Annotated in this window: 52 protein-coding genes and 1 pseudogene (1 of these 53 cut by a window edge); 31 read left to right on the forward strand and 22 right to left on the reverse strand. The window is 72.0% G+C overall.

What is annotated here, in order from left to right; all coding sequences use genetic code 11:
* The 4 genes from AC5P09_RS19295 to AC5P09_RS19310 form a co-directional block, all read left to right on the forward strand.
* On the forward strand, positions 1–924 hold a 924-nt coding region (locus AC5P09_RS19295), incomplete at its 5' end, for an alpha-glucosidase C-terminal domain-containing protein (RefSeq protein WP_493875063.1).
* Positions 925–952: 28 nt separating this feature from the next.
* Positions 953–2,314, forward strand: coding sequence for a maltokinase N-terminal cap-like domain-containing protein (locus tag AC5P09_RS19300; RefSeq protein WP_493875064.1), 1,362 nt, complete (start codon positions 953–955; stop codon positions 2,312–2,314).
* 3 nt (positions 2,315–2,317) lie between these two features.
* On the forward strand, positions 2,318–4,528 hold the full coding sequence (gene glgB, locus AC5P09_RS19305; RefSeq protein WP_493875065.1) for a 1,4-alpha-glucan branching enzyme: 2,211 nt from the start codon (positions 2,318–2,320) through the stop codon (positions 4,526–4,528).
* Positions 4,529–4,637: 109 nt separating this feature from the next.
* Positions 4,638–5,726 carry a glutamate--cysteine ligase 2 gene (locus AC5P09_RS19310; RefSeq protein ID WP_493875066.1) on the forward strand — a complete coding sequence of 363 codons (1,089 nt, stop codon included), beginning with the start codon at positions 4,638–4,640 and terminating at the stop codon, positions 5,724–5,726.
* Positions 5,727–5,769: 43 nt separating this feature from the next.
* On the opposite strand, the gene AC5P09_RS19315 is transcribed toward AC5P09_RS19310, so the two are convergent.
* Positions 5,770–6,003 carry a DUF6480 family protein gene (locus AC5P09_RS19315; RefSeq protein WP_307672564.1) on the reverse strand — a complete coding sequence of 78 codons (234 nt, stop codon included), beginning with the start codon at positions 6,001–6,003 and terminating at the stop codon, positions 5,770–5,772.
* Positions 6,004–6,156: 153 nt separating this feature from the next.
* On the opposite strand from AC5P09_RS19315, the gene AC5P09_RS19320 reads away from it, so the two are divergent.
* Positions 6,157–8,061, forward strand: coding sequence for an AMP-dependent synthetase/ligase (locus tag AC5P09_RS19320; protein WP_493875067.1), 1,905 nt, complete (start codon positions 6,157–6,159; stop codon positions 8,059–8,061).
* Between the two features lie 119 nt (positions 8,062–8,180).
* Positions 8,181–8,615 (forward strand): ATP-binding protein, encoded by a 435-nt coding sequence (locus AC5P09_RS19325; protein ID WP_493875068.1) that lies wholly within the window; start codon positions 8,181–8,183, stop codon positions 8,613–8,615.
* A gap of 15 nt (positions 8,616–8,630) precedes the next feature.
* On the opposite strand, the gene AC5P09_RS19330 is transcribed toward AC5P09_RS19325, so the two are convergent.
* Together AC5P09_RS19330 and AC5P09_RS19335 are read right to left on the reverse strand one after the other, a co-directional pair.
* The gene (locus tag AC5P09_RS19330; RefSeq protein WP_493875069.1) at positions 8,631–9,089 is read right to left on the reverse strand and encodes an ATP-binding protein; all 459 of its coding nucleotides are present in this window, start codon (positions 9,087–9,089) and stop codon (positions 8,631–8,633) included.
* Positions 9,090–9,143: 54 nt separating this feature from the next.
* On the reverse strand, positions 9,144–9,515 hold the full coding sequence (locus tag AC5P09_RS19335; protein WP_329344396.1) for a PRC-barrel domain containing protein: 372 nt from the start codon (positions 9,513–9,515) through the stop codon (positions 9,144–9,146).
* Between the two features lie 278 nt (positions 9,516–9,793).
* Between AC5P09_RS19335 and AC5P09_RS19340 the strand changes: the two genes are divergently transcribed.
* The 9 genes from AC5P09_RS19340 (at position 9,794) to AC5P09_RS19380 (ending at position 18,967) form a co-directional block, all read left to right on the forward strand.
* Positions 9,794–10,207 (forward strand): STAS domain-containing protein, encoded by a 414-nt coding sequence (locus AC5P09_RS19340; RefSeq protein WP_493875070.1) that lies wholly within the window; start codon positions 9,794–9,796, stop codon positions 10,205–10,207.
* 59 nt (positions 10,208–10,266) lie between these two features.
* Complete coding sequence (locus AC5P09_RS19345) at positions 10,267–11,166, forward strand: STAS domain-containing protein (protein WP_493875071.1); 900 nt, start codon at positions 10,267–10,269, stop codon at positions 11,164–11,166.
* A complete protein-coding gene (locus AC5P09_RS19350; protein WP_493875072.1) occupies positions 11,163–11,582 on the forward strand; it encodes an STAS domain-containing protein in 420 nt (139 codons plus the stop codon). The genes AC5P09_RS19345 and AC5P09_RS19350 overlap by 4 nt, the downstream gene beginning before the upstream one ends.
* The gene (locus tag AC5P09_RS19355; RefSeq protein WP_493875073.1) at positions 11,582–12,022 is read left to right on the forward strand and encodes an anti-sigma regulatory factor; all 441 of its coding nucleotides are present in this window, start codon (positions 11,582–11,584) and stop codon (positions 12,020–12,022) included. The genes AC5P09_RS19350 and AC5P09_RS19355 overlap by 1 nt, the downstream gene beginning before the upstream one ends.
* Positions 12,022–13,065 (forward strand): SpoIIE family protein phosphatase, encoded by a 1,044-nt coding sequence (locus AC5P09_RS19360; protein WP_493875074.1) that lies wholly within the window; start codon positions 12,022–12,024, stop codon positions 13,063–13,065. Before AC5P09_RS19355 ends, AC5P09_RS19360 begins: the two co-directional genes overlap by 1 nt.
* Positions 13,062–14,780 (forward strand): PP2C family protein-serine/threonine phosphatase, encoded by a 1,719-nt coding sequence (locus tag AC5P09_RS19365; RefSeq protein WP_493875075.1) that lies wholly within the window; start codon positions 13,062–13,064, stop codon positions 14,778–14,780. Before AC5P09_RS19360 ends, AC5P09_RS19365 begins: the two co-directional genes overlap by 4 nt.
* 178 nt (positions 14,781–14,958) lie before the next feature.
* The gene (locus AC5P09_RS19370) at positions 14,959–16,335 is read left to right on the forward strand and encodes an NAD(P)/FAD-dependent oxidoreductase (RefSeq protein ID WP_493875076.1); all 1,377 of its coding nucleotides are present in this window, start codon (positions 14,959–14,961) and stop codon (positions 16,333–16,335) included.
* A 106-nt stretch (positions 16,336–16,441) separates the two neighbouring features.
* Entirely contained in the window at positions 16,442–16,654 is a 213-nt protein-coding gene (locus AC5P09_RS19375; RefSeq protein ID WP_266445979.1) for a DUF4287 domain-containing protein, read from the forward strand.
* A gap of 36 nt (positions 16,655–16,690) precedes the next feature.
* Positions 16,691–18,967: an FUSC family protein gene (locus tag AC5P09_RS19380; RefSeq protein WP_493875077.1), complete on the forward strand. Its 2,277-nt coding sequence runs from the start codon at positions 16,691–16,693 to the stop codon at positions 18,965–18,967.
* Positions 18,968–18,983: 16 nt separating this feature from the next.
* Here AC5P09_RS19380 and AC5P09_RS19385 read toward each other — a convergent pair whose 3' ends face one another.
* The 5 genes from AC5P09_RS19385 to AC5P09_RS19405 all read right to left on the reverse strand — a co-directional run bounded on the left by AC5P09_RS19385 (position 18,984) and on the right by AC5P09_RS19405 (position 22,202).
* On the reverse strand, positions 18,984–19,415 hold the full coding sequence (locus AC5P09_RS19385; RefSeq protein WP_266445974.1) for a hypothetical protein: 432 nt from the start codon (positions 19,413–19,415) through the stop codon (positions 18,984–18,986).
* 67 nt (positions 19,416–19,482) lie between these two features.
* The gene (locus AC5P09_RS19390) at positions 19,483–20,316 is read right to left on the reverse strand and encodes a DUF1206 domain-containing protein (protein WP_493875078.1); all 834 of its coding nucleotides are present in this window, start codon (positions 20,314–20,316) and stop codon (positions 19,483–19,485) included.
* Positions 20,317–20,471: 155 nt separating this feature from the next.
* Complete coding sequence (locus AC5P09_RS19395; RefSeq protein WP_493875079.1) at positions 20,472–20,699, reverse strand: DUF5133 domain-containing protein; 228 nt, start codon at positions 20,697–20,699, stop codon at positions 20,472–20,474.
* 20 nt (positions 20,700–20,719) lie between these two features.
* Positions 20,720–21,577, reverse strand: coding sequence for a SigB/SigF/SigG family RNA polymerase sigma factor (locus AC5P09_RS19400; protein ID WP_493875080.1), 858 nt, complete (start codon positions 21,575–21,577; stop codon positions 20,720–20,722).
* Positions 21,578–21,755: 178 nt separating this feature from the next.
* On the reverse strand, positions 21,756–22,202 hold the full coding sequence (locus AC5P09_RS19405) for an ATP-binding protein (protein WP_493875081.1): 447 nt from the start codon (positions 22,200–22,202) through the stop codon (positions 21,756–21,758).
* Between the two features lie 257 nt (positions 22,203–22,459).
* Here AC5P09_RS19405 and AC5P09_RS19410 point away from each other — a divergent pair, with 257 nt between their 5' ends.
* From AC5P09_RS19410 to AC5P09_RS19420, 3 genes are all read left to right on the forward strand, one after another.
* Entirely contained in the window at positions 22,460–22,681 is a 222-nt protein-coding gene (locus tag AC5P09_RS19410) for a hypothetical protein (RefSeq protein ID WP_329344372.1), read from the forward strand.
* Between the two features lie 50 nt (positions 22,682–22,731).
* Complete coding sequence (locus tag AC5P09_RS19415; protein ID WP_493875082.1) at positions 22,732–24,210, forward strand: aminotransferase class I/II-fold pyridoxal phosphate-dependent enzyme; 1,479 nt, start codon at positions 22,732–22,734, stop codon at positions 24,208–24,210.
* Between the two features lie 309 nt (positions 24,211–24,519).
* Positions 24,520–24,975: a Crp/Fnr family transcriptional regulator gene (locus AC5P09_RS19420; RefSeq protein WP_329344368.1), complete on the forward strand. Its 456-nt coding sequence runs from the start codon at positions 24,520–24,522 to the stop codon at positions 24,973–24,975.
* Between the two features lie 225 nt (positions 24,976–25,200).
* On the opposite strand, the pseudogene AC5P09_RS19425 reads toward AC5P09_RS19420, so the two are convergent.
* Positions 25,201–26,522: pseudogene (locus AC5P09_RS19425) on the reverse strand (MFS transporter).
* Between the two features lie 87 nt (positions 26,523–26,609).
* Complete coding sequence (locus tag AC5P09_RS19430) at positions 26,610–27,224, reverse strand: LysE/ArgO family amino acid transporter (protein WP_493875083.1); 615 nt, start codon at positions 27,222–27,224, stop codon at positions 26,610–26,612.
* Positions 27,225–27,293: 69 nt separating this feature from the next.
* Between AC5P09_RS19430 and AC5P09_RS19435 the strand changes: the two genes are divergently transcribed.
* Positions 27,294–28,193, forward strand: coding sequence for a LysR family transcriptional regulator ArgP (locus AC5P09_RS19435; RefSeq protein WP_493875192.1), 900 nt, complete (start codon positions 27,294–27,296; stop codon positions 28,191–28,193).
* Between the two features lie 10 nt (positions 28,194–28,203).
* Here AC5P09_RS19435 and AC5P09_RS19440 read toward each other — a convergent pair whose 3' ends face one another.
* Complete coding sequence (locus tag AC5P09_RS19440; protein WP_493875084.1) at positions 28,204–28,908, reverse strand: TetR/AcrR family transcriptional regulator; 705 nt, start codon at positions 28,906–28,908, stop codon at positions 28,204–28,206.
* 109 nt (positions 28,909–29,017) lie between these two features.
* Between AC5P09_RS19440 and AC5P09_RS19445 the strand changes: the two genes are divergently transcribed.
* On the forward strand, positions 29,018–30,241 hold the full coding sequence (locus AC5P09_RS19445; protein WP_493875085.1) for a saccharopine dehydrogenase family protein: 1,224 nt from the start codon (positions 29,018–29,020) through the stop codon (positions 30,239–30,241).
* 128 nt (positions 30,242–30,369) lie between these two features.
* Positions 30,370–30,621, forward strand: a complete 252-nt coding sequence (locus AC5P09_RS19450) for a WhiB family transcriptional regulator (RefSeq protein WP_493875086.1) — start codon at positions 30,370–30,372, stop codon at positions 30,619–30,621.
* A gap of 57 nt (positions 30,622–30,678) precedes the next feature.
* Here AC5P09_RS19450 and AC5P09_RS19455 read toward each other — a convergent pair whose 3' ends face one another.
* The 4 genes from AC5P09_RS19455 to AC5P09_RS19470 form a co-directional block, all read right to left on the reverse strand.
* The gene (locus AC5P09_RS19455) at positions 30,679–31,128 is read right to left on the reverse strand and encodes a DUF6098 family protein (RefSeq protein WP_493875087.1); all 450 of its coding nucleotides are present in this window, start codon (positions 31,126–31,128) and stop codon (positions 30,679–30,681) included.
* 72 nt (positions 31,129–31,200) lie between these two features.
* Entirely contained in the window at positions 31,201–33,069 is a 1,869-nt protein-coding gene (locus AC5P09_RS19460; protein WP_493875088.1) for a sensor histidine kinase, read from the reverse strand.
* Positions 33,066–33,764, reverse strand: a complete 699-nt coding sequence (locus tag AC5P09_RS19465) for a response regulator (RefSeq protein ID WP_493875089.1) — start codon at positions 33,762–33,764, stop codon at positions 33,066–33,068. Before AC5P09_RS19465 ends, AC5P09_RS19460 begins: the two co-directional genes overlap by 4 nt.
* Before the next feature lie 38 nt (positions 33,765–33,802).
* Positions 33,803–34,549, reverse strand: a complete 747-nt coding sequence (locus AC5P09_RS19470) for a hypothetical protein (RefSeq protein WP_493875193.1) — start codon at positions 34,547–34,549, stop codon at positions 33,803–33,805.
* A 143-nt stretch (positions 34,550–34,692) separates the two neighbouring features.
* Here AC5P09_RS19470 and AC5P09_RS19475 point away from each other — a divergent pair, with 143 nt between their 5' ends.
* Complete coding sequence (locus AC5P09_RS19475; RefSeq protein ID WP_493875090.1) at positions 34,693–35,043, forward strand: DUF488 domain-containing protein; 351 nt, start codon at positions 34,693–34,695, stop codon at positions 35,041–35,043.
* A gap of 18 nt (positions 35,044–35,061) precedes the next feature.
* On the opposite strand, the gene AC5P09_RS19480 is transcribed toward AC5P09_RS19475, so the two are convergent.
* Together AC5P09_RS19480 and AC5P09_RS19485 are read right to left on the reverse strand one after the other, a co-directional pair.
* Positions 35,062–36,735 (reverse strand): FAD-binding dehydrogenase, encoded by a 1,674-nt coding sequence (locus tag AC5P09_RS19480; protein ID WP_493875194.1) that lies wholly within the window; start codon positions 36,733–36,735, stop codon positions 35,062–35,064.
* Positions 36,736–36,795: 60 nt separating this feature from the next.
* On the reverse strand, positions 36,796–37,422 hold the full coding sequence (locus AC5P09_RS19485) for a TetR/AcrR family transcriptional regulator (protein ID WP_493875091.1): 627 nt from the start codon (positions 37,420–37,422) through the stop codon (positions 36,796–36,798).
* A gap of 126 nt (positions 37,423–37,548) precedes the next feature.
* Between AC5P09_RS19485 and AC5P09_RS19490 the strand changes: the two genes are divergently transcribed.
* The 4 genes from AC5P09_RS19490 to AC5P09_RS19505 all read left to right on the forward strand — a co-directional run bounded on the left by AC5P09_RS19490 (position 37,549) and on the right by AC5P09_RS19505 (position 41,611).
* On the forward strand, positions 37,549–38,175 hold the full coding sequence (locus tag AC5P09_RS19490) for an alpha-ketoglutarate-dependent dioxygenase AlkB (protein ID WP_493875092.1): 627 nt from the start codon (positions 37,549–37,551) through the stop codon (positions 38,173–38,175).
* A gap of 162 nt (positions 38,176–38,337) precedes the next feature.
* Entirely contained in the window at positions 38,338–39,534 is a 1,197-nt protein-coding gene (locus AC5P09_RS19495) for an acyltransferase family protein (protein WP_493875093.1), read from the forward strand.
* 50 nt (positions 39,535–39,584) lie between these two features.
* The gene (locus AC5P09_RS19500; RefSeq protein WP_493875094.1) at positions 39,585–40,331 is read left to right on the forward strand and encodes an MBL fold metallo-hydrolase; all 747 of its coding nucleotides are present in this window, start codon (positions 39,585–39,587) and stop codon (positions 40,329–40,331) included.
* A gap of 41 nt (positions 40,332–40,372) precedes the next feature.
* Complete coding sequence (locus tag AC5P09_RS19505) at positions 40,373–41,611, forward strand: DUF4032 domain-containing protein (protein ID WP_493875095.1); 1,239 nt, start codon at positions 40,373–40,375, stop codon at positions 41,609–41,611.
* A gap of 15 nt (positions 41,612–41,626) precedes the next feature.
* Here the strand turns inward: AC5P09_RS19505 and AC5P09_RS19510 are convergent, their stop codons facing one another.
* Positions 41,627–42,499 (reverse strand): universal stress protein, encoded by an 873-nt coding sequence (locus AC5P09_RS19510; protein ID WP_493875096.1) that lies wholly within the window; start codon positions 42,497–42,499, stop codon positions 41,627–41,629.
* Between the two features lie 64 nt (positions 42,500–42,563).
* Between AC5P09_RS19510 and AC5P09_RS19515 the strand changes: the two genes are divergently transcribed.
* The 5 genes from AC5P09_RS19515 (at position 42,564) to AC5P09_RS19535 (ending at position 49,654) form a co-directional block, all read left to right on the forward strand.
* Positions 42,564–42,917, forward strand: a complete 354-nt coding sequence (locus AC5P09_RS19515) for a VOC family protein (RefSeq protein ID WP_493875097.1) — start codon at positions 42,564–42,566, stop codon at positions 42,915–42,917.
* Positions 42,918–43,047: 130 nt separating this feature from the next.
* Positions 43,048–44,724, forward strand: coding sequence for an NAD(P)/FAD-dependent oxidoreductase (locus AC5P09_RS19520; protein ID WP_493875098.1), 1,677 nt, complete (start codon positions 43,048–43,050; stop codon positions 44,722–44,724).
* Positions 44,721–46,181, forward strand: coding sequence for an ATP-binding protein (locus AC5P09_RS19525; RefSeq protein ID WP_493875099.1), 1,461 nt, complete (start codon positions 44,721–44,723; stop codon positions 46,179–46,181). Before AC5P09_RS19520 ends, AC5P09_RS19525 begins: the two co-directional genes overlap by 4 nt.
* On the forward strand, positions 46,178–46,537 hold the full coding sequence (locus AC5P09_RS19530; protein WP_493875100.1) for a UBP-type zinc finger domain-containing protein: 360 nt from the start codon (positions 46,178–46,180) through the stop codon (positions 46,535–46,537). Before AC5P09_RS19525 ends, AC5P09_RS19530 begins: the two co-directional genes overlap by 4 nt.
* 141 nt (positions 46,538–46,678) lie before the next feature.
* A complete protein-coding gene (locus AC5P09_RS19535) occupies positions 46,679–49,654 on the forward strand; it encodes a helix-turn-helix transcriptional regulator (protein ID WP_493875101.1) in 2,976 nt (991 codons plus the stop codon).
* Position 49,655: 1 nt separating this feature from the next.
* Here AC5P09_RS19535 and AC5P09_RS19540 read toward each other — a convergent pair whose 3' ends face one another.
* The 4 genes in view from AC5P09_RS19540 to AC5P09_RS19555 are tightly spaced (at most 50 nt apart) and all read right to left on the reverse strand, a layout consistent with a single transcriptional unit that may run on beyond the window.
* Positions 49,656–50,867 carry an SGNH/GDSL hydrolase family protein gene (locus AC5P09_RS19540; RefSeq protein WP_493875102.1) on the reverse strand — a complete coding sequence of 404 codons (1,212 nt, stop codon included), beginning with the start codon at positions 50,865–50,867 and terminating at the stop codon, positions 49,656–49,658.
* Complete coding sequence (locus AC5P09_RS19545; protein WP_493875103.1) at positions 50,864–53,230, reverse strand: glycosyl hydrolase family 95 catalytic domain-containing protein; 2,367 nt, start codon at positions 53,228–53,230, stop codon at positions 50,864–50,866. Before AC5P09_RS19545 ends, AC5P09_RS19540 begins: the two co-directional genes overlap by 4 nt.
* A 26-nt stretch (positions 53,231–53,256) precedes the next feature.
* Positions 53,257–55,053: an alpha-galactosidase D gene (locus AC5P09_RS19550; RefSeq protein WP_493875104.1), complete on the reverse strand. Its 1,797-nt coding sequence runs from the start codon at positions 55,051–55,053 to the stop codon at positions 53,257–53,259.
* A 50-nt stretch (positions 55,054–55,103) separates the two neighbouring features.
* Positions 55,104–56,182 carry the 3' portion of an ROK family protein gene (locus tag AC5P09_RS19555; protein WP_493875105.1) on the reverse strand. 106 nt of this gene lie beyond the right edge of the window, so the window shows 1,079 of its 1,185 coding nt (coding positions 107–1,185); the start codon falls outside the window, past its right edge — the gene reads right to left on this strand; it ends in the stop codon at positions 55,104–55,106.

Raw genomic sequence — 56,182 nt, forward strand, 5'->3', positions numbered from 1 at the left:
GAGGACGTCGTCGACTACTTCGGCGACTACCGGGCCGGCGGCGACGAATGCCACATGGCCTTCCATTTCCCGGTCATGCCGCGCATCTTCATGGCCGTGCGCAGGGAATCCAGGTATCCCGTCTCGGAAATCCTCGCCAAGACGCCGGCGATTCCCTCGAACTGCCAGTGGGGCATCTTCCTGCGCAACCACGACGAGCTCACGCTCGAAATGGTCACCGACGAGGAACGCGACTACATGTGGGCGGAGTACGCCAAGGACCCCCGCATGCGCGCCAACATCGGTATCCGGCGGCGGCTCGCCCCACTCCTGGACAACGACCGCAACCAGATCGAGCTGTTCACCGCCCTGCTGCTGTCCCTCCCGGGCTCGCCGATCCTCTACTACGGCGACGAGATCGGCATGGGCGACAACATCTGGCTCGGCGACCGCGACGCCGTACGCACTCCCATGCAGTGGACGCCGGACCGCAACGCCGGCTTCTCGTCGTGTGATCCCGGGCGGCTGTTCCTGCCGACCATCATGGACCCGGTCTACGGCCACCAGGTCACCAACGTCGAGGCGTCCATGGCGTCGCCCTCCTCGCTGCTGCACTGGACCCGCCGCATGATCGAGATCCGCAAGCAGAACCCTGCCTTCGGCCTCGGCTCCTTCACCGAGCTCCAGTCCTCCAACCCGGCGGTGCTGGCCTTTCTGCGGGAATACGAGGACGACCTGGTCCTGTGCGTGAACAACTTCGCCCGCTTCGCCCAGCCGACGGAGCTCGATCTGCGGGAGTTCGCAGGTCGTCATCCGGTCGAGCTGTTCGGCGGGGTCCGTTTCCCGGCCATCGGTGAACTGCCGTACCTGCTGACCCTGGGCGGCCACGGCTTCTACTGGTTCCGGCTCTCCCGAGTCGCATCCCGCATCGGTCGACGACTTTGAGCGTGTGCCGACGAAAGGACGCGTCACCATGCCGAAGACCGCATTCCTCCGCCCCAGACGTACGGTCGTCGCCGACCCGATGGTCTCGCTCGGCGGCCTGTTGCGCGACTGGCTGCCCAGGCAGCGCTGGTTCGCAGGCAAGGACCGGCCCGTCACGGACCTCACCCTGCTGTCGATGACGGAGCTGTTCCCGGGCTGTCTGCACCTGCTGGTGCAGACCAGCCACGCGCCCGTGCCGGCCCCCGGCGGCGGCACACCGGCAGGTGACTGCTACCAACTGCTGCTCGGCGTACGGCAGCATCTGTCGCCGCGCCTGGGACGGGCGCTCATCGGCTGTGCGGAGCAGGGTCCGTTCGCGGGCATGACGGTGTACGACGCGCTGCACGACCCCCGGTCGGCGCAACTGCTCCTGGAGCGGCTGCGGCATCCGGGCTCGGCCGGTCCCCTGCGGTTCGAGTGCGACCCGTCCGTGTCGGTGCCGGCCGGGCTGCCGCCGCGGCTGCTGGACGCCGAGCAGTCCAACTCCTCGCTGGTGTACGGCGACGAGTTCATCCTGAAGCTGTTCCGGCGCATCCAGCCCGGTGTCAACCCCGACCTGGAGGTGCCGGGCGCGCTGGCCGGACAGGGCTGCCGCCGGGTGCCCGCGCCGGTGGCCTGGTTCCGGACGACCGAGCCGCAGGAGGCGACGCTGGGCGTGCTCCAGCCGTATCTGCGCGACGCGTCGGACGGCTGGACGCTGGCGCTGCGCGCGCTCGCCACCGGTGACGACTTCACCGCGCAGGCACACGAGCTGGGGCAGGCCACGGCGGAGGTGCACCTCGCGCTGGCCGCGGCCTTCCCGGCCGGTACGCACGGCGAGAGCGGTCGGACGGCGGAGGCGATGACCGAGCGGCTGGACTCCGCGGCACACTGCGTGCCGGCGCTCAAGCCCTTCGTGCCCGGTCTGCGGGCCGCCTTCGGCGCGCTGGCCACCTGCGACGCCGGGCCACCGGCCCAGCGCATCCACGGCGACCTGCATCTGGGGCAGGTGTTGTGGGCGGGCCGGGAGTGGTTCGTCATCGACTTCGAGGGCGAGCCGTCCCGCCCCCTCAACGAGCGCCGCAGCGCCCACTCCCCGGTACGGGACATCGCCGGCATGCTGCGCTCCTTCGACTACGCCGCCCGGCAGCGCCGCCCCTGGCGGCCGGAGTGGGCACGGCGCTGCCGGGAGGCGTTCTGCGCGGGCTACGCGTCCCGCGCCGGCTGGGACCCGCGCAAGAAGCACGGCCTGCTGCGGGCCTACGAGACCGACCGAGCTGTGTACGAAGTCCTTTACGAAGCCAGGCACCGACCGGACTGGCTCCCTGTACCCATGGCGGCGATCGAACGTCTCGCCGTGAGAGGAGACTGACCCGTGGCCCTGCGCGACGATCCTTCGCTGCCCGAGCCGTCCGGACCTGCCCGGTGCCGTACGGCCCCTCCGCTCGACCCCGGCGACCGTGGACGCCTGTTGTCGGGCGCCCACCACGATCCGCACGCGCTGCTGGGCGCCCACCCGGTGCCGGGCGGGATCGTGTTCCGGGCGCTGCGCCCGTTCGCCCGTTCGGTGAGCGTCGTGGTCGACGGCGAGCGCAGAGAGCTGGCCTCCGAGGGCGACGGGCTGTTCTCCGGCGTACTGCCGCTCGACGCGATCCCCGCGTACACGCTGCTGGTGGCGTACGCGGAGGAGGAGCAGGAGGTGCACGACCCGTACCGCTTCCTGCCCGCTCTCGGCGAGACCGATCTGCACCTCATCCGCGAGGGCCGGCACGAGCAGTTGTGGAAGGCGCTCGGAGCGGAGCCGATGACCCACCAGGGCGTGACCGGCACCCGCTTCACGGTGTGGGCGCCGAACGCCCAAGGGGTGCGGGTGGCCGGGGAGTTCACCTTCTGGGACGGCAAGGCCTTCCCGATGCGGTCGCTGGGTTCGTCCGGCGTGTGGGAGCTGTTCCTGCCGGGCATCGGTGAGGGCACCCGGTACAAGTTCGAGATCACCTCCCGGTACGGCGGACGGTTCCTCAAGGCCGACCCGATGGCCCGCCGCACCGAGGTGCCGCCCGACACGGCGTCCATCGTGACCTCCTCGCAGTACGAGTGGGGCGACCGGGAGTGGATGGCCGGGCGCGGGGACGTACCCGTGCACGAGGCGCCGTTCTCGGTGTACGAGGTCCATCTCCCGTCCTGGCGACCGGGACTGACGTACCGACAGCTTGCCGACGTGCTGCCGTCGTACGTGAAGGAACTGGGCTTCACGCATGTCGAGCTGATGCCGGTCGCACAGCACCCCTTCAGCGGTTCCTGGGGCTACCAGGTCACCAGTTTCTACGCGCCGATGGCACGGCTCGGCACACCGGACGACTTCCGGTACCTGATCGACGCCCTGCACCGGGCCGGCCTCGGCGTGATCATGGACTGGGTGCCCGCACACTTCCCGAAGGACGACTGGGCGCTGGCCCGCTTCGACGGGGACCCGCTCTACGAACCGGGAGACGACCGGCGGGCGGAGCACCCGGACTGGGGGACGTACGAGTTCGACTACGGGCGCACCGAGGTGCGCAACTTCCTGGTCGCCAACGCCGTGTACTGGTGCGAGGAGTTCCACATCGACGGCCTGCGCGTGGACGCCGTCGCCTCGATGCTCTACCTCGACTACTCGCGTGATTCCGGTCAGTGGGCGCCCAACGCGTTCGGGGGCCGCGAGGACCTGGCCGCGATGGCGTTCCTGCAGGAGATGAACGCGACCGTGTACCGGCGGGCGCCCGGAGTGGTGACGATCGCCGAGGAGTCCACGGCCTGGGGCGGGGTGACCCGGCCCACCGACAGCGGCGGCCTGGGCTTCGGGCTGAAGTGGAACATGGGCTGGATGCACGACTCGCTCGGCTACATCAGCCACGAGCCGGTCCACCGCAAGTACCACCACAACGAGATGACGTTCTCGATGATGTACGCGTACAGCGAGAACTACGTGCTCCCGATCTCTCACGACGAGGTCGTCCACGGCAAGCAGGCCCTGGTGTCGAAGATGCCCGGCGACTGGTGGCAGCAGCGCGCCAACCACCGCGCGTATCTGGGCTTCATGTGGGCCCACCCCGGCAAGCAACTCCTCTTCATGGGCCAGGAGTTCGCGCAGGGCGCCGAGTGGTCCGAGGCGCACGGCCCGGACTGGTGGCTCCTCGACCCCGCCTACAGTGCGGAGCCGGACCACCGTGGGGTGCGGGACCTGGTCCGCGATCTCAACACCGTCTACCGCCACACCCCCGCCCTCTGGCAGCGCGACACCGATCCCGGCGGGTTCCGGTGGGTGATCGGGGACGCCGCCGAGGACAACGTCTTCGCCTTCCTGCGGTACGACGCGGAGGGCAGCCCGCTGCTCGCGGTCTCCAACTTCTCCCCCGTCGTCCGCCACGACTACCGCCTCGGCGTCCCCGAGGACGTCCCCGCGTGGTACGAGGCCCTCAACACGGACGCCGCGCGGTACGGCGGCAGCGACCTCACCTTCCCCGATCCCGTCAAGCCGGAGGACGGGGCTCTGCGGCTGACGCTGCCGCCGCTCGCGACGGTGTGGCTGGTACCGCAGCCCGGCTGAGGCTCCGCGGCGGCGGCAGGTGTTCGAACGGCCCCGGAGGGGCAGTCGGGGTCGTACACGAGCGAGCAATCCTCGTCGCCGCCAAGGGGCCACAGAAAGGCTTGATCAGGTGCGCACCGTCGGAGTGGAGGAGGAACTCCTCCTGGTCGACCCGGAGACCGGCGAACCGCAGGCGCTGTCCGCCGCGGTGCTCGCCCGTGCCGCGCAGGACGACGCCGAACAGGACGTCTTCGAGAAGGAACTGCACAACCAGATGCTCGAGTTCGCGACGCATCCGCAGTCGGGCATGGAGGAGCTGCGGGCGGAGATCGTCCGCTGCCGTAAAGAGGCCGCCCGGCACGCCGGGGAGATCGGCTGCACCGTCGCCGCGCTCGCCACCTCGCCGCTGCCCGTCAGCCCCTCGGTGGGAGTGGGCCGCCGCTACCAGTGGATGGCGGAGCAGTACGGGATCGCCACCCAGGAACAGCTCGTGCTGGGCTGTCATGTGCACGTGTCCGTGGAGTCCGACGAGGAGGGCGTAGCCGTCATCGACCGGATCCAGCCCTGGCTGACGGTGCTGTCCGCGCTGAGCGCCAACTCCCCGTTCTGGCAGGGCAAGGACACCTTCTACAGCAGCTACCGCAGCCGGGTGTGGCAGCGGTGGCCGTCCGCCGGTCCGACCGAGCCGTTCCGCTCGGCCGAGCGCTATCACCGCCGGGTCGCGGACATGGTGGCCACCGGGGTGATCCTCGACGAGGGGATGATCTACTTCGACGCCCGGCTGTCCCGGCGCTACCCGACCGTGGAGATCCGGGTCTCGGACGTCTGCCTGCACTCCGGCACCGCCGTCCTCGTCGCCACCCTCGCCCGCGGCCTCGTCGAGACCGCCGCGCGTGACTGGCGGGCGGGCCGGGAGCCGCTGGGACACAGCGTGAGCCTGCTCCGGCTGGCCGCCTGGCGTGCCGCCCGCTCCGGGCTCACCGAGGAACTGCTGCACCCGGCGACCATGCGGCGCATGCCGGCGGAGACGGTGGTGCGAGCCCTGCTGGACCACGTCGGGGAGGCCCTCGCCGAGACCGGCGACCTCGACCGTGCCCGCGCCACCTGCGCCGAGCTGCTGCGCATCGGCAGCGGCGCCGGGGTGCAGCGGGCACTGATGAAGGAGACCGGCAGTCTGCGGGACGTGGTCACCGAGTGCGTGCGCATCACGCAGGCGTGAGAGGGCGGGCCGAACGCCTCTCACTGCTGTCCTCGCACTGCTGTCACAGGATGAGGACGATGGCGTACACCAGGAAGAACGCGGCGATCAGCACGGCGAGGCCGAGGATCAGCGTCAGCGGTGCCTTGGCCCAGCCCTTGGGCGGATTGTGCGTCTCCCGCGGGCCCGCCTCGGGCAGGCTGCTCTCGGCCGGCGGGGTCTCGCCCGGGGGCACGCCGCCGCCGGGTTCCAGGCCGGGGGTGCGTTCGGGATCGGGGTCGGGGTTCGTGTAACTCATGCCGTCCGAGTCCCCCGAATATGCCCAGATCATCGACGGCCGGCCAGTTCTCCGTTCCCGGGCACCGGGCGCCCCCACCTGGGCTAGATTCGAGCACCGCGGATAACCGTGCTCGTCCGCGACGTCACACCCCGTACACATCAGGAGCAGTGCATGCGCGACTTCGCCCTCGCTCCCCCGGCCGTCTCGCACCTGACCGGCGGTCTCGCCGACAGTGTCTTCGACAGGGCGGCGCACAGCCCCACCCTGCCGATGCTGGCCCGGCGCTCCGACGCCGCCTCCTCCGAGTGGGAGGAGGTGACCGCCGTGGAGGTGCGGGACGAGGTGGTGGACGTGGCCAAGGGGCTGGTCGCCTCCGGGATCTCGCCGGGACACCGCGTGGCCATCATGGCGCGCACACGGTACGAGTGGACGATCCTGGGCTACGCGCTGTGGGCCATAGGTGCCGAGGTCGTGCCGATCCATCCGACGTCCTCGCGCGACCAGGTCGAGTGGATCCTGCGGGATGCCGCCTGTGTGGCCGTGGCCGTCGAGGACGAGCAGAGCGTGATGACGGTCGGTTCCGTGTGTGCGGGGCTGCCCCGGCTGCGCCACGTCTGGCAGCTCGACGCGGGGGCTCTCGGGGACCTGGTCCAGCGGGGCGAGTTCATCCCGCTCGCCACCGTCGACTCGCTGCGCCGCATCGTCCTGCCGGACTCCACCGCCGCCGTCGCCTACACCTCCGGCACGAACGGGCACCCGCTCGGCTGCGCGCTGAGCCACCGCGGCCTCGCGAGCCCCTGCGACACCCTCCTGGAGGGCTGGGGGCACACGGCCGCGCCGCCCGGGGAGCAGGGGTCCGTCCTGGCCTTCCTGCCGTTGTCCCATGTGTACGGGCTCATGATCCAGGGCATGTGCGTGCGCGGCGGTCTGCTCATGGCCCATGAACCCGACCTGAGCTCCGAGGCGCTGTCGTCGGCGCTGCGCTCCTTCCGGCCCACCTACTTCTACGGCGTGCCGTCGGTCTTCGAGAAGATCTACAAGACCTTCCTGCGCACCGCCCAGCAGATGGGCCGCGGCGCCCTGTTCGAGCGGGCGGCCGAGACGGCACGGGACTACGCCGCGGCGTGCGAGCGGCATCGGCTGGGCGCAGGGCCCGGACCGGGCTTCGATCTGCGGCTGCAACACGCCCTGTACGAACGCACGGTGTACCGCAAGCTGCGGGGCGCCCTCGGCGGCCGGGCACGCCGCGCCACGTCGGGAGGCTCCCCGCTCAACCGTGACCTGAGCCTGTTCTACGAGGGCATCGGCATCTACGTCCACGACGGGTACGGGCTCACCGAGACGAGCGGTGGGATCACGATGCAGCCGCTCGGGCGGGAGAAGTCCGGCACCGTCGGACAGGCCCTGCCGGGCACGGACATCCGGGTGGCCGACGACGGCGAGATCCTGGTGCGCGGGCCGTCGGTGTTCCAGGGCTACGTGAGCGACGACGCGGCGACCCGGGCCGCGCTGCACGGCGGCTGGCTGGCCACGGGGGACATCGGGCAGCTGGACCCCGAGGGATATCTGACGATCACCGGGCGCAAGAAGGACGTCATCATCACCAACAGCGGCAAGAGCGTCGCCCCGGCCGCCCTGGAACACCGGCTGCGGATGCACCCGCTCATCCACCAGGCGGTGATCGTCGGCGACAACCGGCCCTGCGTCGGGGCGCTGATCACGCTGGACCCGGAGTTCCTCGCGCACTGGCGGGCCGGCCTCGCGTGGCAGAGCGACGCGCCGAACCGGGAGGCGCGGGAGGAGAACGCGCTGCGGGAGGAGATCACCCGGGCCGTGGCGGCGGCCAACAGTGCCGTGTCGCGCTCGGAGTCCATCCGGGTGTTCCGGGTGCTCCCGGAACCGTTCGACCTGGCCAGCGGGCTGATGACGCCGTCGATGAAGCTGCGCCGGGATCTGATCGTGCGGGCGTACGCGTTCGAGATCGACGCGATGTACCAGGCGCGCTCACGTGGCGGGCGGCAGGTCGTGCCGGACGACTCGGCGAGCTGGGACGACGCGGACAACGTGTTCCGGTGAGGGACCTGCCGCCGACCCGATGTCCCGAGAACGCGTAGGCTCCGCGCCCTCGGGAACACGAACCCTGCGACGCATGAGAGAGGACGACAGCCCTGCTGATGCCGGGCCGGAAAGGCGACATGGCAAGCGAGCCGCGTTGGGACAAGACACTGGCTTCCGAGGCGATCCCGAGCCGCAGCACCAGTTTCGCGGGCGAGCCGCAGAACGTGACGGGTGCGCGCCTCGCCGCGGAGCAATTCCTCCGTGACCTCGCACGCACCGCGCCTCCCGCGGCACCCGAGTACTGGGACGACATCCTGCTGGTCGTCACGGAGCTGGCCGCCAACGCGGTCCAGTACGCCCCCGGCTCGTTCGCCCTGCGTATGCGCCGGACCTTCGACGGCGTCCATGTGACCGTCCACGACACCAGCAGCACCCCGCCCGCGCCGCGCCCCTTCGATCCGCGGCACGGCGGTGGCGGCATCGGCTGGCATCTGGTGCACGCGCTGTGCGACCAGGTGAGCGTGGTGACGGACGACGGCGGCAAGGACATCCACGTCTTCCTGCCCTGGTGAGCCGACGCCGCCCGGTCACGGTGCCGGTCGCAGCGGCACCAGCACGCCGATGGTCTTGCCGCCGCCGGGATGCCGGTCGACGGTGATCTCGCGGGCCAGGCGGATGATCAGGGGCCAGCCGTAACCGTTGCCGTGATGCCCGGCCGGGAAGGCGCCGGCGCCCTGCGAGACGTCGGGGACGAGGTCGCTGTGGTCGCGGACGGCCACCCGCAGGCCTTCCTGGGTGGGTGTCACATGGAACCCGGCCAACCCCTCACCGTGCCGTACGGCGTTGGTGACCAGTTCGGAGACGACCAGCAACATGTCCACGATGTCCTCGTCCCGCGCCCTGCGGGAGGGGGATTCCCAGCGCTCGCGCACCACCGACCGCGCGTAGGCGCGGGCCGTCGCCGGACTCGTCACCGTAGCCCGTGGCGGGTCGCCGGAGGGGTGGTGGTCGAAGAGCGCGGTCGTGGCCGCGTCGATGTGTTCCATGCGTGTCGTGTCCCTGAGATCCGCCCGGCCGGTGCGTCCCGCACCCCGCGGCCGTCAGACCGTGGTCGTCTCTCGCGGCGGCAGCCGGTGGTAGTAGTCGCCGACGGCGGTCAGATACGCGGGATCCCTCGTCTCGCTGTCGGTCTTGAAGCGGGGTGCCGCCTTCACTTCCCCCACGGTGCAGGCCAGCGTGACTCTGCGGGCCCCGGCGTCGATCCCGGTGACGACGCCGACGGGTACGAGGACGCTCCCGCCGAACAGCCAGACGCCGGTGTCGACCACCAGGTGCCGCATGCCCCGGGGGTCGGCCTGCCGGTCCACCCTGCCGAGGGCGCCGTCGCCGGCGGCGACGGTGAACCCCGTCAGGTCCTGCCCCTCGACGTACCCGCTGCCCGGCGCGTACGACCAGATCCTGTCAACGGCCACGCTGCTCCCTCCTCCGGCCTCCACAGCAGCAGTTACCCGCCTCCCGCACGTGCATTCGGTGCCGTTCGGCAACAGTTGCCCGTGAATGGGGGAGCGATTCAGGGGTATGCGCGGGGGCGCGGTGGATGACCGGGCGACCGCCAGGCGACCGTCGGCCACCGCGTGAACGACTAAGCCCGGATGAGAGGTTGATCACCACCCAGGAACCGAACCGGCGTGCATCGAAGTCGCCGCCAGGGGTAATCGGCCCTGGCTGTCAGCACCTGTTGGAGGTACCCGTGCCCCTTGCCCAGAACCCGCTGTCCATCGAGGTCACGCTGCCCCGCGAGGACGTGGCCCTGATAACGGTCGAAGGCTACTTGGACGTCGACACCGCGACCGAGTTCCAGCACCATCTGGCGAACCAACTCCACCACGGCCGACAGCACTTCCTGCTCGACCTGTCGGCCGTGCCGTTCATGGACTCCTCCGGCATGAACATCATCCTGAGGGTGTACCAGGAGGCCCGCACCCTTCCGGGGAGCGTGCACATCATCTCCCCCACTCCGGCCGTGCGCCGGATCCTGGACCTCACCGGCGTCAGCATCACGGTCCCGGTCTCGGAGGGGCTGGAGGAGGCGCTCGCCCGCGTCGACGCCCACGACGAGGACCGGGACGAGAGCCAGGCCGGTCCGGACGGGCAACGGGCCTGATTCCCACAGCGGTTGGGTACGACGAGACACCGACGAGCAGGGCTAGGAGCAGACAACAGGTGCCGGAGCACGAATCGACAGGGCAGCACGGGTCGCCGGCACGGGAGGTCGGGGCCTTCCTGCGCCGCCGCGCCGAGCAGATCTCCCAGCGGTGGGCCGGCGAGCCGCTGTTCCGTACGGTGTTCACCGTCTCGCGGGACAAGGCGGTGGAAGCGGGCAGGATCGTCGTCGACGCGCTGGCCCAGGTCGCCGACACGGATCAGGTACACGATCCCGACGCCGCCGGATTCACCGTGGTGCGCGAGCAGTTGTCGCGGATGGGCGCGGCCCGCTCCCGGGCCGGCTTCACCACCGCGCAGGTCTCGAACGACGTGGACGCGCTGCGCCCGCCCGTGGAGAACCTCCTGGTCGCCGACCTCCCCGAGGAACCGACCGAGCTGGTCCGGGACTGCACGACGGCCCTGACCGTGCTCATGGGGACGATGCGGCTGGTCGTGCTGGAGACGGCGCTGAGCGAGGGACAGGCCCTCATCGAGCGACAGCGGCTGCAGCTGATGGAAGTGGCCACGCCGGTCATCAAACTCTGGGACGGCATCGTGGCCGTCCCTCTGATCGGGACGCTCGACAGTGCCCGCAGCCAGGTCGTGATGGAGACGCTGCTGGAGGCCGTCGTCGACCAGCACGCCAGGTTCGCGATCCTGGACATCACCGGTGTGCCGACCGTCGACTCCCTGGTCGCCCAGCACCTGATGAAGACGGTCGCGGCTGCCCGGCTGATGGGCGCTGAGTGCGTCGTCTCCGGCATCCGTCCGGCGATCGCGCAGACCATCGTCCATCTGGGCCTGGACCTGGGCACGGTGGTCACCCGGGCGAGCCTGGCCGACGCCCTGGCCTACGCCCTGCACGAGTTGGGGGCGGACATCATCAACGCGACCCCCGGTGGTGCGGGGCCCCGGTGAACCACGACTTCTCCCGCCCTGTCACGGGGCACGTGCCGGTCCTCCGGCTCGGCGACGTCCTCCTGGTCACCCTCCAGGGGGACCTGCACGACAGCACGGCGCAGCAGCTCCAGCAGGACATCGGCGAGACCGTCGCGGGCACCGGGGTGAGCGGCCTGGTCATCGACATCTCCGGTGTCGAGATCGTCGACTCGTTCCTCGGGCGGGTGCTGGCCGAGATCGCGGCACAGGCCTCGCTGCTGGCCGCGCGGACCGTGGTGGCCGGCATGCGTCCGGCGGTCGCGATCACGCTCGTGGAGCTGGGGCTGACGCTTCCGGGGCTGCGCACCGCGCTCTCCACGGAGGCGGCCATGGACCTCCTCGCGGGGCCCGATCCGGCCTCCCGCTCCGGTGGCCCACGCCAGGAGAGCCGGTGATGGAGACAGCCGCGGGCGTCGACGCCTGCCTGCCGATCCGTTCGGACATGGATCTGGTGTGGGTGCGCCAGCATGTGCGGCAGGCCGCCGGCCTGCTCGGTTTCGGCCTGGTGGAGCAGACCAAGCTGGTCACCGCGGCCAGCGAACTGGCCCGCAACACCCTCGTGCACGGCGGGGGCGGCCGGATGGAGACGGCGGGCCTGACCAACGGGCACACGCGCGGGCTGCGGCTGACGTTCTCCGACGAGGGGCCGGGCATCCCGGACCTGGAGCGGGCGCTGGGCGACGGCTACACCTCCGGCGACGGGCTGGGGATGGGCCTGGGCGGTGCGCGCCGCCTGGTGCACGAGTTCGCCGTCGACAGCACTCCGGGGGTCGGCACCAAGGTCACGGTGGTCTCCTGGGCGGCCCGGTCGCCGCGCCCGCGCGGGGAGTTCTGATGCCGCGCGTGTGGGAGGTCCCGGTCCACGACTCGACCCGGGTGCGGGACGCGAGGGTGGCCGCGGAGCGTGCGGCGGCCCTGGCGGGGCTCGACGAGGCGCGTACGGCGGCCGCCGCGCTGGTGGCGACCGAGCTGGCCACCAACCTGCTCAAGCACGCCGGGGGCGGCCGGATGCTCGTCGACCTCGTGGCCCCGCCCATGCCCTCGGACGGCGCCTGTCTGGTGCAGATCGCCGCGATCGACCACGGTCCCGGCATGGCCGATGTCGCCGCCGCCCTGCGCGACGGTTTCTCGACCACCCGTTCCCTCGGGGCCGGGCTCGGCACGTGCCGCCGTATCGCCGACGGCTTCGGGCTGCACAGTGCGCCGGGCCGGGGCACGGTGGCGCTGGCCCGGGTCGGTGCCCGCCCGAAGGACCCGGCGCCGGTCGCCGTGGTGCGGGCCGGCGGGGTGAACGTGCCGTTCGCCGGGGCGGAGTACTCGGGCGACGCCTGGGCGTGGGTCCGCTCGGGCGACCGGCTGACCCTGATGCTGGCAGACGGGCTGGGGCACGGTCCGCAGGCGGCCCGCGCGTCGACGGCGGCCGTTCAGGCCCTGCATCGCGCCGCCCACCTCCCGCCTGCCGAGGCCCTGGTGTACCTCGACACGGCGTTGCGCGGCACGCGGGGCGCGGCCGTCGCCGTCGCCCAGGTGGAGACCGGTGCCGGGCTGTTGCGGTTCGCGGGCGTCGGCAACATAGGGGCCCGGTTGCGTGAGGGCGAGAGGTGGCGTTCCCTGCTGTCCCGGCCCGGCATCGTGGGCGTCCACCGGCACGCGACGCTGCGGGAGGACCGTTTGACCTGGGCGGCCGACCGGCTGCTGATCCTGCACAGCGACGGCCTGCCCAGCCGCTGGACACCGCCGTCCGACGCGGACCTGCCGGCCGCCGACCCGGCCGTCGTGGCCGCCGTCACGGTGCGCGACGCGAGCAGTTCCGCGTGGCCGGTGCGGGACGACACGGCCGTGGCGGTACTCGCCCCGACTCCGGCGGAGGCTCCATGACCCGCAGCCTGCAGATCACCACCGTCGTCGACGCGGCCCGGGCCCGGATCGCCACCGCCCGCCTCGCCGCCGCGTACGGCGTGTCCGCCCTCGACCGCACCCGTCTGACCACGGCGCTCAGCTCCCAGCTGCGGCAGTGCCTCACCAAGGGCGGCACCTGGCGGCTCACCCTGGACACCACGGCCGCGCCCGCCGAGGAGGGACTCCTGCATGTGGTGGTGACCCCGTGGCACGGCACGGGTGCCGCCGCCGCACAGCCGCCGTGGCGTACGACGGTCCACTGCGACCGGGCGGCGGACGCACCCGACGGCACGGCGGTGGCGGACGACCCGGCGGTCCTGGCGGAGGCCCTGCTGGGCGCCGACGAGGACACCGCGCTGGTGCTGGAGCGGCTCAGCGAACAGGAGGAACTGGTCGCCTTCCACCGGGAGGAGCTGCACCAGACCAACCAGGGCGTGCTGGCGCTGCACGCCGAGCTGGACGCCGCCGGGCGGGCCCAGCGCGACGCGTTCGCCGCCGAGCGCAAGGCACGCACCGAGGCGGAGAGCGCCCGCCGCAGGCTGACGTTCCTGGCGGACGCCAGCGCCGTCCTGACGGCGTCGCTGAACCACGACGAGATCGTGCGCCTGCTGCCGGAACTGCTGGTGCCCGAGTACGCCCGCAGCGTCGACGTCTGGCTGTTCGACGGCGACGACGACCGGCATCCGCCCGCCCCGCACCCGGCCGCCGCCGTACTCGCCGCGCGCACCGGCCGCCCGCAGTACGCGGCCGACCATCCGGGCGGCCTGCCCGGCGTCGTGGACCAGCCGCCCTCCGCGCTGGATCCGGCCCGGCCCCTGCTGTGCATCCCGCTGCCGACGCGGCGCACCCCGCTGGGCGTGCTGACCCTGTCGCCGCCCGGTGACCGCTGGGACCCGGACGACGCCGTGATGCTGATCGAGCTCACCAGACGGGCAAGCATCGCCATCGACAACGCCCGGCGCTTCGAGCACAACCGGGACATCGCCGAGACGCTCCAGCGTGCCCTGCTCACCGACCTGCCCAGCACGCCGGGTCTCGGTCTGGCCGCCCGCTATCTGCCGGCCACGCGCGGGCTGAACATCGGCGGCGACTGGTACGACGCGTTCCGGCAGCCCGACGGCAGCCTGATCACCGTCATCGGCGACGTCACCGGACACGGTCTGCACGCGGCCGTGATGATGAGCCAGCTGCGCACCGCGCTGCGGGCCTACGCCGTCGACGGCGGCAGCCCCGGCCGGCTGCTGACGCAGCTGCACACGTTCCTGCACCATCTCCAGCCGGATCTGTACGCCACCGCGGTCATCGCCCGCTTCCGCCCCGGCGACCCGACGCTGACCTGGGCGGCCGCGGGTCATCCGCCGCCGGTGCTGCGTACCCCCGACGGGCAGGTGCGCACGCTGGACGCCAAGCCGGGCGCCATGCTCGGCATCCCGCTGCGGCAGGAGATCCACGACCACACCGCGCCGCTCGCGCCCGGCTCCACGCTGGCGCTGTACACGGACGGCCTGGTGGAGCGGCGCGCCCAGGGCATAGACCCGGGCATCGAACGCCTGGCCCGGGCGCTCGGGTCGTTCGACTCCGCGGAGCTGGACGCGGACCTGGAGGGTTCGGCCGACCGGATCCTCGCCCCCCTGCTCAGCGACTCCGAACGGGACGACGACGTGTGCCTGCTGCTGTGTCATCTGGCCGCCTGAGGCGCCGTCCACGGCTTCTGTCCCACGATCTTCACGAGCGCCCCGGTGCGCAACGGCTGCCGGGCGGGCATGGTGGTGCTCGACGCGTTCGTCCGCCCGGGATCGATGAGGTGCCAAGCAGCGATCCACGGGCAGGCGAAAGGCGTCCGAGGCATACCGCCTGGAGCCGCAGAAAGGGATGAACACCGTGACACGACCCAGGATCCTGGTGGTTGGCGCAGGCTTCGCCGGCGTGGAGTGCGTTCGCCGTCTGGAACGCAAACTCTCCCCCGACGAGGCCGACGTCACCCTGGTGACACCGCGCGCCTACCAGCTCTACCTCCCCCTGCTGCCCCAGGTCGCCTCCGGCGTGCTGACGCCCCAGTCGATCGCCGTCTCGCTGCGCCGCAGCAAGAAGTACCGCACCCGGATCATTCCGGGCGGTGCGATCGGCGTGGACCTCAAGGCCAAGGTCTGCGTCATCCGCACCATCACCGACCAGATCGTCGACGAGCCGTACGACTACATCGTGCTGGCCCCCGGCAGCGTCACCCGCACCTTCGACATCCCCGGCCTCACCGACAACGCCTTCGGCATGAAGACGCTCGCCGAGGCCGCGTACGTCCGCGACCACGTCATCTCCCAGCTGGACCTCGCCGACGCGAGCGAGGACCCGGCCGAGCGCGCCGCGCGGCTGCAGTTCGTGGTGGTCGGCGGCGGCTACGCCGGCACCGAGACCGCGGCCTGCCTGCAGCGCCTCACGCACGCCGCCGTCAAGCGCTACCCCCGCCTGGATCCGGGTCTGATCAAGTGGCATCTGATCGACATCGCCCCGAAGCTGATGCCGGAGCTGGGCGACAAGCTCGGCCGCAGCGCCACGGAGATCCTGCGCCGGCGCGGCATCGAGATCTCGCTGGGGGTCTCGATCGAAAAGGCGGGCCCGGAAGAGGTCACCTTCACCGACGGCCGGGTGATCCCCACCCGCACCCTGATCTGGACCGCCGGTGTGGTCGCGAGCCCGCTCATCGCCACGCTCGGAGCGGAGACCGTGCGGGGGCGGCTCGCGGTCACGGCCGACATGAACCTGCCGGGCCAGGACGGGGTGTTCGCGCTCGGCGACGCCGCCGCGGTGCCCGACGAGGCCAAGGGGGTGGAGGGCGCGGTGTGCCCGCCGACCGCGCAGCACGCGCTGCGGCAGGGCAAGCACGTCGCCGACAACGTCATCGCGACGCTGCGCAATCAGCCGACGAAGCCGTACGTCCACAAGGACCTCGGCCTGGTCGTCGACCTCGGCGGCACGGACGCCGTCTCCAAGCCGCTCGGCATCGAACTGCGCGGCCTGCCCGCCCAGGCGGTGGCCCGCGGCTACCACTGGTCGGCGCTGCGCACCAACGTCGCCAAGACCCGGGTCATGACGAACTGGGTGCTCAACGCGGTCGCCGGCGACGATTTCGTCCGCACCGGTTTCCAGCACGGCAGGTCCCTCAAACTGAAGGACCTGGCAGCCGTCGACGCCTATCTGACGCCGGAAAAGGTGCGGGCCCATGTCGAGGGCTCCGAGCGGATCGAGCAGTGACGCTTCTCCGCACGTGACGTAGGTCACTCTGGACCGCCGATCAGTTGCCGGCCGGTCGGCGGTCAAAGGAGGGACAGGACAGCGTCACAGCGAAAGGACAACCGCCATGGCCGAGACCGTGAAGGGCCCCGCGAGCTACTTCCCCTCGATCGAGAAGAAGTACGGCCGGCCGATCGCCGAGTGGCAGGAACTCATCCGTTCCTCGCCGCTGACCCGGCACATGGAGCTGGTCACCTGGCTGAAGACGGAGCACGGCCTCGGCCACGGCCATGCCAACGCCCTCGTGGCGTACACCCTGGCCGAGACCCGGGACCGGTGAGGCCCGCCCCGCCGTGTCATGCTGATGCCGGAGATCATGACGGGACACGGGAGTGAGTACGGCGGCGTGAAGGCAGCGGGACGGTCGGCGCGGGCACGACTGCGGGACGGCATCGCCGCGTCCGATCCCGGTCTGCTGAGACTGACCGCCGGTCTGCGGACCGTGGGCGCGATCGCCCTGACGCTGGCCGTCCTCAGTTTTCTCGACGTCGACGTCACGCATCTGGTGGCGGGGGCCATGGCGGCGATGGTCGCCACCTTCGCCATCCGCGAGAAGCAGCGCGGGCAGCAGGCCGTCACGCTCGCACTGGGGCTGCCGGTGGCGCTGACGTCGGTGAGCTTGGGCGCGCTCCTCAGCTCCCGGGTGGTGGCCGGCGACCTCTTCTTCGTCGCGCTCATCTTCTTCGCCGTCTACGGGCGCCGGTTCGGCGACCGCGGCACCGCGCTCGGCCTGATCGGGTTCCAGGTCTACTTCCTGTCCCTGTTCGTCGGCGCCACCGTCTCGGGACTGCCCGAGTTGTACGGCGCCATCGTCGTCGCCTTCCTCAGCAGCGCGCTGGTGCGGTTCGTGCTCGTGCCCGAGACGCCCGCGCACATTCTCCAGCGCCTGCGCGAGGCCTTCCGCGCGAGGCTGGCCCAGCTGGTGTCGGCGCAGCTCGACCTGCTCGACGCCGGGCCGGACGAGGTGGAGAAGGCGCTGGAGGACGTGCGCAGCGGCACCGCCCGGCTGAACGAGACGGCGATGATGATCCAGGGGCGGCTGGAGGACGGCACGTCCGACGAGGCCGCGGCCCGGCTCGTGCAGCGCCGTATCGCGGACGCCGAGATCGCCGCCGAGCGGCTGGGCCTGTTGCTGCTGAGCGCGCGAAGCGCCGAGCGGGCGACCACCCTGACCCTGCATCTGCCCGGCGCCCCCGTCCCGGCGGGAGGTCATCTGCCCGTGCGGGACGAGGCGAGTGCCACCTTGCGCCGCGATCTGGACGCGCTGCGCATGCTCGTGCTGCGGCCCGTCACCGGGGAGTCCGGCACGGCCCTGTCCCATGTGCGCAACCGGCTGCTCGGGTACCGCGACGAGGAGAACCTGCCGCCCGCCTCACCCGCCGTCCAGGACGTCTTCCGGGGCATCGGCGAGGCCTCCCGGGCGGTCCTGGGCCTGCGGATCGCCCTGGACGGACCTCAGGACGACTCGGACGACACCCCGGCGACGGCCCGTTCGCGCGAGGAACTCGACGCCGAGGACGCCGCCATCGACGCCGGCGAGGACGACACCGGCGACGAGGAGCAGACCGGGCTGCGGCGGCCGACCACACGGGCCGCCGTGCAGGTTGCCGTGGGCTCGTCGCTCGCGATCGTCGGCGGGGAGTTCCTCTCCAGCCACCGCTGGTACTGGGCGGTGCTGACCTGCTGGATCGTGTTCCTCAACACCGCGTCCACGGGCGAGATCCTGGTCAAGGGCTACCGGCGGCTGCTGGGCACGGTGTTCGGGGTGATGGCCGGGATCGTGCTGGCCGCGCTGGTCGGACAGCACACCTGGACCGCGTTCGCGCTGGTGCTGCTGTGCGTGTTCGCGATGTTCTACACGGCGCCCTTGTCGTACACCCTGATGTCCTTCTTCGTCACGGCGGCGCTGGGCGTGCTCTACACCCTCCTGCACACCTACAGCGCCTCGGTGCTGTTGCTGCGCGTGGCGGAGACGGCGCTCGGCGCGGCCTGCGGGATCGTCGCGGCGGCGTTCGTGCTGCCGGTGCGCACGGACCGCCGTACGAACGAACTGCTGGTCACCGTCCTGGACCGGCTCGCGGACGTCACCGAGGGGGCGGTGGACCAGCTCAGCGGCGGTCCGCCGGTCGATCTGCTGGACAAGGCGCGCGACCTGGACCAGGCACTGGCCGACCTGCGCGCCGCCACCCAGCCGCTCACCCACCCGGTCACGCCGCTGCGGGCCCGCCGGGACACCGCCCGTTATGTCGTCGCGCTGCTCGAGACCTGCGCGTACCACGCGCGTTCGCTGGCCGCGACGGCCGAACTGCTGCCCACCCACCCCTCGATCGCCGCGGACCCGAGGCTGCGCCGGGCCGGGCGGCGGATCCAGCACAACATCGGGGCCCTCGCCGCGCACGTCGCCGACGAGCGGGCCGCCGTCGAGATCGAGACCGGCCCGAGCATCGCCTCGCTCCTGGAGCCGGACGTCCCGGGCACACCCCGGTACGGCCGGGTCACCGACCGCGTGCTGCGGCATCTGCAACGCCTGGACGAGTCGGTGGCGGGGCTGGCCCGGCCGCTGGGCATGCCGGTGCCGGCACCCCGGCGGTGACAGCGGGGCGCTCGCCTCAGATGTCCGTCGGCAGGTCGCTCACTTCGGCGATGCCGCGCAGTTCGTCGTTCATCCGCTGTCGTTCGCGGATGTAGTCGGCGATCTCGCCGAGGCGCACGGGGTCGGACGCGGTGGCCGCGTCGGTGACGACCCGGACCGGGCCGGTGTCCTCGACGTGCAGTTCGACCACCTCGTTGTCCAGTCGGCCCGTGACGGCGGTGGCGATGACCAGCGCCGCCTCGTCGCGGACCTCCTGGGGCAGCCCCTCGGCATGCGTCTCGTCGAGGGCGAAGTCGAGTGCGGGCAGGCGTTGTTCCTCGATCGCCCGCAGAACCGGTTCGACCACGCTGAGCAGGAGACGGTAGTCCTCCGTCTCCATGCGGACGCGCAGCAGGTCGAGGTAGACGTCCACGGGCCGGCCGTCGGGCGGGAGCTCGGGTTCGTTCATCTGGTCCGTGTTCCCCGTGTGCCGAATCTCAGACGCGATCCCGGCTCCCGGAACCCTGCGCCGCCTCTCAGACCCGGCGCCAGCGGGCCATCGCGAAGGAGAACAGCCCGAAGAGCACGAGGCCGGCCGCGACGCAGACCAGCAGCCACGGCCCGAGCGGAGTGTCGGCGAACGAGCGGAGGGTGTCGTCGAGTCCCTTGGCTTTGTCGGGTTCGTAGTCGACGGCCGCGCGCACGGCGAAGGCACCGGCCACGGCGAACACCGCTCCGCGCGCCACGCCGCCGGCCACGCCCGTGACGTCGACAAGTCGCCTGGTGCGTGGCGACATCTGGCCGAGCCTGAGCTTGTCGTGGTACTTGCGCAGCGCCGCCCGCGCGGCGATCCACACGCCGGCGACGGTGATCGCGGCGCCGGCCCCGCCGACCAGCCACTGCCCGGCGGGGACCTCCAGCAGCCGCGCGGTGACGTCCTTGGACTGCTCGTCGCTGGATCCGCTGCCGCCCGAGCCCGCGGCGAAGGACAGCACGGAGTAGGCGACGAAGGTGTAGAAGGCGCACCGCACGGCCGACAGCAGTCGTTTCCTCGCCTTACGGCCGTCCGGCCCGACCGAGCCGAAAAGGAACTCGGACAGCCGCCACAGGGCCATGCCGACGAGGCCGATGCCGAGCGCCCACAGCAGTGCCGCGCCGAACGGCTGGTCGGCGAGTTCGGCGAGGGCGCCGCCGCGGTCGGCCTGACGCTTGCCGTCGCCGAAGGCGATCTGCAGGGCCAGGACACCGACCAGCAGGTAGATCACTCCCCGCGCGGTCAGTCCGGCCCGCGCGGCCCCTTCACTTGCCGACCCCTTCGCGACCCGGCGGGCCTCCATCCGGGGAGTTCGCGCCGTGGCACCCGTGTTCATGTAGACCTCCTGGAATCCGAATGCCCTGGTCCCGGACGAGCACACCCCGTCGAGCGGGGCGGGGCGTCCCCACGGCGCGGGCGGCTTGGCGTCGCGCCGTGGGGACGCCCGGTATGGCGGTGCAGACGCGTCAGGGGATCTCCATGCGAGCCCCGTCACTCGGCCAGCGGAGCGGACTTGGACTCCGGCACCGCCCTCAGCAGGCGGTGTGCCGTGTCCAGTGCCAGTCGCACGTCACGCGTGCCGGTCGACACACAGAGCGTGTAGGCCAGGTCGAGGGCGCGCGGGCTCGGTGCGTCCGGGCCGCGCGCGGTCTCCTCGGCCCGGAGCGACTCGTACTGCTCGACGAGTCGGCGCAGGAACGCCGGATGGGGCCTCAGCATCCGTCTCGCTCCCTTCTCGCTCACAGTGCCCGGCCGCCGGGGCCGCACCGGTTCGCCCGCTGCCCCAGCACCTCGTCGCGCACCCGGGCGCAGCTGCGGCTGATCAGCCGGGAGACATGCATCTGGGAGATGCCGAGCCGGTCGGCGATGCGGCTTTGGGTCATGTCCTCGAAGAAGCGCATGTAGAGGATGGCCCGCTCACGCTCGGGCAGTCGGCGCAGCCCCTCCTTGGCCGACTCGCGGTCGATGACGACCTCGTAGGAGGCGTCGGACGAGCCGAGTGTGTCGGCGAGGCTGTAGCCGTCGTCGCCGGCGGAGAGCTCGGCGTCCAGCGACAGGGTGCTGAAGCTTTCGAGCGCCTCCATGCCCGCGGCGACCTCCTCCTCGGTCAGACCGGTGTGGGCCGCGATGTCGGCGGCCGACGGCTCGGAGGAACCGGGGCTCTGGGTCAGCTCGCGTCGGGCCACCCGCACCTTGTTGCGCAGTTCCTGCACCCTGCGGGGCACCCTCAGCGCCCACATCCGGTCCCGGAAGTGGCGCTTGACCTCGCCGGTGATGGTCGGCACGGCATAGCTCTCGAAGGCGCCCCGCTCCGGCTCGAACCGGTCGATCGCCTTCACCAGGCCGAGCGCCGCCACCTGCCGGAGGTCCTCGACGGACTCCCCGCGGTCGCGGAACCGGCCGGCGATCCGGTGGGCCATGGGCAGCCAGGCGGTGACGAGTTCGTCGCGGAGGGCGTCACGCTCGGGGCCGTCGTCCAGGGCGGCCAGTCGGGTGAACAGGGCGGTCGTGTCGGGGGCGTCGTCGTGCCGGCGCCGGGTCGGAGCGGTCTGCCGAGCGGATGCACCGGGACGGCTGGTCGACATATCGATGAGCATGCGGAATCGCTCCTGAACGTCGTTTCAGGTGGTTACCGCGGGAGGGAAAGGCGCTGCCCGGATGACCTGGAAGGGCCCCGGGGCAGCCATACCGCTCCCGCTGGCGCGCCTCCGGTCCGAAGCACGATTCTGCGTCTGCCCTGCCCCCCTGGGTGCAAACTCCGGTTCCGAAAAGTCTTCAGGACAGGGGCACCACGGCGGTGATGCACTTCCCGCCCGCGGGCAGGTCGGTGACCCGGACGTCGCGGGACAGCCGGCAGACGATCGGCCAGCCGTGGCCGCCGACGCGCCGTCGGCCGTACCGGTCCACCGGCGGGTCGACCACCGGCAGTTCGTCGCTGCGGTCACTCACCGACACGCGGACGCCGGGTCCCACGATGTCCACGTGGAAGTCGGTGATGCCGCCGCCGTGCAGGATCGCGTTGGTGGTGAGTTCCGAGGCGACGAGCAGGGCGTCGGAGAGGGCATTCGCGTCGCACGGGGTGTGGTCGGCACGGCAGCGTTCGGCCACGGCCCGTTCGACCGCCCGGCGCGCGTCGGCCGGTTTGCACAGCCTTGGCTGCCCGCGCCGGTCCGCGGCGAACGACGGCTGGAGGGCGTATTCGGTCCTGTGCTCCTCGCACATCCCTGTAGCTCCCTGATTTGCTGAAGAAGAGAACCGCGCCCGGTGCCGACCGCGGCGATCGCGGCCGGGCGCGGACACCTCACAGGCCCCCGCGGACAGACGGCCGGACTGCCCCGGCTGCGAGCGGCTCCAGTGTCACGCTGCGTGAGCTTCCGCAGGTCTCTCCTCTTCGGCTGACCCCTCCCCGGCGTGCCAAACCTCTCGTGCCGGGCGGGAACCCGTGCCATCCCTGCGCCTGAAGCGGGTACGCGGATGCCATGACCGATGTGGTGGACTCAGACGAACTGCTGCGACGTATCCAACGCGCCCGGGCCTGTGCGGCCGAGGAGGAACGGACCTGGCGTACCCGCAGCGACGACCTTCGCCGGGCGGACCCGGACGGGGCTCGTGACGCGGGCGTACGAACGCTGGCGTTCGAGGCCGTGGTCACGGTGCTGGACGAGATCCTGACGCCGGGCAAGCACAGCGCGCAGGAGTGACGGGCACAGTCGGCGGATTGGCGGGCGCCCGGTCCGGGAACCCGTCGTCCATGGCTGCCGATCACACCCGCGCACCGGTTCTGGAAGCCCTGGCCGACTATCACCGCCAGGGCCGGATGTCGTTCGCGCCGCCGGGTCACAAGCAGGCCCGGGGTGCCGATCCCGCGGTGCGGGAGGTGCTCGGTGACGCGGTGTTCTTCGGTGACGTACTGGCGTCGGGCGGGCTGGACGACCGGCTCACCCGGGGCCGGGTGCTGGAGCGGGCCCAGGAGTTGATGGCCGACGCCGTGCATGCCGACCACACCTTCTTCACCACGTGCGGGAGCTCGCTGTCCGTCAAGGCGGCGATGCTGGCTGTCGCGGGCCCGCACGAGAAGCTGCTGATCGGGCGCGACGCCCACAAGTCCGTGGTGTCGGGGCTCATCCTTTCCGGCATCGAGCCGGTCTGGATCGAACCCCGGTGGGACGCCGAGCGGCATCTGGCACATCCGCCGTCCACCGCGGACTTCGAGAAGGCCTTCGAGGCGCATCCGGACGCGAAGGGCGCGCTGATCACCAGTCCGACGCCGTACGGAGCCTGCGCGGACCTGAGCGCGGTCGCCGAGGTCTGTCACCGCCGCTCGGTCCCGCTGATCGTGGACGAGGCGTGGGGCGCGCATCTGCCCTTCCATCCGGTTCTGCCGTCCTGGGCCATGGACGCGGGCGCCGACATCTGCGTGACCAGCATCCACAAGATGGGCAGCGGTCTGGAACAGGGTTCGGTCTTCCATCTGCAGGGGGACCTGGTCCCGGCGGACCTGTTGCAGATGCGCGCCGACCTGCTGGGCACCACCAGCCCGTCGGTGCTGCTGTACGCGGGGCTCGACGGCTGGCGGCGGCAGATGGCCCTGCACGGCGAGGAACTGCTGGGCGCCGCACTGGATCTCGCCGCCGAGGTGCGGGCCGCCGTCGAGGCGATCGACGGGATGCACGTCAACGACCGCGACGACTACTGCGGCGCGGGGATGGCCGACGACCTGGACCCGCTGCCCGGCATCATCGACGTCGACGCGCTCGGGATCACCGGGTACCAGGCCGCGGACTGGCTGCGGGAGCACCGGAGCATCGACATGCATCTGACGGACCACCGTCGTATCGGCGCGCAGATCACGCACGCCGACGACCGGGAGACGGCCGGCCAACTGCTCGCCGCGCTCAAGGACCTGGCCGAGGCCGCGCCGGAACTGCGCCCGGGCCCCCGGGTGGAGGTGCCCTTGCCGTCCGAACTCCGGATGACCCAGGCATGCCTGCCCCGGGACGCCTTCTTCGGCCCCGCGGAGAAGGTGCCGGTGTCGGAGGCCGCCGGGCGGATCGCGGCGGAGATGATCACGCCGTATCCGCCGGGCATCCCCGCCGTACTGCCGGGTGAGCGGCTGACGGAGCCCGTGCTGCGGTATCTGCTCACCGGTCTGGAGGCGGGCATGAACCTTCCGGACGCCACCGACGCCGAGTTGGAGACGATCAGAGTCGCCACGCGGGTCGCTGAGTGAAGATTCAGTGAAACAGGTCACGTGACCCGGATTCGGTTTCGCACAACCCCCACGCATGGTTTACCGTTCATTCATAGTGGCCACGGAGTCGACCGCAGCGTCCTCCTTGCGCCACCCCTGAACTGCCCTGGCTGGCCTCCCCCGTCCAGCCAGGGCTTTTTCTTGCCCTCGGCACCCCGTCGCGCTCATGGCTCCCAGGCGCCCCGCGATCGATTCTTCCGTCCGCCGAGGTGCCCGGGGCGGCGGCAGCCGCTGAAATGGGCGTAGGGAAAAAAACCGGAATCCATCGCCGGCGAGGAGCCCCGCGTCATGACCAAAGCGATCAAACTGCTCACCGCCCTTCCGTCGCCCCAGCGCCAGCGCCTGATGTCGCTCGCCCGGGAGGTCTCCTTCCCGGAGGACGCCCGGATCTTCGAGGCGGGCGGCACGGCCGACCGCTTCTGGGTCATCCGCTCCGGCGCCGTCTCCCTCACCCAGCAGGTGACCGCCCACCGGCGGGTGACCGTCGCCGGGCTCGGCGCGGGCGACCTGCTCGGCTGGTCCTGGCTGTTCCCGCCGTACCGGTGGGACTTCGGCGCGGAGGCCTTCAGCCCGGTGCGCGCCTACGAGTTCGACGCGGCGGCGGTGCTCGGGCTGTGCGAGGAGGACGCGCAGCTCGGCATGATCCTGGTGCGGTCCGTCGCCGAGATCCTCGCGCACCGGCTGGAGACGACCCGGGGCAAGCTCATGGAGCAGTACACGACGGGCCGGCGGAGCGTGCTGTAGGGCCTGTCCGGCGGATCAGGCCGCGGGAAATCGGCGGCGCCCAATCAACGCAGGTGAGCGGGGTCTGGTGCGTCCAGCTGCAAGGCGGAGGAGGGCGTCGACGCGATGGGGGCCCCCGCGCGAGGTTGTTCGAGCGTGGGGGAGTCGACAACCGACGACAACGCCGCAGATGGGCGTGCCAGACCCCGCGTCTGCGGCATGGTCCGACGGACAGGCCCTGGGACATCAGACCCGGTAGCGACGCAGCGCCGGCACCACGAGGGCCAGGCTCAGCATCACGACCACCACCAGGATCCCGCCGCCCGCCACCGCCGTACGGGCGCCGAAGGCCGAGCCCGCCGAGCCGTGCAGGACGTCGGCCAGGCGGGGTCCGCCCGCGACCACCACCGTGAAGACGCCCTGCATACGGCCGCGCATCTCGTCGGTGGCGGCGGACGCAGGATCGCCCCGCGGAAGACCATCGAGACCATGTCGGCAACCCCGGCCAGGGCGAGGAACACCACGGCGAACCACAGGCTGTCGCTGAGGCCGAAGCCGGTGATGGCGGCCCCCCAGGCGACGACCGCGCCGATGACCATCCAGCCGTGCCGGCGGGCCCGGGAGAACGTGCCGGAGAACAGTCCGCCGATCACCGCGCCGATGGGGATCGCCGCGAAGAGGAGACCGAGGGCGAGTCCCTCGCCGTACGGCGCGTATGTCTGGGAGGCGAGCTGCGGGAACAGGGCGCGGGGCATGCCGAAGACCATCGCGATGATGTCGGCGAGGAAGGACAGCAGCAGCACCTTGTGCAGGGAGATGTAGCGGAAGCCGGCCGCGATCTCCCGCACGCCCGCGCGGCGCGGCCCGGTGCCGGCGAGGGGCGGCAGCGAGGGCAGCCGGTAGACCGCCCACACCGTGACGCACAGGGCGAGGGCGTCGATGAGGTACAGCTCGGGCAGGCCGATGACGGGGATGAGGACGCCGGCGAGCAGCGGGCCGACCACCTGGCCGGTCTGCATGACCGTCGAGCCCAGCGCGTTCGCGGCGGCCAGTTCCCGCTCGGGGACCAGTCGGGCGATGGAGGCGTTGCGAGCGGGGGCGTTCAGGCCCCAGAAGGCCTGCTGCACGGCGAGCAGAAGCATCAGGACGACCACCGATTCCAGCCCGGTGACGGCCTGGAGCCAGAACAGCACCGAGGTCACGGCTATGCCGCTGTTGGTGATCAGGAGCAGCTTGCGGCGGTCCATGCTGTCGGCGATCGCTCCGCCCCACAGGGCGAAAACGATCAGGGGCAGCAGCCCCGCGAGACTGGCGGCGCCGACCCAGGCCGAGGAGCCGGTGATGTCGTAGACCTGCTTGGGCACGGCGACGGCGGTGAGCTGGCTGCCGACGGCGGTGACGATCGTCGAGGACCACAGCCGGCGGTAGGCCGGCCGGCGCAGCGGGCGGGTGTCCATGGCCCAGCGGCGCCGACCGCGCCGGGTCCGCTTCCCCTCGTCCGCGGCCGGCGTCTGTGGTTCGCTGCTGCTCTCGCTGGTGTCCACGGGCTTCCTGGTTGCTCGATACATCTTTCGGACCAGGGATCACTATGGCAGCACCGGCCGAGCGTTCGGGATCCGCATGCTCAGCTTCCGCCGTCAGGCGTTTCGGACCTCTCAGGCTCCGGCGACGAGCATGAGACCCATGGTGATCATGGTCGCGGCGACCAGGCCGTCCAGCACTCGCCAGGCGGCCGGCCGGGCCAGGAACCGGCCGAGCAGCCGGGCCCCGAAGCCGAGCGCGGTGAACCAGCACAGGCTGGCGAATATCGCGCCGAGCCCGAAGGTCCAGCGCTGGGTGCCGCGGTCGGCGGCGACGGAGCCGAGCAGGAACACGGTGTCGAGGTAGACGTGCGGGTTGAGCCAGGTCATCGCCAGACAGGTGAGCACCGCCCGCCGGACCGACCCCTCCGCCTCCCCCTCGGTGTGCAGGGCGCCGCCCGGCCTGAGGACCCGGCGGGCGGCGAGGGCTCCGTAGCCGAGCAGGAAGGCGCCGCCGATCCAGCCGACCGCGGTCAGCGCGCCCGGCCAGGCCACCACCACGGCGCCGACGCCGCCGACGCCCAGGGCGATGAGCAGGGCGTCGGACAGGGCGCAGATCCCGACGACGGCGAGGACCGCGTGGCGGCGGACCCCCTGACGCAGGACGAAGGCGTTCTGGGCGCCGATGGCGACGATGAGCGAGAGGCCGGTGCCGAAGCCGGCGGCCGCGGCGGTGAGGGAGGCGGTCATGACGTCGACGTTAGGGAAACGATGACCCGGAGTACAGCTAATGATTCTTACGTATCATTAGCTGCCGTGATGATGAGCGAACTCCCGCTGGACCAGGTCCGGACGCTGCTCTCGGTGGTAGACGAGGGCACCTTCGACGCGGCGGCCGCCGCCCTGCATGTGACGCCGTCGGCGGTGAGCCAGCGGGTGAAGGCGCTCGAGCAGCGCACGGGGCGGGTGCTGCTGGTGCGCACCAAGCCGGTGCGGCCGACGGAGTCCGGTGAGGTCGTGGTGCGCTTCGCCCGGCAGCTGGCCCGGCTGGAGCGGGACGCGCGGGCCGAGCTCGGCATGCGGGGGGAGGGGGAGCCGACCCGGGTGTCGGTCGCGGTGAACGCGGACTCCCTGTCCACGTGGTTCCTGGGAGCGCTCACCCGCGTCCCGCAGGAGCCGCCGCTCTGCTTCGAGCTGCGCCGCGAGGACGAGACTCGTACGGCGGCGCTGCTGCGGGAGGGCCTGGTGATGGCCGCGGTGACCTCGTCGCCGGATGCCGTGGCGGGCTGTTCCGTGCGGGCCCTGGGGCGGATGCGGTACCTCGCGGCGGCGAGCCCGGCGTTCGCCGAGACGCACCTCGGCGGACCGCTGCGGGAGGCCCTCGCGCAGGCACCCGTGATGACCTTCGACCGGAGCGACGACCTCCAGGACGCCTTCGTCCGGCGGCTGCGGCGCGGCCGGGGCGGGGCGAGTCCCGTACGGCACTCGGTGCCGACCTCGGAGGGGTTCGTGGACGCCGTCACGGCCGGGCTGGGCTGGGGCCTGGTGCCCGAGGTGCAGGCGGACCGGCTGCTGCGCGAGGGCCGCCTGCTCTCCCTGGCGCCGGACCGCCCGGTCGACGTACCGCTGTACTGGCAGCAGTGGAAGCTGGACTCGCCTGCGCTGGCCGCGGTGGCCGATGCCGTCGCGGCGACCGCCGCGGAGGCGCTGCGCGGCTAGGGCCGCGGCACTAGCCGTACGCCTGGAGCTGAGCCTGCGCACTGTCCAGCAGCATCTCCAGCGCCGTCGGGTAGGCGCTGGTGACCATGCGGGTGGCCAGGAGCGGTGCCGCCTCGGCGATGCGGGGGTGGGTGGTGCGGGGCAGGCGGGCGTATGTGGAGCGCCACATGTCCTCGTCGGCGTGGAGCGAGTCGCTCGGCAGGGCGAGCGAGGCGGCGTCGAGGGCGGCGAAGGCCAGGGTCTGGTCGATGAAGGCGTGGTAGATGCGCACGGTGTCCGGCAATGGGAATCCAGCGGTGCGCAGGACGTCCAGGACGGCCTCGTCGGCGGCCAGTTCGTTCGGGCGGCCGGTGACCCGGCTCGTGGTCAGCAGGGCGGCCTGCGGGTGGGAGACGTACGCGGCGTGGATGCGCAGTCCGACGGCGCGCAGGTCCGCCCGCCACTCCCCCGTCGGCCGCCAGCCCCGCAGGGCCTGGCCGATGAGCGCGTCGCCGATGGCGAGGGTCAGGTCGTCCATGCCGCGGAAGTACCGGTAGAGCGTGGACGGGTCGGCGTCCAGGGCGAGGCCGAGACGGCGGGCGGTGAGACCCGCGCTGCCGTGTTCGCGCAGCATGCGCAGCGCGGTCTCGACGATGAGCCGCTCGGACAGCACGGTGCCGCTCTTGGTGGGCCGGCGCCGCCGCCGCTTCTCCTCGGGGACCACTGGTTTCGGCACGACCGTCTCCCTCCGGGCCTTATGCCAACGCCATTGACCTTATGTGAGGAGGCGGCGTTGTATCTGGTCCGGGCCCGCCCGACCGACTGTCGACCGAGGGAGTTCTGTCATGCGTGTACTGCTCGTGGGAGCCGGTGGTGTGGGCACCGCCATCACCCGGATCGCGGCCCGCCGGCCGTTCTTCGACACGATGGTGGTCGCCGACCACGACCCGGCCCGGGCCGAGGCGGCCGTCGCGGCCCTCGGCGACGACGGCGGCGGCCGGTTCCTGGCCGAGCGCGTGGACGCCCGTGACGAGGCGGCCGTGGCGGCGCTGCTGGAGCGGCACGGCTGCGACGTCCTCCTCAACGCCACCGACCCCCGCTTCGTGATGCCGCTGTTCCGGGCGGCATGCTCCGCCGGCGCCACCTACCTGGACATGGCGATGTCGCTGTCCCGGCCGCACGCCGAACGGCCGCACGAGGAGTGCGGGGTGAAGCTCGGCGACGAGCAGTTCGCGCAGGCGGAGGAGTGGGAGAAGGCGGGCGTGCTGGCTCTGGTCGGCATGGGGGTGGAGCCGGGGTTGTCGGACGTCTTCGCCCGGTACGCGGCCGACGAACTCTTCGACGAGATCGAGGAGATCGGCATCCGCGACGGAGCGAACCTGACGGTCGACGGCTACGACTTCGCACCCTCCTTCAGCATCTGGACCACCATCGAGGAATGCCTCAACCCCCCGGTCGTCTATGAGGCCGACCGGGGGTGGTTCACCACGGAACCCTTCAGCGAGCCCGAGGTGTTCGACTTCCCCGAGGGCATCGGGCCGGTGGAGTGCGTGAACGTGGAGCACGAGGAGGTGCTGCTCGTGCCGCGCTGGATCGGCGCGCGCCGCGTCACCTTCAAGTACGGCCTGGGCCGGGAGTTCATCGAGACCCTCAGGACCCTGCACCTGCTGGGCCTGGACCGTACCGACCCGGTGACCGTGCCCAGCGCCGCCGGGCCGGTCGCCGTCTCGCCGCGGGACGTCGTCGCCGCGTGTCTGCCGGACCCGGCGACGCTGGGCGAGCGGATGCACGGCAAGACCTGCGCGGGCACCTGGGTGCGGGGCGTCAAGGACGGGGCACCGCGCGAGGTGTACCTGTACCACGTGGTCGACAACCAGTGGTCCATGGCGGAGTACGGCTGCCAGGCGGTGGTGTGGCAGACCGCCGTCAACCCCGTCGTCGCCCTCGAACTCCTCGCCGACGGCGCCTGGTCCGGTGCGGGCGTCCTCGGCCCCGACGCGTTCCCGGCCCGCCCCTTCCTGGATCTGCTGACCGACTACGGCTCGCCCTGGGGCGTGCGCGAGCAATAACCGCTCCCCGACCGCGTCCTTTCCGTGTCTCACAGGACTCGGTTGTTTCACCCACGCATCGACAGGTGACCCGGAAACGAGTAAGGCATCCCCGAGGGCACACGACTTTCGATCGCAGGTGACATTTCATGGACAACTGGCGAGAACACGCCGCGTGCCGCCACGAGGACCCCGATCTCTTCTTCCCGATCGGCAACACCGGCCCGGCGCTGGTGCAGCAGGAGCAGGCGAAGGCCGTCTGCCGGCGCTGCTCTGTGCAGGAGCAGTGCCTGCGGTGGGCGCTGGACTCCGGGCAGACCCTCGGCGTCTGGGGCGGTACGAGCGAGAACGAACGCCGTGCGCTGAGGAGGCGTGCGGGCTCCCGGCGGAACTCCGGGTGACACGGGACGGGCGAACACGGGACGGGTGAACACGAGACGGGTGAGCACAGGGCCGCGTCAGCGGCCGGGGCGGCGCAGTGGACCCCAGGAGTTGTCCTGGCGGTCCACCGTGTCGCGTGCCTCGTCGATCGTGCGGGCGTCGAGCCGGCACATCGGCCGGACGTCCGCGACCAGCGGCTCGTTGTCGGGCCCTCGGCTCGTCTCCCGGCCCCTGAGGACCCAGGGGTACACCCCGGGGCCCTTCTCGTGCGGCAGATGGGAGTAGTCGTACAGGCGGCGGGCGACCCACACCTCCACGGGCCGGTCGTCCCACCAGTCCTCGACGTCGAGCGGGTTCGCCGACAGCCCCGACATGCGGACGCCCGTCAGGTCGTCGGTGCTGGAGGCGTCGGCTAGATCGGCTTCGGGGCCCCGGGACCAGCGGACGTAGAGACCGTGGTGCCGCTCGACCATGTCGGCGAGATCGGCGAGCGTCCGTACCACTGGCAGGTCGTCCGCTGTGCTCATTGTCCTGACCTCCCTCTTTGCCGTCGCGGTGACGGAGTACCCCGCTCGGCGGGAGCGGAATCGGACCGATCGCTACCGCGCCGGGACCACGGAGGCGGTCGGCTCCCCCGGCGGTTCGTCCTGCCCCGCCGTCCCGGGCAGCCGCAGCGTGAAGACGCTGCCTTTGCCGGGTTCGCTCGTGACCTCGGCGGTTCCGCCGTGCGCGGCCACGAGGTGACGGACGATCGGCAGGCCGAGACCGCTGCCGCCGGTGCGGCGGCTGCGGGACTTCTCCGCGCGCCAGAACCGGTCGAAGACGTGCGCGAGATCGTCTGGCGCCATGCCGCTGCCGGTGTCGGCGACCTCCAGCAGGACCCGGTCGCCGTCGCCGCGCGCGGCCAGTGTGACGGTGCCGCCCGCGGGCGTGTGGCGCAGCGCGTTGGACACCAGGTTGCCCAGCGCCTGCCGCATCCGCACCGGGTCGGCGTTCAGCCACGGCGTGCCGTCGACCGCGGTGCGCAGGCTCACGTCGGCGGCGTCGGCCGCGACGCGGTGGGCCGCGGCCACCTGGTCGAGGAGTTCGTCGCAGCGCACGGGCTCCGGGTGCAGGCGCAGGGTGCCGGCGTCGGCGTCCGCGAGGTCGCGCAGGTCGTCGATGACGCGCTGCAGCACGAGGGCCTCGTCGTGCAGTGAGGCGAGCAGAGCGGGATCGGGGTCGACGACGCCGTCGCGGGTGACCTCCAGCCAGCCGCGGATGTTGGTGAGAGGGCTGCGCAGTTCATGGGCGATGTCGCTGACCATCGCCCTGCGCTGGGCCTCCAGGCGTTCACGGCGCTCGGTCAGTTCGTTGAAGGCCGCGGCGAGGATGCCGGTCTCGTCGCGGGTCGTGACGGGCACCCGGACATGCCGGTCCGGTGGCTGCTGGGCCGCCTCGGTCAGCGCGCGCAAGGGCCGTACGAGCCTTGTCGCGACCACGGCGGTCACGGCGACGGTGACGGCGAGGACGAGCCCGGCGGTGCCGATCACCTTGGTCTTGTTGGCGGGTGACATGTCGAAGCGCACGGCGGGGGTGTCCCCGCCGCCGCCCAGGAACAGTTCGGCGGCGGGGGCGACGTACGGGTCGAGCTGGGCGCGGCGGGCGTCGTCGAGGCATGCCTGGGCCGCGCGCCAGACCTTGTCGTCCCCGGCCTTGGCGAACGCGGGCGCAAGGGTCGGCGTCTTGGCAGGCAAGCCGATGAAGTCGGCCCCGAGCGCCAGCGGCATGCCGGGATCCAGGCCGGCCCGGGTCAGGCAGCCCCGGGCCTGCTTCTGGAGCGCGATCAGCGCCTTCTCCTCCGTGGGCACCGGGGTGTTGAGCTTGCCGTCGGCGCACGGCTCGGGCACGTAGCCGGGGTCGGCGACACCGTCCGCCCGGGTGAGGACCGAGCGGCCGCTCGGCGTGCGGGTGACGGTCGTGTCGAAGCCGTAGCGGGCGAAACACCGCTGCCGTTCCCGGGCCACGGCCTCGAGCTTCCTGCGTTCCGGCCCCGTGAGCCGGTAGGGGCCCACCACGCGCGGGTCGGTGCCGCCCAGTTGGGCGCCGCGTTCGCTGAAGGTGTCGGTGCGCAGGGGGTCGACGGTGGCGGCGGCGCTCCGCGGCAGCGAGGTGCCGGGCGGCGCGGAGTCGGCGATCGGCGTGCGGTCGGCGGTGGTGAGGGCGATACGCCGCCCGGTCTTCGCGGACAGTTCCCGTACGGTCTTCTCCACTCCCGTCCAGTCGGGATGGGCGGCGGCATAGCCGCTGAGCCGGGAGAGGACGTCCATGTCGTCGGCGAGGGCCTGGCCCTGTTCCTCCCGCAGCGCTCGGGTGGTGGTCTCGACGGCCAGCCAGGCGGTGGCCGCCACCGAGCACACGGCGATGAGGCCGGAGGCGATCAGCAGCCGGACCAGCAGGCGCTTGCGCAGCGGTATCCGGCCGCTCATCCGCGGCCGCCGCTGAGCTTGTAGCCGACCCCGAAGACGGTCAGCAGCCGGACCGGACGGCGCGGGTCCGTCTCCGTCTTCCGGCGCAGGTTCATGATGTGGACGTCGACGGCCCGTTCGGTGGAGGAGCGGTCGGTGCCTCGGGTGACTTCGAGCAACTGCCGCCGGGAGAAGACCCGTTCGGGCTCGGTGGCCATGGCGAGGAGGATCTCGAACTCGGCCGGCGTGCACTCCACGGGCACTCCGTCGCAGCGCACCTCGTGCCGTACCGGATCGACGGTGATGCCCCCGGCGCGTACGACGGGGTCCTCCCGCCGGTCGACGACGACGCGCCCGCTGCGCCGCAGCACCGTGCGGATGCGGGCCATCAGCTCGCGCGGGCTGTAGGGCTTGGTCATGTAGTCGTCGGCGCCCAGTTCCAGGCCCAGCAGCAGGTCGTCCTCGGTGGCGCGGGCGGTGAGCATCAGGACGGGCACGTCGTCGTCCCGGCGCAGCACCCGGCACACGCCGAAGCCGTCGATCACCGGCAGCATCAGGTCCAGCACGACGAGGTCCGGCCGGAGCCTGCGGGCCGCATCGAGGGCGGACCGGCCGTCGTGGACCACCGTGGCGGTGTGACCCTCCGCCAGCAGGGAGCGGCGTATGAGTTCGGCCTGCATCTCGTCGTCCTCGGCGACCAGCACATGTGCGCACACGCGGCGGATCCTAAGCGGTCGGGGAGACTTCTGCGGGCTCAGCGGGCCAGGGACTTGGCGTCGCCCATGACGACGACGGGGTGCAGGTCCGGGTCGAGTGCCAGCAGAAGTTCCTTCATGTGCGTGCGGGCGATGCTGACACAGCCCTGTGTGGGGCCGTCATGGTCGACGTGCAGCCAGATGCCGCCGCCGCGGCCCGCGCCGAGCGGACGCGTCCAGTCGAGAGGCGAAGTGCCCGGTTTGCGGTTGTAGTTGATGGCGATCACGTAGTCGAAGGACCCGGCCAGCGGCTCCCCCTCGAATCCGGTGCCGGTCGCGGTGAACCCGCTGCCGCGGTCGTACGGCAGTCGGGTGCCGGGGTCGCTGAGCCGGCCGCCGGCGTCGGTGAGGGTGTAGACCCCGATGGGCGAGCGCAGGTCACCGGCGCGGTGATGGTCGGTCCAGCCCTTGAGCGCGTTGTGCGCGGGCCGGCTCTGGCCGGCGGCCTCCCAGCCTGCTGCGGTGCGCTCGTACAGCGCGACCGTGGACAGCGGGGAATCCTTCCCGCGGCCGCTCACCACGACGGCCTGCCGGGCCCGGGACGGCACCTGGGCGAGGGTCTTCGGCCCCAGACCGGGCAGGTGCCGGGGAGCCGCCTCCAGGGAGATCTCCGGGGAGGGTGGGGGTGCGCTCGTCGTCGGGGCGGACTCGGGCCGGTGGTCCGAGATCGCCGCCGCGCCGCTGCCGCACCCGGTGAGCAGCAGGGACGCGGCGAGCAGCGCGGCGGAAGGTCTGTGTCCGATCATCACGGATCGACTCTGACCGACACTTGTGAGGAACTCGTCAGGTTCGAGGGGCTGTGCCATCCCGTCGCGTTGCGCAGACCGGACATACCGGGTACCCGGCGGTACGCTCCCGGCACCTTGACCCACTCGAGAAAGGCCCGCCCGTGAGTGTGCGCGTGCGCCGCGTGTATGAACCGCCCGAGCCCGAGGACGGCGTACGCGTCCTGGTCGACCGGCTGTGGCCGCGCGGCCTGTCGAAGGACGCGGCGCGTGTCGACGAGTGGCCCAAGGCCCTCACGCCGTCGACCGAACTGCGCCGCTGGTACCACGCGGGCGAGGGGTCTTACGAGGAGTTCGGCGGCCGTTACGAGGCGGAGCTGGCCGCTCCCGAGGCGGCCGAACTCCTTGCTCATGTGAGGGAGTTGGCGGGCAAGGGCACCGTCACGCTGCTGACCGCCGCCAAGTCTCCCGAAGAGAGCCACGCCGCCGTGCTGGCCCGCCTCCTCCAGGGATAAGGAGACGGGCCCTCACGGTCAGGCGGTCTGCCGGGCGGCCGCCCGCCCCGCCGCCCGCCCGGAGAAGAGGCAGCCGCCGAGGAACGTGCCCTCCAGCGCGTTGTAGCCGTGCACGCCGCCGCCTCCGAAGCCGGCCACCTCGCCGGCCGCGTACAGGCCGTCGAGGGGCTTGCCGTCGGTGCCGAGGGCGCGGGAGTCGAGGTCGGTCTGGATGCCGCCGAGGGTCTTGCGGGTGAGGGTGTGCAGCTTGACGCCGATGAGGGGTCCGGCGGCCGGGTCGAGAATGCGGTGCGGGGTGGCGACGCGGCCGAGCCGGTCGCCGATGTAACGGCGGGCGTTGCGGATGCCCTGCACCTGGGCGTCCTTGCTGTAGGAGTTGGCGATCTGCAGGTCGCGGGCCTCGATCTGACGGCGGATCTCGGCCGCGTCCAGCAGCGCCTTGCCGGTCAGTCCGTTCATCTTCTCGACGAGCTGCTCCAGGTTCGGCGCGGTCACGAAGTCCGCGCCCTTGCGCAGGAACGCGTCCACGGGGCCGGGCGCCCCCTTGCCGAGCACCCGCTCCTTGAGGAAGCCGGCCCGGTCCTTGGCGGTGATGTCGGGGTTCTGCTCGGAGCCCGACAGCGCGAACTCCTTCTCGATGATCTTCTGGGTGAGGATGAACCAGGAGTGGTCGTGGCCCGCGATGTCCTCGGTGGTGCGCAGGTACTTGAGGGTGCTGAGGGTGTCGTAGCCCGGCAGGCACGGCTCGGGCAGCCGACGGCCGAGGGCGTCGAACCACATCGATGACGGGCCCGGCAGGATGCGGATGCCGTGGCCGGGCCAGATCGGGTCCCAGTTCTGCAGGCCCTCGGTGTAGTGCCACATACGGTCGCGGTTGACCAGGCGCACCCCGGCCTCGGCGCTGATCTCGAGCATCCGCCCGTCGACGTACGCCGGTACTCCGGTGACCATCTCGGCGGGCGGGGTGCCGAGCCGCTCGGGCCAGTAGCGGCGCACGATGTCGTGGTTGGCGCCGATGCCGCCGGTGGTGACGACGACGGCCCGGGCGGTGAGTTCGAAGTCGCCGACGCGGTCCCGGTTGGAGGCGACACCGCGGGGCGAGCGGTCCTCGGCCAGCACGGTGCCGCGCACTCCGCGCGCGGTGCCCTCCTCGACGACCAGTTCGTCGACCTGGTGGCGGTGGTAGAAGGTGAGCAGCCCGTCGCGCGCCGCCTGCTTGGCGTACTCGACGAACGGCTCCACGACCCCGGTGCCGGTGCCCCACGCGATGTGGAAGCGGGGTACGGAGTTGCCGTGCCCGTGGGCCGTCAGATCGCCGCGCTCGGCCCAGCCGACGGTCGGCAGGAACTTGATGCCGTGCCCCTCCAGCCAGGACCGCTTCTCGCCCGCCGCGAACTCGACGTAGGCGCGCGCCCAGCGCACCGCCCAGGAGTCCTCGTCGTCGACCCGGTCGAACTGGGCGCTGCCCTGCCAGTCGTTCCAGGCGAGGTCGAAGGAGTCCTTGATGCCGAGGCGCCGCTGTTCCGGGGAGTCGACGATGAACAGCCCGCCGAAGGACCAGAACGCCTGTCCGCCGAGGTTGGCGGCGTTCTCCTGGTCGACCAGCGCGACCCTGCGGCCCCGGCTGGTGAGTTCGTGTGCCGCGACCAGGCCCGCGAGTCCGGCTCCGACGACGATGACGTCCGCATCCATGGCGACCGTTGCCCTTCTCATTGGGGTCTCATTGGGGTCTCACTGGGGTCTCACTGGGTTTCATTCGGGTGTGCCGCTGCCGTCGGTCAGCAGGGCGGTGAGCAACTGTCCCAGCCAGACGCGGGCGTGCTCGACGTCCTTGTCCAGCAGCAGTTGGGTGGTGACTCCGTCGTACGCGGCGACGACCGCGCGGGCGGCGCCGTCGACGCCGCCGAGCACGGCGGGCAGTGCGGTGCGTCCCGTGGCCCGGCGGAGCCGGTCCTCGACGGCCCGCCGCAGCCGTCGGCGGTGCTCCAGCAGGGTGTGCGCGACGGCCGGGTCCCGGGCCGCGTGCACCAGGAAGTCCGTCTTCACCAGCAGCCAGTCCACGTCGAGCAGGAGCACCTCGGTGACCCGCTCCACGGACGCCGGTACGTCGAGTTCGGGGCCGTCGAGAGACAGGGCCTCGGCCACCTGCTCGGCGATCAGGTCGGCCCGCTGCCGGTACAGGGCGAAGAACAGCTCGTCCAGGCTGTCGAAGTTCGAGTAGAAGGCACCCCGGCTGTAGCCGGCGGCCTCGCAGACCTCCTCGATGGAGACCCGCCCGAAGCCCTTGGCGGCGAACACCGCGAAGGCGGCGTCCAGCAGCTTGGCCCGGGTGCGGACACGGCGCTTGGTGACGCGCCGGGTCGTCTGCTCCACCGCCATGTCCGGACCTCCATTCGATACGGGAATGTATCCGATACAGCGATGTATCGAAAGGCCGGACAGACATCCCGCGGATGCCCGAAATTACATGGGAACAGATTTTCGATTAAGGAGTACGCTGGATCCATGACCAGGCACCTCCAGGGCTCCCTCTTCGACCAGACCGACGAGCTCCGCCTCGGCTCCCTCGACGGGATCCGCCGCACCGGGCTCGGTCTCGGCGCCTGGATCGACGTGCTGCCCGGTTGGCTGAGCGGCTCGGACGACCTGTTCGAGCAGCTGGCCGCCGAGGTGCCCTGGTGTGCGGAGCGCCGGAAGATGTACGACCAGGTCGTCGACGTACCCCGACTGCTGGCGTTCTACGGGGCGGACGACGCGCTGCCGCACCCGCTGCTCGCGCAGGCGCGCGAGGCGCTGTCCGCGCACTACGCCGAGGAGCTGGGCGAGCCCTTCACCACGGCCGGACTGTGCTACTACCGCGACGGCCGGGACAGCGTGGCCTGGCACGGCGACCGGATCGGGCGCGGGGCCCGCGAGGACACCATGGTCGCGATCCTCTCGGTGGGCGCGCCCCGGGACCTGCTGCTGCGGCCGACGCGCGGCGGGGACACGGTCCGACGGCCGCTGGGGCACGGCGACCTGATCGTGATGGGCGGATCCTGCCAGCGGACCTGGGAGCACTCCATACCGAAGACCACGCGCGCCTCGGGGCCGCGCATCAGCATCCAGTTCCGGCCGCAGGGCGTGCAGTAGGGCCTGGGGACGGCGTGCACCGAGGCGGAGAGGCGGCCGCTTCGGCAGCACGCGGGGGCTGCCTCCGGCGGACGGTGCCGGAGGCAGTCCCGTTCCGGCGGAACGCTGTCGTCCCCGCCCCCTCTCCCCCACACTGGCGCACATCTGGGGAGGGAGGCCGGGATGAGTGCGGGCACCGGGCAGTCGCCGGCCGCCCGTCGGCGCGTCGAACTCGACCTGCTCCGTGCGCTCGTCGTCCTCGGCCTGGTCTTCTTCCACGCCGCGCTGGTCTTCTCCCCGGACGACGACTTCTACGTCAAGAACCGGGAGACGACCGACGTCGTCACCGTCGCCGCCGGGCTCGCGGTGGTGTGGGCGATGCCCCTGCTGTTCCTCGTCGCCGGTCTCGGCGCCCGCCACTCGCTGCGCCGGCGCGGACCGGGCGGCTTCGCCCGCGAACGACTGCTGCGCCTCGGTGTTCCCCTGGTCTTCGCCACGCTCGTCCTGTGCCCCCTGCCCCAGTGGCTGCGGCTGCGCGCCGCCGACCCCCGCTACCACGAGTCCTACTGGGAGTTCTGGCCGCGCTTCCTCACCGTCCACCCGGACCCCGGCGACTTCCCGTTCGTCCTCGAAGGCGACCACTTCGAGACCGGCCACCTGTGGTTCGTCGTCCTCCTGCTGGCCTTCAGCCTCCTCCTCGCACCCGTCGCGGGGCCCCTGGAGGCCGCCGCCCGGCGCTCAGGGGACGCGGTGGAGCGACGGCCGGTGCTGCTCCTGCTGGCCGCGCTGCCGCTCGCCCTGATCAACTCGCTGCTCGACATGGAGGAGGGCTTCGCGGGCTGGAACCGCTGGGCCTACCTGCTGTTCTTCCTCTTCGGGTACGCCCTGGCCGACGACGAGCGGATCCGCGCGGCCATGCGCCGGCTCGCCGTTCCGGTCGGGGTCCTCGGGATCGTCCTGTTCCTGGGGGCCGCGCCCGGATTCCTCTCCGAGGACGATCCGTTCACCGCGCGGAACACGGTCGCGCTGTCCACCCGGGCGCTGTTCGGGGCGGCGGGCTGGTGCTGGGTGGTGGCGATCCTGGGGCTGCTGGACCGGCCGCGCCGGCGCAAGCCGCGCGAGGCCGGGCCGCCTTCGCGGGTGCTGCCGTATCTCGCCGTCGCCGCCCTGCCGTTGTACGTGCTGCACCAACCCGTGGTGGTCGCGTTCGCGTACGGAGTCGTGGGCTGGTCCGCGCCGATCGTGGTGAAGTACGCGGTGATCGTGGCCTCTTCCCTGACGGTGATCCTCATCGTGTACGAGTGCCTCGTACGCCGTACCCGCGTCACCCGTTTCCTGTTCGGCCTGCGAACGGACCCGCCGACTCCGCCTGCCTCCTGATCTGCTTTGCTGGGTCCGTCGGTCAGGGACCTCACCACACGGGGACGATCATGCGCTCGGATGTGCGGCAAGTCGCCGACGGCACCTATCTGGTGCACGGCAGCAACACGAACTGGGTGATCCTCACGGACGGTGACGCCGTCACGCTGGTCGACACCGGCTACCCCGGCGACCGGGAGCAGCTCCTCACCTCCCTCACGGAGGTGGGCGGTTCGCCGGAGGCGGTCACGGCCGTGCTGATCACACACGCCCACAACGACCACCTGGGCTCCGCCGAGTACCTGCGTGCCGCGTACGGCATGCCCGTGTACCTGCACGAGGCCGAAGTACCGCACGCCCGGCGGGAGTTCCTGCACCAGGTGAACGTCGGGACGGTCCTGAGGAACGGCTGGCGGCCCGGTGTCCTGCCCTGGGCCGTGCACGCGATCCGCTCGGGCGGCACCGCGCACGTCCCGGTCGCCTCGCCCCAGCCGTTCCCGACGGCCGGTCCGCTCAACCTGCCCGGCCGGCCCGTCCCGGTGCACACGCCCGGCCACACCGACGGGCACACCGCCTACCACCTCCCGGACGTCGGCGTGGTGATCTCGGGCGACGCCCTGGTGAGCGGGCACCCGACCTCGCGGGTCAAGGGGCCGCAGCTGCTGCCCGACATGTTCCACCACGAGCGGGCGCGTGCCGTGGCCTCGCTGGAGGCGTTCGAAGAGCTGAAGGGCGACCTGCTGCTGCCCGGCCACGGGCCCGTGCATCGCGGTCCGATCCTTGAAGCGGCACTTCAGGCCAGGGAGCGCGCGCTTTAGGGTGAGGTGACGATTACCAGCGAAGCAAGGACACGCGACCCATGGCACTGCAGATCAGCGCGACCAACCCGGAGCATCCCGCGCTCCTGCTCGAACTGCCGTGGCACCTCCCCCTGGAGGAGTGGCCCGAGAAGTACCTGGTGCCGCTGCCGCGCGGCATCTCCCGCCACGTCGTGCGCTACGCCCGCGCCGGCGACGAGGTGATCGCCGTCAAGGAGCTCGCCGAGCGCCCGGCGCTGCGCGAGTACGAGCTACTGCGCGACCTGGACCGGCTCGGCATCCCCGCGGTCGACCCGCTGGCCGTGGTCACCGGACGCACCGACGCCGGCGACGCGCCGCTGGAGCCGGTGCTGATCACCCGGCACCTGGGCGGCTCGATGCCGTACCGGTCGATGTTCGAGACGACGATGCGGCCCGCGACCATGCACCGGCTGATGGACGCGCTGGCGGTGCTGCTGGTGCGGCTGCACCTGTCCGGGTTCGCCTGGGGCGACTGCTCCCTGTCCAACACGCTCTTCCGCCGCGACGCGGGCGCCTACGCCGCGTACCTGGTGGACGCCGAGACCGGCGACCTGCACGCGCAGCTCAGCACCGGGCAGCGCGACTACGACCTCGATCTGGCCCGGGTGAACATCAGCGGCGAGCTGCTCGACCTGGAGGCGTCCGGGGCGCTGCACCCCTCCGTGGACCCGATCGAGTTCGGCATGGAGATCTGCGCGCGCTACGGGCGCCTGTGGGAGGAGCTGACCCGGACGTCCGTCTATCCGGCGGGCAAGTACCACTACATCGAGCGCCGCATCCGCCGTCTGAACGAGCTCGGCTTCGACGTGGCCGAGATGCAGATCCAGCACTCCTCCAACGGCGACACGGTCACCTTCGTGCCGAAGGTCGTGGACGCGGGTCACCACCAGCGCCAGCTGCTGCGCCTGACCGGTCTGGACACCGAGGAGAACCAGGCCCGCCGGCTGCTGGGCGACCTGGAGTCCTGGATGGCCACCCAGGACGACTACGCCCCGGGCGACCCCCTCGCGGCCCGCCCCGAAGTCCTCGCCCACCGCTGGGTGCGGGACGTCTTCCGCCCCACCGTGCGGGCCGTGCCCCTCGAGATGCGCGGCTCCATGGACGCGGCCGAGATCTACCACGAGCTGCTGGAACACCGCTGGTACCTGTCCGAGCGGGCCCAGCACGACATAGGACTGGACACGGCCGTCGAGGACTACATCAACAACATCCTCCCCAAGGCGCGCGAGACGCTCCAGCCCACGCCCTCGGCCGACTGACGTCCACCGACCGACTCAGGCGGGCGGCACCACGGCCACCGGGCAGCCCGCGTGGTGCAGGACGCCATGGGCGACCGAGCCGATGCGGGCGCCGACGGCCGTACGGTGGGCGCGGCGCCCGACGACCATCAGCTGAGCCCCTCGGGCCACCGACAGCAGCACCTGCCCGGCGCTGCCCATCTCCACGTGCTCGACGACCGGCACCTCGGGGAAGCGGCCCCGCCAGGGTTCCAGCGCCGCCGCGAGCGCCTTCTTCTCGTACGGCTCCAAGCCCCCGGCCTCGTCGAGCAGCTTGAGGGAACCGGGGCTGTAGGCGAAGACCGGCGGCAGGGTCCAGGCCCGTACCGCGCGCACGCTCGCTCCGCGCGCCGCGGCCGTCTCGAACGCGAACCGCAGCGCCTCGGCGCTGTCCAGCGGGTCGCCCTGCTGGCCCACGACGATCTCGCGCCCCGCGGCCTCGCCGGCGGGGTCGTCGCCCGCGCGCACCAGGACGACCGGCCGCGGCGCCTCGACGATCACCTGCTGGCCGACCGAGCCGAGCAGGAAGCCGACGACCCGGCCGTGGCCGCGCGATCCGAGGACCAGCATCTCGGCCTCGGCCGCCGCGGCGACCAGCGCCTCCACGTCGGCGCCCTCCACCACGTCCGTGGACACCTCGAGGTCCGGGTGCCGCTCGGTGACAGTGCGGGCGGCCTCGCCGACCGCCTCCCGGGCCCAGCCGACCTGGACGTCGGGGTCCGCCGCCTCGATCGCCTCGTGCCGCTGGTACCGCCAGGCGTGCACCACTCGCAACGCCAGCTTCCGGCGGACCGCCTCCCGGGCCGCCCAGGCCAGCGCGGCCAGGCTCTCCTCGGTTCCGTCGACACCTGCCGTGATCGGGCGCGTCATGCTGCCGGCCTCCCTGCGTCGTGATTCGTGACCGGTACCCAGTCTTCACTACTACGCTCACGACATGACCTTGGAGTGGGAACAGGTGGTCGTGGACTCGGCCGACCCGGTCGCGCTGGGCCGCTGGTGGGCCGAGGCGCTCGGGTGGGTGGTCGTGGGCGACTTTCCCGACGAGTTCGAGATCCGGCCGGAGAAGGACCGCCTTCCCGGGCTGCTCTTCGCGCCGGTGCCGGAGGGCAAGACGGTCAAGAACCGCCTCCATCTCGACTTCCGGCCGGACGACCAGGAGGCCGAGGTGGCTCGTCTCCTCGCCCTCGGCGCGCGGCACGCGGACGTCGGCCAGGGCGAGCAGCCGTGGGTGACCCTCAAGGATCCCGAGGGCAACGAGTTCTGCGTGCTCGGGCCGCGCAGGGGCTGACCTCCCGGCAGGCTCTGGCACAGGTGAGCGAAGCAGGGCGATCGAACATACGATGGGCGGGAACCGGCCGGTGGCTGCACGATCACGGCTTTGCCGTGCCGTGAGTCCGGAACTTCGGGGTGGGAGACGTATGGCACAGGCCGCGGACGCGACGCGGACCGTCATCTTGACCGTGGACGACGACCCGGGAGTCTCCCGGGCCGTCGCCCGGGACCTGCGGCGCCGCTACGGCGAGTCGTACCGGATCGTGCGCGCGGAGTCCGGCGAGTCCGCGCTGGAGGCCCTGCGCGAGCTGAAGCTGCGCGGTGACCTGGTGGCCGTGATCCTGGCCGACTACCGGATGCCGCAGATGAACGGCATCGAGTTCCTCGAACAGGCCCTGGACGTGTATCCGGGCGCGCGGCGGGTGCTGCTGACCGCGTACGCGGACACCGACGCGGCGATCGACGCGATCAACGTCGTCGACCTCGACCACTACCTCCTCAAGCCGTGGGACCCGCCCGAGGAGAAGCTGTACCCCGTCCTGGACGACCTCCTGGAGGCGTGGCGGTCCAGCGACTACCGGCCGGTTCCCGCCACCAAGGTGGTCGGACACCGCTGGTCGGCGCGGTCGTCGGACGTACGCGAGTTCCTGGCCCGCAACCAGGTGCCGTACCGCTGGTACTCGGCGGACGAGCCCGAGGGGCAGCGCCTGCTGGCGGCGGCCGGGCAGGACGGACAGCGGCTGCCGCTGGTGATCACCCCGGACGGCATGCCCCTGGTCGAGCCGGAGGCGCCCGAGCTGGCCGCGCACGTGGGGCTGGCCACGACGCCCGCGGCGGACTTCTACGACCTCGTCGTCATCGGCGGCGGCCCGGCCGGGCTCGGCTCGGCCGTGTACGGAGCCTCCGAGGGGCTGCGGACCGTACTCGTGGAACGGTCGGCGACCGGCGGGCAGGCCGGACAGAGCTCCCGTATCGAGAACTATCTGGGCTTCCCGGACGGCGTCTCGGGCGGGCAGCTCACCGACCGGGCGCGGCGGCAGGCGGCGAAGTTCGGCGCCGAGATCCTCACCGCGCGTGAGGTGACGGGACTGGAGATCAACGGCTCCGCGCGGGTCGTACGGTTCTCGGACGGCTCGGCCATCGCCGCGCACAGCGTGATCCTGGCGACCGGCGTGTCGTACCGGCAGCTCCAGGCGCCCGGCGTGAGCGACCTGACGGGCTGCGGGGTCTTCTACGGCTCGGCGCTGACCGAGGCGGCCTCCTGCCAGGGTCACGACGTGTACATCGTCGGCGGCGCCAACTCCGCGGGGCAGGCGGCGATGTACCTGGCCAGGGGCGCCAAGTCGGTGACCCTGCTGGTGCGCGGGGAGTCGTTGACGGCGTCGATGTCCTACTACCTGATCCAGCAGATCGAGGAGTCGCCGAACATCTCGGTGCGCTTCGGAACGGTCGTCGAGGCCGCGCACGGCTCCGACCGTCTGGAGCAGCTCACGCTGCGCGACGTCGGGACCGGGGCGACCGAACTCGTCGACGCGCAGTGGCTGTTCGTGTTCATCGGCGCGGCCCCGCTGACCGACTGGCTGGACGGCACGGTGCTGCGGGACAGGAGCGGGTTCATCCTGGCCGGGCCCGACCTCACCCCCGACGGGCGGCCGCCGGCGGACTGGGAGCTGGACCGGCCGCCGTACCATCTGGAGACCAGCATTCCCGGCGTGTTCGTCGCGGGTGACGCCCGTGCCGAGTCGGCGAAGCGGGTCGCGTCCGCCGTCGGAGAGGGAGCCATGGCCGTGATGCTCGTCCACCGGTATCTGGAGCAGTCGTGAGCGGGCAGCTCATGCCGTGCAGCCCGCAGGAGATCGGGGCGCTGTTCCTGTTCGAGAAGCTGTCTCCCGAGCAGGTGGGGCGCCTGTGCAGCGAGGGGCGGATCGAGAAGTTCGAGCCCGGTCCCGTCTACACCGAGGGCGAGCACGCCACCTGCTTCTACGTCCTGATCGAGGGCACGGTCGTACTCTCCCGCCGGGTCGGCGGCGACGACGTGGAGGTCAACCGGACCTCGCAGCGCGGGGTGTACGCGGGGTCCATGCAGGCGTATCTGGGTGACCGGGTGCCGCAGATGTACAACAACTCCATGCGCGTCACCGAGCCGACGCGGTTCTTCGTGCTGCCCGCGGACACGTTCGCGAGCATCATGAGGGAATGGTTCCCCATGGCGGTGCATCTGCTGGAGGGACTGTTCTTCGGTGCGAAGAGCATGCAGCGGGCCATCGGGCAGCGCGAACGCCTGCTGGCCCTGGGGTCGTTGTCCGCGGGACTCACCCATGAGCTCAACAACCCCGCCGCGGCGGCCGTACGGGCCACCGCGACCCTGCGGGAGCGCGTGGGCAAGATGCGGCACAAGCTGCGGGTGATCTCTTCGGGCTCGTTCTCGCCGGAGACCCTGGCGAACCTCATCGACATCCAGGAACGCACCGCCGAACTCGTCGCCAAGGCACCCGCGTTGAGCCCCCTGGAAGCCTCGGACCGCGAGGACGTGCTCACCGACTGGCTCGACGACCACGACATCGCCGAGGGCTGGCGGCTCGCCCCCACCTTCGTACAGGCCGGGCTCGACATCGACTGGCTGGACCAGGTCGCCGCGGCCGTGGACGGGGAGCTCCTGCCCAGCGCGATCGGGTGGCTCAACTACACGGTCGAGACCGAGCTGTTGATGGACGAGATCGCGGACTCCACCACCCGGATCTCCCATCTGGTCGACGCCGCCAAGCAGTACTCCCAGCTGGACCGGGCCCCGTACCAGGTCGCCGACGTCCACGAACTCCTCGACAGCACCCTGCTGATGCTGTCGGGCAAGATCGGCCCGCGGATCAAGGTCGTCAAGGAGTACGACCGTGCGGTCCCGAGGATCCCGGCTTACCCGGCGGAACTCAACCAGGTGTGGACCAACCTGATCGACAACGCGGTCCAGGCCATCAACAGCACCGGGGGGGACGGCACCTTGACCGTGCGGACGGCGCTCGACCACGACCGGCTGCTCGTGGAGTTCCGCGACACCGGGCCCGGGGTGCCGAAGGAGATCCGGGGCCGTATCTTCGACCCGTTCTTCACCACCAAGCCGGTGGGCCAGGGCACCGGCCTCGGCCTGGACATCTCCTGGCGGATCGTCGTCAACAAGCACCACGGCACGCTCCAGGTCGAGTCCGAGCCGGGCGACACCCGCTTCCAGGTCCTTCTCCCCCTCACGGCCGCGGAGACCGACACAGCACCAGAGGAGACGGCATGACCGACAGGGCGATCGAGGGAGTCGACACCGGCGTTCCGCCGAGCGGTGCCGGGTGCGTGGAGTGCGACGCGGCCGGCGGATGGTGGTTCCATCTGCGGCGGTGCGCGCAGTGCGGGCATGTCGGCTGCTGCGACTCCTCCCCCGCGCAGCACGCCACCGGGCACTTCCGGGAGACCGGGCATCCGCTGGTGCAGAGCTACGAGCCGGGTGAGGGCTGGTACTGGAACTTCGCGACGAACGAGCTGTACGAGGCCGGGCCGGAGCTGGCACCTCCGGTGAGTCATCCCGCGGACCAGCCGGCGCCCGGTCCTGCGGGGCGGGTGCCGGATGATTGGGCTCGGGTGTTGCGGCAATGAGCGCCTAAGAGCTCGGGGCGATCCGTCCGACTGCGGCTGCGGGATGTGTGTGGCTCGTCGCGCGGTTCCCCGCGCCCCTGCAGGTCGATCCAGTCCCCTTGGACATGGGGCGCTGTCAGTGTCACGTGCCAGGATGGATGTGTGTCGCACACCTCGCTCACCACACCGCTCATCGGCCGGGACGAAGAACTTGCCCGACTCTCCGGGTTGCTGGAGCGCGCCCGGGGCGGTGAGGCCCGGGCGGTGCTGGTCGCCGGGGACGCCGGGGTCGGCAAGACGCGGATGCTGGACGAGGTGGCCGGGCAGGCCGCCGCGGCCGGGATGACGGTCCTCACCGGGCATTGCGTGGACCTCGGTGATGTCGGCCTGCCGTATCTGCCGTTCACCGAGGTCCTGGGCGTGCTCGCGGCCGACGAGCGGTTCGCGGACGTCCTCGCCGGGCATCCGGTGGTCGACCGTCTGCTGGGCGGCGGCACCGACGCCGTGCGGGACATGGGCGGACGCCTGCGCTTGTTCGAGGGCATCGCGGGGCTGCTGGCCGATGTGGCGGACATCGCTCCCCTGCTCCTGGTCCTGGAGGACCTGCACTGGGCCGACCAGTCCTCCCGGGACCTCCTGCGGTTCCTGCTCAGCCGGGGCATCCTCCAGCGGTCGGCCGGTGGAGCGCCAACGCACCGGCTGGCGGTGTTCGCCTCCTACCGCGCGGACGACCTGCACCGCCGCCATCCCCTGCGCCCGCTGCTGGCCGAGCTGGTGCGGCTGCCCGCCGTGGAGCGGCTGGAACTGCGTCCGATGGCCGACGTCGAGGTGGCGCGGCTGGTGCGCGCGCTGGAGGACCGTCCGCTGCCGGATGCCACGGTCCGGCGGATCGTCGAGCGCGCCGAGGGCAACGCCTTCTACGCGGAGGAGCTGGTCGCGGCCACGGAGACGGACGTCGGCGGGGTGCCCAGCGGTCTGGCGGACGTCCTCCTCATCCGCTTCGAGCAGCTGTCCGAGACCGCCCAGCAGGTGCTGCGCACGGCCGCGGTCGCCGGGCGCCGCGTCGAGCACGACCTGCTGCGGGAGGCCGTGGGGCTCCCGGAGGACGAGTTGGAGGCGGCGCTGCGCGAGGCGGTGGGCCGACAGCTGCTGACACTCGGGGACGGCGACACGTACGCCTTCCGGCACGCCCTGGCCCGCGAGGCGGTGTACGCGGACCTGCTCCCGGGGGAACGGGGCCGGCTGCACGGCGCGTTCGCCCGGCTGCTCGCCGGGCGGGACCGCAGGACCGAGAGCGCCGCCGAGCGGGCCCACCACTACCGGGAGAGCCACGACCTGCCCGAGGCGCTCGCCGCCTCGCTGGAGGCAGCGGACCACGCCCAGCGGGTCGGCGCGCCCGCCGAGGAGCTACGGCACCTCGAAGCCGCCCTCGACCTGTGGTCGGCGGTGGAAGCACCCGCGCGGCCCACGGGCGAGGGCGTGGACCGGGTGGCGCTCACGCTGCGCGCCTCGGCGGCGGCCGCGCACGCCGGGGAGGCGCACCGGGCGGTCTCCCTCACCCGGGCGGCGCTCGCGGGCGTCGGCCAGGACGCGGACCTGGAGCTGGCCGCCCGGGTGCGGTACACGCTCGCCGGGAATTTGATGACCGTCGACAGTCTGACGGCCGCCTTCGCCTACAGCAGCGAGGCCCTGGCACTGATCCCCGCCGAGCCGCCGTCGCGCACCTGGGTGTGGGCGGCCGCCATCCATGTGATGACGGCGCGTCAGGTCGGTGAGTACGAGACCGCTCTGCGGGTCGCCCGGCAGGCCCTGGGCGTCGCCGAACAACTGGACGCGAAGGATGCCCAGGCCGATCTGCTCGTGTCCCTGGCCGTGCTCGAAGGCGGCGGCCGCCGTACGCCGGAGGGCCGGGAGCGGTTGCGGGAGGCCCGGGAGCTGGCGCGCAGTGCGGGCAACGCGCTGGTGGAGCTGCGCGCCCTGTTCAATCTGGCCATCGGCTGCTTCGAGTCGGGTGAGCTCGACGCGTGTCTGCCGTGGCTGACCGAGGGGCTGGACCGGGCCCGGCGTGCGGGGCTGCGGTCCTCGCCGTATCCGCTGGAGATGCGCTACCTCCGGCTGCTGGTGCTGTACACGCTGGGCCGCTGGGACGAGTGCGTCGACGCGGCGACCGCGGACGCCGCGGTGCTTCCGGCAGCCGGCGGGTACACGGTCGGGCCCGCGTTGTACGTGGCGCTGGCGCGCGGCGACCTCACGGCAGCCGACCGTGCCCGCGCCCTGCTGGAGGGCCCGTTCGACTGGATGGGCACGCTCATCGCGGGCATCGTGCTGACCGACGCGGCGGCGCAGCGGGGGGAGCCGGAGGCGGCCGTGGAGCGGATGCGGTCCACCGTCGCGGCTCTCACCGACGACGCGGGCACCCCGCCGGACGTCACGGTCCGGCTGGCCGCCCTCGCCCTCTCGGCGGTGGCCGACCGGGCCGCAGCACTGCGCCGCGCCGGCGACGAGAGCGGGGCGCGCGGCTGGGCGGCCACGGCGACCGAACTCCGTGACCTGGCCCGGGTCACGGCCGTGCGCGGTGACGAGGGCACACCGCAGGGTCCGGAGGGGCAGGCGTGGCTCGCCCGCGCGGAGGCGGAGTGGGCGTGGGCGGTGGCCGGGCCGGACGCGGCGGCCTGGGCGAGGGCGGTCGAAGCGTTCGACTTCGGGGACATGTACGAGCGGGCGCGCTGCCAACTACGGTTCGCCGAGGCACTGTTGGCGGACGAGCGACGTGAGGAGGCCGCCGTACAGGCCCGCGCGGCCCGGGAGACGGCCGTCCGCTTCGGAGCGGCTCCGCTCCTCGGCCGGCTGGACTCCCTGATCCGCCGCGGCCGCCTGTCGGACACCGCCTCCACCGCCGACCGCGCCGCGATCCTCACCGCCCGCGAACAGGACGTGCTGCGGCTCCTCGCCCTCGGCCGCAGCAACCGGCAGATCGGCGAGGAGCTGTTCATCAGCGGCAAGACGGCGAGCGTCCATGTCTCCAACATCCTCGCCAAGCTGGGTGCGGCGAGCCGTACGGAGGCGGTGGCCGTCGCCTACCGGCAGGGCCTGATCGCTCCGGAGCCGAGCGGATCGGGCCGTGGGGTGGCGTCCTGACCTACGGCAGCGGGTCGCCGCAGTCGAGGCTCTTGAGGTCGACGGCGTCGGCCATCGCCTGCATTCCCTTGTCGTTGGGGTGCAGGTGGTCGCCGCCGTCGAAGGTGGGATGGATGCGTTCGTGGTCGTAGGGGCTGCGGAGGATGCGGTCGAAATCGGTGACGGAGTCGAACTCGCCGCTGGTTCTGATGAATTCGTTGACTTCCCGGCGTACGGCTTCGGCCTCCGGGTCCCATTCGGACCAGCCCTTGAAGGGGCCGACGGTGGCCGCCGCGACACACTTGCCGGCCGTGTGCGCCCGGTCGACGATCTCGCGGTAGCCGTCGATCAGATCGTCCGCGGTGACGCCGGTGTGGGCCTTGATGTCGTTGACGCCCTCGAAGAGGAAGACGGTGCGCAGGCCGGGCTGGGAGAGCACGTCCCTGTCCAGTCGGTTCAGGGCGCTCTGTCCGGCGCCGTCGGCGAGGACCTTGTTGCCGGAGATGCCCTCGTTGGCGACGCCTTTCACGGTGGTGTCCGCCCGGTGGAGGCGGCGGGCGAGGTAGTCGGGCCAGCGGCGGTTCTGGTCGCTGGTGGACTGCCAGCCGTCGGTGACGGAGTCGCCGAGGGCGACGACGGCTCCGATGTCCGCACCCGCCCGGACGGAGACCGCGTCGAGGTAGAACCAGGAGCCGGTGGTCTGAGTCCAGTTCGCCGCGCTCTCCTCGGCGGTGTGGTCGCCCCGGGTGCCGTAGGACGTCTGCATGGCCATCCAGTGGCCGGTCGCCGGGCCGGCCGCGTCGGGTGTGTGGATGCTGATCACCAGATTGACCGCGGCGGGCAGCCTGCCCGGCAGCGGGTCGCTCAGTACGGTCTGACCGGCGGGGACGGTGACGGAGCGCGCGCCGCCGAACGAGAGCCTCCGGTTGCTGCCGCGGACCAGTTCGGCGCCCTGCTTCTGGAGGCCGGCGTACACGCTGTCGAAGGTCACCGGCCGGTCCCCGAAGGCGTTGGAGAGCCGGACCCGCGCATCGTGGCCCCCGACGCTGGTGTGTACGACGAGCCGGTAGCCGCGGTCGGCGGCGGCCTCGCCGAAGCGGTCGGCGCTCGCTGCCCAGGTGACGACGCCGGCCGGGACGTCGGGCGCCCCGGCCGGGGTGGCCGTGGACTGGCAGGCGGAGGCCAGCAGCAGTACGGCGACGGCGCGGCCCGCACGCGCGAGACGGGCCTTCACCGAGCGAAGTCCTTCAGCGTCACGGACCCCCCGGGCTGCAGACTCACGGTCCGGATTTTATCGCCGTACGCCACCGTCGTGGTCCGGCCGCCCACGCTGCGGAGCCGCGCCCGGGTCGGCCTGCCGTCCCGCCAGTCCAGGTCGACGACGAAGCCGCCGCGTGCGCCGGCCCCGGTGAGGGAGCCGGACTCCGCCCAGGCGTCCGGGAGGGCCGGGAGGAGTTCGATGTGGCCGGGGCGGGAGTAGAGGAGCATCTCGATCATCGCCGCCGGGGTGCCGAAGTTGGCGTCGATCTGGAAGATGCCCCGGCCCTGTGACACTTCGTAGATGTCGAAGAGGTTGGGGGCGGTGCCGTTGCCGCCGCCGGTCGACGGGCGAAGGTTGTTGACGACCAGCTGGTAGGCGTTCTCGGCGTTCTTCAGGCGGGCCCAGCACAGGCTGCGCCAGGCGTTCGCCCAGCCGAAGCTCTCCATGCCGCGGGCGGTGAGCAGGGCGGTGGCGCCGTCGACGAGGTCGGCGGGGGTGGGGCCGTCGGGGCGGATGCGGTCGCCGGGGAACAGGCCGACCAGCGGGGACAGGTGGCGGTGGGTGGTCTCGCCGAGGTTGTCGGGAGACATCCACTCCTCCAGCCAACCGGTCTTCGGGCTCACCTGGGGCAGGTACAGCTTCCGCCGCAACGAGGCGATGGTGTCCGCGTACCCGGTGTCCTTCTTCAACTCCGCCGAGGCGGTGCAGTAGATGCCGAACAGCGCCCACACCAGTTCCTGGGCGTAGGTGATGCCCTTGGCGTCGAGCGGTCCGTGTTCCGGCGACCAGTCGCTGTCGGCGACGAGGACCTCCCGCGAGGTGCCCGGCAGGGTCGTGGTGAGCAATCGCGCCTCCCAGAACTCGCACGCACCCTTCAGCAGCGGGTAGATCCTCTCCAGATGGGATGACGACCGGGTGAACTCGTAGTGCTCCCACAGCGTGGTGCACAGCCAGGCGTTGCCCGCGGGGTGCCACCACCAGCCGTTTCCGCCATGGGGGTTGGTGGAGATGGCGACGGTCCAACCGGCGTTCTTGCCGGAGGAGTTGCGGTAGCGGTTGCGCGGGTCGTTGAAGTGTCTTCGGGTCAAGTGCGTCCAGGACGGGAGCTGGGCGAGGCAGTAGTCGGTGAGCGCGTCGAAGCAGGCGGACAGGCCCGCGCGGTCGGCCATCCAGTAGTTCATCTGGATGTTGATGTCGGTGTGGTAGTCGCCCATCCAGTCGGGGTCGTTGCCGTCGAGCCAGAGTCCCTGGAGGTTGAGCGGCAGGCTGCCACGGGATCCCGAGATCATCAGGTACCTGCCGAACTGCAGGTAGGCGGCCTCCAGTTCGGGGTCGGGCACCCCGTCCCGGGCCCGCGCCTTCAGCCGCTCCCAGGTGTTCAGGGAGCGCTGCTCGGCGGACGACGTGCCGAGGCTGACGTCCAGCTGTCCGAACAGTGCTCGGTGGTCGGCGGCATGGGTGCGCAGGAGCGAGTCGGCCGAGTGCGCTGCGGCCGCGCGGACCTTGGTACGGGCCAGTCGCTCGGGGTCGAGGGAGGGGTCCCGGTAGCCGGCATCGGCGTCGGGCGCGTAGTTGGTGCCGCCGCTCACCACCACGGTGAGCTCCCGGCACCCGGAGAAGGAGACACGCGGCCCGTCGACGGCGACGCGGCCGCCGCTGCCGTACGCCGTGACCGCGGCACCGTAGCGCAGCCCGTTGGGGAAAGCGGCGCCGAACGAGTTCGCGGTGCCTTCGCCGTGCGTGCCCTCCAGCGTGAGGGTGCCGGTGTAGTGGCCGCCGCCGCTCTGCGTGAAGTGCAGCACGATCACGTCGTCGGGGCGGCTGGCGAAGATCCGCCGTCGGTAGGTCACGCCGGAGCGGACGTACGAGGTCGTCACCACGCCCTGGTCGAGGGCGAGGGCGCGGCGGTAGCCGGAGACGGCGGACAGGTCGTGGTCGGGGAGGTCGACGGTGAGGCGGGCGAGCAGGGTGAAGGAGCCGAAGTTCTCGCGGTCGTAGGGGAACTGGCCGTCGGCGTCGAGGAAGTCGTTGAGGCCGCCGGTCCACATCGTGGCGTCGGTGATCAGGAGGACTTCACGGCCGGGGTCGTTGCTCGCGAGGGCGCCGAGGCGGCCGTTGCCGACGGGCAGCCCCTGTTCGATCATCGAGCGGTCGTCGGCGGGGGCCTGCCACCACAGCTCGTGGCGTGCGTCGCCGCCGGGCAGGGACGAGTCGGCGGGCCGCTGCGGCGCGGCGGTGGCGGTGAACGTCGGCAGGCCGGCGAGTGTGCCGGTCATCGCGGCGAGGGCGAGGAGCTTGCGTCTGGGCAGCTGGTCCGAAGGGCGGTCGGTGTCCATGGGGTGCTCCGCTCCGGGGAGGTGGGTCAGGACGACTTCGGGACGTCGATGCGGTCGATGTCGGGGGCGTAGCCCGCTGCGCTGTCGAAGGTGACCGTGTTGCTGCCCGCCTTCAGCGTGACCGGCACGCTGACCGTCTCGGCGGTTCCCCAGTCGCCGGTGGAGGGGAGCTTGTGGCGGGTGGCGCCGCCGGTGTTGGTGGAGACGTCGACCGAGCGGGCGTCACCGCTGACGTAGGCGACCTTGACCCAGTAGGTGCCCGCCTTGCCGACGACGACATCGTTGAAGCGGAGCTTGCCGCCGAGGTACAGGTTGCCGACCTTCTTGCCGCCGGAGCAGGCGGAACAGTCGGCGAGGGAGGCGTTGCCGCTGAGAGTGTTCGCCGGGGACTCGGCCTCGTAGGCGGTCGTGGTCAGCGCGCTGCCCTGCGGGGTGACGGTGAACAGGCGGGAGCCGTGGGCGGGGAGGGCCTGGGTGATCTTGTTCTTGTAGGTGCCGAGGTTCTCGTGGTTCCAGAGGTCCCGGACGGCTGCCTTGCCGGTGAAGCCGAGGGTGGACCAGTCGGCGGTGACGGCGGCGGGCGCGTCGGCGAGGTTGAAGAGGGCGACGGTGTAGGTGCCGTCGGGGTTCTTCGCGGCCCACACCTGCTGGGGGTCGGAGGGCGTGACGGGGCGCGCGGGCGGGGTGGCGCCCTGGTTGACGGCGATGACCTCGCGGTTGGTCAGCAGGGACAGGCCGTAGGAGTCGAGGCGGGTGAGGTCGTCGCCGGTGTAGAGGGGGGACTTGGCGATGGCCCACAGGGTGGCGTAGCTCTGCCGCTCGGCCTTGGTGAGGCCGTCCATCTCGCCGTTTCCGACGTCGAGGGAGTCGAGGTCGTTCCAGCCGCCGGGGCCGGCGTGCCGGGTCCAGGCCGGGGCGTCGTCCCAGCGGTCGTCGACGGAGTTCTCCCAGCTGACGAGGGTGTTGCAGTAGCACTCGACGTCGGTGTCGATGCGCCAGCCGTTGGAGTACTTCTTCCAGTCGGCGGCGTGGCCGATGTCGAGGGACCAGGACAGTTGGAGGTGGATCGGGCGGCCGGTGGCGGCGATCGCCTTGTTCCAGGCGGCCACGTCGGCAACGTTGTCGTACTGGTCGCCGCTCTTGCCGGAGCCGGGGCCGACGCCGTCGAGCTTGAGGAAGTCGTAGCCCCAGTCGGCGATCAACTGCGCCTGGGAATCTATGTACTTCTGCGTGCAGGGGCGGGAGAAGTCGAGTTTGTACGAGCTGTCCCAGCCGTTGGTGGTGCGCAGGTCGTCGTAGACGATGTCGGCGGTCGTGCAGCCGTCGGCGTTCAGGACCGGCACCTGCCCGGCGCCGTACGCCTCCTTCTCCAGGCCGGCGGGCAGGTAGATGCCGGCCTTGAGGCCCTTGGCGTGGATGCGGTCGGCGACGGACTTCATACCGCTGGGGAAGCGGACCGGGTCGGCCTGCTGCCGCCCGTACGCGTCGAATCCGGGCTTCCAGGTGCTGTCGCGCCACCAGCCGGCGTCGATGTTGACGTACTCGTAGCCGTACTTCTTGAGCTTGGCGGCCATGGCGTCGGTCTGCTTGAGGACGTTCGTCTCGGTCAGGTAGCTGTAGTCGCCGTCCGGGTTGAGGCCGGGGTACTTGGACGACTGCATGCTCCAGCTCGACCAGCCCATGTAGGGCTTGGCGGCGAGTTCCGGGGCGGCCGTGCCGGCCTCGGCCACCGGAGCGGCGGTGACGGCTCCGGCCGCGAGGGCCAGGACCACCACGGCTCTGAGGGCGCGTGCGGGCAGGACGGAGTACGAGGATGACCCCATGGGTCGTACCTCCTGGGTGTCGGCTCTGCGGGTGGGTGATCGGGGGCGCGTTACGGCGCGCCCTGGGTGTCGGCTCGGATGAAGGACTGGATCGCGGTGGCCGCGGCCCCGCGCGCCCACTCCTCGAAGGGCAGCGGGCGGGTCTGTACATCGCACTGCGCGGCGGAACCGAAGGCGGCCGCGGCGAAGGCGTCGCGGATCTGCTCGGCGAACAGGTCGTGGGCGGCCAGGCCCTCGCCGGAGATGATCACACGCTCGGGGCCGAGCAGGTTGGCCACGGTGGCAATGCCGCGGCCGATCGCCTCCCCCGCGCGCGCGTACGCCTCGCGGGCTCCGGGAACCCCACGGCGGGCGAGCCGTACGGCCGACGCGGTGTCGGTGACGTCGACGCCCGTGGTCTCGCGGATCCGCCGCAGGATCGCGGCGTCCCCCGCGATCGCCTCCACGCAGCCGCGGTTGCCGCAGTGGCACAGGGGTCCGGCCGGGTCGACGGTCACATGGCCGATCTCGCCCGCCACGCCATGCGCGCCGGCGACCACCTTGCCGTGCACCACGAGACCGCAGCCGATGCCGGCGCCGACCGTCACCACGGCGAAGTCGGACAGGCCGGCGCCCGCGCCGAACCACTGCTCGGCGACGGTCAGCGCGCGCACGTCGTTGTCGACGGTGACCGGCAACCCCGTGGTGGTGGCGGCGAGTTCGGCGAGCGGGACGTCGCGCCACTCCAGGAAGGGCGAGTAGCGGACGACTCCCGCGCCGCGGTCGACGTCGCCGGAGACGGCGATGCCGAGCCCCAGGGCTCCCACGCCGAGGCCGTCCGCCTCGACCAGGAGTTCCTGGACCACGTCCGCGGTCGCGGCCAGCACCACCTTGAGATCACGGTCCGTCAGCGGTACGTGGCGGGCGGCGCGGATCCGGCAGCACAGGTCGGTGAGCACGCCGATGATCTCGTCGCCGGTCACCTTGATCCCGAGGAACAGCGCCCGGCCGCCGTCGACCCGCACCAGGTTCGCCGGACGCCCGAGCGCGGGACGCGCCTCCTCGTCGGCGTCCTCCACCAGGTATCCGGCCTCGATCAGGGGCCGGACCGCCTTGGTGACGGCGGCCGGGGACAGTCCGGCGCGCCGGG

The sequence above is a fragment of the Streptomyces sp. a15 genome (assembly GCF_059026085.1).

Bases quoted from the DNA above. Each gene is read 5' to 3' on its own strand.
- AC5P09_RS19300 (WP_493875064.1), top strand. From the start codon at position 953: ATGCCGAAGACCGCATTCCTCCGCCCCAGACGTACGGTCGTCGCCGAC.
- AC5P09_RS19315 (WP_307672564.1), bottom strand. From the start codon at position 6,003: ATGAGTTACACGAACCCCGACCCCGATCCCGAACGCACCCCCGGCCTG.
- AC5P09_RS19320 (WP_493875067.1), top strand. From the start codon at position 6,157: ATGCGCGACTTCGCCCTCGCTCCCCCGGCCGTCTCGCACCTGACCGGC.
- AC5P09_RS19325 (WP_493875068.1), top strand. From the start codon at position 8,181: ATGGCAAGCGAGCCGCGTTGGGACAAGACACTGGCTTCCGAGGCGATC.
- AC5P09_RS19330 (WP_493875069.1), bottom strand. From the start codon at position 9,089: ATGGAACACATCGACGCGGCCACGACCGCGCTCTTCGACCACCACCCC.
- AC5P09_RS19355 (WP_493875073.1), top strand. From the start codon at position 11,582: ATGGAGACAGCCGCGGGCGTCGACGCCTGCCTGCCGATCCGTTCGGAC.
- AC5P09_RS19360 (WP_493875074.1), top strand. From the start codon at position 12,022: ATGCCGCGCGTGTGGGAGGTCCCGGTCCACGACTCGACCCGGGTGCGG.
- AC5P09_RS19365 (WP_493875075.1), top strand. From the start codon at position 13,062: ATGACCCGCAGCCTGCAGATCACCACCGTCGTCGACGCGGCCCGGGCC.
- AC5P09_RS19370 (WP_493875076.1), top strand. From the start codon at position 14,959: ATGAACACCGTGACACGACCCAGGATCCTGGTGGTTGGCGCAGGCTTC.
- AC5P09_RS19375 (WP_266445979.1), top strand. From the start codon at position 16,442: ATGGCCGAGACCGTGAAGGGCCCCGCGAGCTACTTCCCCTCGATCGAG.
- AC5P09_RS19380 (WP_493875077.1), top strand. From the start codon at position 16,691: ATGACGGGACACGGGAGTGAGTACGGCGGCGTGAAGGCAGCGGGACGG.
- AC5P09_RS19385 (WP_266445974.1), bottom strand. From the start codon at position 19,415: ATGAACGAACCCGAGCTCCCGCCCGACGGCCGGCCCGTGGACGTCTAC.
- AC5P09_RS19390 (WP_493875078.1), bottom strand. From the start codon at position 20,316: ATGAACACGGGTGCCACGGCGCGAACTCCCCGGATGGAGGCCCGCCGG.
- AC5P09_RS19395 (WP_493875079.1), bottom strand. From the start codon at position 20,699: ATGCTGAGGCCCCATCCGGCGTTCCTGCGCCGACTCGTCGAGCAGTAC.
- AC5P09_RS19400 (WP_493875080.1), bottom strand. From the start codon at position 21,577: ATGCTCATCGATATGTCGACCAGCCGTCCCGGTGCATCCGCTCGGCAG.
- AC5P09_RS19405 (WP_493875081.1), bottom strand. From the start codon at position 22,202: ATGTGCGAGGAGCACAGGACCGAATACGCCCTCCAGCCGTCGTTCGCC.
- AC5P09_RS19410 (WP_329344372.1), top strand. From the start codon at position 22,460: ATGACCGATGTGGTGGACTCAGACGAACTGCTGCGACGTATCCAACGC.
- AC5P09_RS19415 (WP_493875082.1), top strand. From the start codon at position 22,732: ATGGCTGCCGATCACACCCGCGCACCGGTTCTGGAAGCCCTGGCCGAC.
- AC5P09_RS19420 (WP_329344368.1), top strand. From the start codon at position 24,520: ATGACCAAAGCGATCAAACTGCTCACCGCCCTTCCGTCGCCCCAGCGC.
- AC5P09_RS19430 (WP_493875083.1), bottom strand. From the start codon at position 27,224: ATGACCGCCTCCCTCACCGCCGCGGCCGCCGGCTTCGGCACCGGCCTC.
- AC5P09_RS19435 (WP_493875192.1), top strand. From the start codon at position 27,294: ATGATGAGCGAACTCCCGCTGGACCAGGTCCGGACGCTGCTCTCGGTG.
- AC5P09_RS19445 (WP_493875085.1), top strand. From the start codon at position 29,018: ATGCGTGTACTGCTCGTGGGAGCCGGTGGTGTGGGCACCGCCATCACC.
- AC5P09_RS19450 (WP_493875086.1), top strand. From the start codon at position 30,370: ATGGACAACTGGCGAGAACACGCCGCGTGCCGCCACGAGGACCCCGAT.
- AC5P09_RS19455 (WP_493875087.1), bottom strand. From the start codon at position 31,128: ATGAGCACAGCGGACGACCTGCCAGTGGTACGGACGCTCGCCGATCTC.
- AC5P09_RS19460 (WP_493875088.1), bottom strand. From the start codon at position 33,069: ATGAGCGGCCGGATACCGCTGCGCAAGCGCCTGCTGGTCCGGCTGCTG.
- AC5P09_RS19470 (WP_493875193.1), bottom strand. From the start codon at position 34,549: ATGATCGGACACAGACCTTCCGCCGCGCTGCTCGCCGCGTCCCTGCTG.
- AC5P09_RS19480 (WP_493875194.1), bottom strand. From the start codon at position 36,735: ATGGATGCGGACGTCATCGTCGTCGGAGCCGGACTCGCGGGCCTGGTC.
- AC5P09_RS19485 (WP_493875091.1), bottom strand. From the start codon at position 37,422: ATGGCGGTGGAGCAGACGACCCGGCGCGTCACCAAGCGCCGTGTCCGC.
- AC5P09_RS19490 (WP_493875092.1), top strand. From the start codon at position 37,549: ATGACCAGGCACCTCCAGGGCTCCCTCTTCGACCAGACCGACGAGCTC.
- AC5P09_RS19495 (WP_493875093.1), top strand. From the start codon at position 38,338: ATGAGTGCGGGCACCGGGCAGTCGCCGGCCGCCCGTCGGCGCGTCGAA.
- AC5P09_RS19500 (WP_493875094.1), top strand. From the start codon at position 39,585: ATGCGCTCGGATGTGCGGCAAGTCGCCGACGGCACCTATCTGGTGCAC.
- AC5P09_RS19505 (WP_493875095.1), top strand. From the start codon at position 40,373: ATGGCACTGCAGATCAGCGCGACCAACCCGGAGCATCCCGCGCTCCTG.
- AC5P09_RS19510 (WP_493875096.1), bottom strand. From the start codon at position 42,499: ATGACGCGCCCGATCACGGCAGGTGTCGACGGAACCGAGGAGAGCCTG.
- AC5P09_RS19515 (WP_493875097.1), top strand. From the start codon at position 42,564: ATGACCTTGGAGTGGGAACAGGTGGTCGTGGACTCGGCCGACCCGGTC.
- AC5P09_RS19520 (WP_493875098.1), top strand. From the start codon at position 43,048: ATGGCACAGGCCGCGGACGCGACGCGGACCGTCATCTTGACCGTGGAC.
- AC5P09_RS19530 (WP_493875100.1), top strand. From the start codon at position 46,178: ATGACCGACAGGGCGATCGAGGGAGTCGACACCGGCGTTCCGCCGAGC.
- AC5P09_RS19545 (WP_493875103.1), bottom strand. From the start codon at position 53,230: ATGGACACCGACCGCCCTTCGGACCAGCTGCCCAGACGCAAGCTCCTC.
- AC5P09_RS19550 (WP_493875104.1), bottom strand. From the start codon at position 55,053: ATGGGGTCATCCTCGTACTCCGTCCTGCCCGCACGCGCCCTCAGAGCC.